This window comes from Bifidobacterium aemilianum (assembly GCF_003315635.1).
Taxonomy (GTDB): domain Bacteria; phylum Actinomycetota; class Actinomycetes; order Actinomycetales; family Bifidobacteriaceae; genus Bifidobacterium; species Bifidobacterium aemilianum.
Window position 1 is genome coordinate 346029 of record NZ_PDCG01000002.1, and the last position, 51164, is coordinate 397192.

Sequence of the window (51164 nt, forward strand, 5' to 3'; positions counted from 1 at the left end):
CACCGGATCATGACCTCCACCCAGGTCGGCGGCTTCCAGGAGCCTGCGGACCTCGTCCACGCTCAAGACGTCGGGCAGATGGCCGGAGGCCTTGGGAGCCTTGACACCAGCGGACACATCATCCTCAACCGCATGCTGGGCCAGGGCGAACCGGTGAAATTCGTGGAGGCTGGCCAGACGCCTGGCCTTGGACCGGGAGCTCTCCCCCGCCTGGTCCAAGACTGCGATGTAATCCTCCACATCCTGGCGGCCCACCTGCGCCAGGTCCGCCTTGCCCCTGGACTTCAGCCACTGCAGATAGCGCTCAATATCAGCCCGGTAGGCTGCCACCGTAGAGGCGGCCAGGCCTCGCTCCACGTCGATATGGGCGATGAACTGCACCAGGAGCCGGTCTGTGTCGGTCATTGCGCAGCCTCTTTCCGGAAGTCCATAATCCCATCTATCCCATCACAAGTCAGTGATGCCAGCATAGGTTCCCAAGTCGGCGTTGCCAAGCAGTCCGGCCATCGCCTGGGTGACAGCAACTATGAAGAAACCCCGCCCAGGAGCGGGGTTCTCACAGCTGTGACCGGCGCCATCAATACAGAACCCGGTCGTGGGGTTCGAATCTGGTCACCAGCCCAGGCACATGACTCAGGCGGCGACCGGGGCGTTGACGTCCTCGGGCAGGGCGGCCTTGGCCTCAGCAACGATGGCCTTGAAGGTCTCGGGGTCGGAGACAGCCAGCTCGGCCAGGGCGCGACGGTCCAGGTCGATGCCGGTCAGGCGCAGGCCCTGCATGAAGCGGTTGTAAGTGATGCCTTCGGCGCGGACAGCGGCGTTGATGCGCTGGATCCACAGCTTACGGAAATCACCCTTGCGAGCCTTGCGGTCGCGGTAGTTGTAGGTAAAGGAGTGGAGCAGCTGTTCCTTGGCCTTGCGGTAGAGGCGGGAGCGCTGGCCGCGGTAACCGGAAGCCCTCTCCAGTACGACGCGACGCTTCTTGTGGGCATTCACTGCGCGTTTTACACGAGCCATAAGTATTTCCTCTTTCTAACTGACGCACCGAGACGTCTTGTTCATGACGCCTCTTGCCGACGTCCTATGCTTTGCAAACGGGGGTTCAGCGACCGCCGAGCAGCTTCTTCATGTTTTTGCTCTGAGCGGGAGCCAGCACCTGATCGGTGGACAGGGCGCGACGCTTGCGAGCCGACTTGTGCTCAAGATTGTGGCGCATGGAGCTACCGGCCTGCATCAGCTTGCCCGTGCCGGTGACGCGAACGCGCTTCTTGGCTGCGGAATTGGTTTTCATCTTCGGCATTGCTGCCCTCCTTGTGATTGGGTCGCCACATGCTGCGGCGGCTCTTGGCACCAAGACCTACCGGAAACCGGTCTTGGTTAAGTTCTCTTACTACTCGGAATCGCCCTTGGCCTTGGGCTTTGACCCGGCCTTGGCCGCGGACTTTGGCTTGGCTGCGGCGGGCTTGGTGCTCTTGCTCGCAGGCTTGGCGGCTGTCTTGTCGGCCTTTGCCTTGGATTGCTCTGCCTGGGATGCCACCGATTCCTTCATGATCTCGGCGGTCTTCTTGAGTTCGGTCTTCTCCTTGGCCTTGGCCTCCGCCTCGGCTGCCGTGGCCTTGCCGGCATCACCTTGCTCAACCTTGGCCTTCTGAGCCTCCATGCTTTCCTGCTTGGCTGCCAGACGCGCTGCCTGACGGGCCTGCCGTTCGGCACGGGACTCCGCACCACGACGACGCTGCTCGGACTGGGTGTGCACCTTCTTGGCCTTGGGCGCCAGGGTCATGATGATGTTGCGACCCTCCTGTTTGGGGTAGGACTCAACACTGCCCAGGTCCTCAACCTCGTTGGCCAGGCGTTCGAGAAGCTCCACACCACCGATGGGACGGGACTGCTCACGGCCACGAAGCATGATGGTGACCTTGACCTTGTCGCCGCCTTGGAGGAAGCGAACCACATGTCCCTTCTTGACCTCGAAGTCGTGTTCGTCGATCTTCAGACGGAAACGAATCTCCTTGATCTCGGCAGAGCTTTGGTTACGGCGGGCCTCGCGGGCCTTGATCTTCTCGTTGTACTTGTACTTGCCATAGTCGATAAGCTTGGCCACCGGAGGCTTGGCTTCCGGTGCCACCTCGACAAGATCGAGGTTCGCTTCCTTGGCCAGGTTCAACGCCACGGTGGTGGCGATGACGCCGACCTGCTCGCTATTCGGGCCGATCAGGCGTACCTGGGGGACGCGAATCTCGTCGTTGATACGTGGTTCGACGCTGATAATGACTCCAATCCTTGCACTGTCCTGTCAGCGGGTACCGCCGGGGAACTCCAGCTCGGATTCACGACGAATCCCCCGATGACGGCACAGCGAGGAAGGGTTGCCGGGCAACCGAACTGCTTCATACCGATGACTGGCCACTGCCAGCCCTGCCTTCACATCAGGAGGCTTTGCCTTGAACCCGAAACTATGAAAAGCTCCCAGGTGGGGTTTGCACCCGCTTTCTTGATTTCTCAAGCCAGAAACAAGTGTACCACACCCGTGGACACCGACTAGAGTGGTGTTCATGACAGGAAGCACCATCCCCCCACACCACCAGTGTCTGGTCTTTGCGTCCGGTTGCTATTACCCCAGCATGCCGGATCTGGACGCCCTGACTCAGAATTCCCTGATCATCGCTGCGGACGGGGGCATGGACCAGGCCCTGCGCTACGACATACACCCTGATATGGTCGTCGGTGACTTCGATTCCATCTCCCAGCAGCCGGGGGCTGACGGGAAGGAACGGGTAGTCAGACTGCCTGCCCATAAGGATGATTCCGATCTGCTATCGGCGCTGAAGCTAGGCTGGTCACAAGGGGCACGACGCTTCCATATCCTCGGTGGCATGGGAGGAAGGCTCGACCACTCCCTGGCCAACATCCAGATACTGGCCCTGCTGGCCCAGGAGGGTGGCAGCGGCTTTCTCTACGGCGACGGGTATGTGCTGACGGCCTTGCATAACGGCAGGCTTGACTTCCCCGCCAACCATGTTGGGCCGCGCAGGATGCTTGGCGTGTTCTCGCATGCAGACCAGTCCAAGGGGGTCAGTGTGCGGGGACTGAAATACCAACTTGAGGGGGTCAACCTGCCCTCCACCAGTCCTCTCGGTGTCAGCAACGAGTTTCTGCCGGGCCAGCCGTCCTCCATTGAGGTCAGGGAGGGGACGCTCCTGGTCTCCTACCCTATGGAGGCCCCGCAGCCTCTCGTCAGCCATCCCCAACTGATAGAGGGGGGCCTTGGCCTCTTGGAACCACAGGTTTCGGAATTCCTGGCAAGAGGCAAGAACTAAGCCTGCCGCTCTCAAGTCCGAGGAGCAACAGGAGGCGCGGCCAACGGTCAGGGTCTCCATGGCCTACTGCCCTCTAGCGCAGGAAGCTACCTCGACCCCCACCGCGGGTTGATATACAGCTCAGCTGATGACCTCAAGTACAAGGCGCTGCCGCTGATCTGGACCTTACAGGACCCAGTCAACCGCGGCTGTCCTCCAGCATGCGCAACCATGCCGGCAACAGTGCTGCCGGCAATTGTGCTGATTATAAGGGCATAGAGCTGTCGCCATGACAGGTATATGCCTGTTGACCCACCACATTATCCGCTGCTGTGACCCATGGTGCGGTAGTCCTGCGCTCAGGTCCCTGGGTCTACGGTTAAGCAGGCTGTATTGTGGCATCTACAGGGGGATGTCTGATGCGATACACCGAACCTCTGAGGAAGAAGGGTAAACATGGCGGCACATGAGCACAGCTCGTCCGGCAGCGGCAAACATCAGGAAACGCAGGCACTCTTCGTCTGCTATCCGCGCTGCTCCACCTGTGCCAAGGCGCGGACCTGGCTGGATGAACACGGCATCGACTACCGGGAGCGTGACATCAAGACGGACAATCCGACCGCCAAGGAGCTTGCCGAATGGCAGCAGCGCAGTGGCCTGTCGGTCCGTCGCTTCTTCAACACGTCCGGCCAACTCTACCGGTCGCTCGGGCTTAAAGACAAGCTGGACACCATGAGAGACAAGGAGGCATTCGACCTTCTGGCAACTGATGGCATGCTGGTGAAACGACCCATTATTGTTAGCGCTAACAGCGTGCTGGTTGGCTTCAGGGCTGGCCTTTGGAAAGAGGCTTTGCTCTGAGCTTGGTCTTGGTAGAGACTCGGCATTAGAGTAGGGCTTGTAAACAACAAGGGCCATAAGCCTGCGGTTGCGCCGAGGCCCGATTGTGATAGGGAGATATTCATGACAGTAAAGATTGGTATCAACGGTTTCGGTCGTATCGGTCGCCTGGCTTTCCGCCGCATCTTCGAGCTCCAGGCTCGTGGTGGCGAGGCCGGCAACATCGAGGTCGCCGCTATCAACGATCTGACCACCCCCGCCATCCTGGCCTACCTGCTGAAGTACGACAGCACCCAGGGCCCCTTCCGTCATGACGACGGCACCCCGGTCGAGGTCTCCTCCACCGACGATGCCATTGTGGTTGATGGCAAGGAGTACAAGGTCTACGCCGAGAAGGACGCACGAAACATTCCGTGGGTCAAGAACGACGGTGTTGAGTACGTGCTCGAGTGCACCGGCTTCTACACCTCCGCCGAGAAGTCCCAGGCCCACCTGGACGCCGGCGCCAAGAAGGTCCTGATTTCCGCTCCGGCCAAGGACGACACCACTCCGACCGTGGTCTACGGTGTCAACGAGGATGTGCTGACCGCTGACGACAACATCGTCTCCGCCGGCTCCTGCACCACCAACTCCATGGCCTCCATGGTCAAGGTGCTTGATGACGAGTTCGGCATCAAGATCGGTTACATGACCACCATCCACGCCTACACCGGCACCCAGATGCTGCTGGACGGCCCCAAGGGCTCCAAGCCCCGCAACACCCGCGCCGCCGCCATCAACACCATCGAGCACTCCACCGGCGCCGCCAAGGCCATCGGCAAGGTCATCCCCTCCGTTGACGGCAAGCTCCAGGGCCACGCCCAGCGCGTGGCTGTTCCCGACGGCTCCGTCACCGAGCTGACCACCGTCCTGAACAAAAAGGTCACCGTCGAGGAGATCAACAACGCCTTCAAGAAGGCCTTCCCCGCCAGCTGCGAATACTACGCCTACAACGAGGACGGCATCGTCTCCTCCGATGTCATCGGTGACACCCACGCTGGCGTCGTCGACGGCACCCAGACCGACGTGAACCAGGCTGGTGATGAGCAGCTGGTCCGCACCGTCTCCTTCTACGACAACGAGAACGGCTTCACCTCCAACATGATCCGCACCCTCCTCTACTTCGCCAAGATCTCCAAGTGAGCCAAGGCTAAGCAGCGGCAAGGTTCGGCTTATCTGAGCTGATACCGTATGCAGGAAGACCCCCACCATCCGGCGGGGGTCTTCGCGTATCTGTTCCATATACCTACTCCCTGCGCCAGCCAGGAAATGCCCGTAACCCCAGGTTTGAACCATACCAGGGAACCTAAGCAGCCGAAGGTTCAACACCCATCAAAACCATGAGGTGGATAACCTGGGCTGGGGATCTTCCATACATTATCCTCAACCCGTCTAAAGCACAGGTCGAATAACCCATAAGCAGGTACAACCCTGAGGCGCAAACGGTTGCAGTACTCATGCATAATGAATAACCGACTAGGGCCGTTGACCAATTGGCCCCCCCGACAACTCGTATCTGGACAGCGGCAAACTGCCGCGGAGCCTACCTCCCTCGTGTTTGTCCAAAATCCCTTAATGACGGTGTGCTGGTGAGGAATATTGGACAAAATATCGTGTTTTCTGTCCAATATTCCTTAATAGCGGCCGGATAGTGAGGAATATTGGACAAACAAGCTCTCCAGCTACTTGACCTGGGTCTCCAGCCCTTGGACTCTATGACTGGTCCTATGTGACATTGGGGAAAGGGCGGTGCATGGACTAGAACTGGAGGGGTGAGCAAGACAAAAGGAAGCAAACAACAGGACGGGGCAAGGGCATCGACCCCCGCGACCATTGCCCTCAAGGCGGCGGGTGTCGACTTTCAGATCTACGAATATGACCATTCCCAGGACCATATGGACAAGGGATATGGGCTTGAGGCTGCCAGCAAGCTGGGGCTGGACCCCAGGCAGGTCTTCAAAACCCTCATGGCGGACACCGGCCGCGAACGGGTGATTGGCGTGGTGCCGGCATCAGGGCACCTGGGCATGAAAGCCCTTGCGGCAGTAGTCGGAGCCAAGAAGGCGGCCTTGGCGGACCCCAAGGTCGCCCAGCGGGAGAGCGGCTACGTGGTCGGCGGTATTTCCCCATTGGGACAGAGAACCGCTCATGTCACGGTCATAGATTCCTCGGCCCTGGACTTCGACCAGATTCTGGTGTCCGGCGGCAAACGAGGATTCAGCTTGGGCCTTGACCCGCATGACTTAGGCAGGGTGCTTTCAGCACGGTTCGCCGCCATCGGGGATTGAAACGCCACAGGGAAAAGACCATCGTCGACACTAGGCTAGTGAGCGATAACACATGACTGTTTGCAAGGTCTTGCAGTCCTGACAATAGCCCACAATCCTAAGGAGTATAGCCATGACCAGGCCCAGTATCCCCCCTCGTTCAGGTCAGCAGTTCACCATCAGCCACGGCCAGTACCGCGCGGTCATCACCCAGCTGGGCGCCGCCATGCGGAGTTTGACCTACCAGGGCAAGGACCTGATCGTCTCATGGAATCCCGACCGTCCTGTCCCCTGCTCCAATGGTCAGTTGCTGATCCCCTACCCCAACCGAATCGAGGACGGTGAGTACAGCTTCGATGGCAGGACCTACAGCCTGCCCATCGACGAACATGAGCGCCGCAACGCCATCCACGGCTATGGCTACCGGGCCTTCTGGAACCTGGTCAGCTTGAGCGAGGATGCCGTCAGCCTCAGCTGGAGGGTACCCGACATGGGCGGTTATCCCTTCGACCTCCTGGTCACCGCCGCCTACCATCTGGACGACCAGGGGCTCCACCTCACCATCACAGCCGAGAACCTGGGCCATGAGAAGGCTCCTTGGGCCCTGGCCATCCACCCCTGGCTGGCCAATGGCTTCGACGGCTACGGCGATGAAATCGATGGACAGAACGCCCAGTGCAGGATGACCATCCCCGCCCGCACCCATGTGACCGTGGACGACCGTCTGCTGCCTAACGGCACCGAGCCCGTGGATGGAAGCAAGTACGACCTACGTCAACCCACACTGCTGACCGAGCAGCCCTTCGACGACGCCTGGACAGACCTCGAGCGCAAGGCGGACGGCACGGTGGCCGCAACCTTCACCCGTCCCGACGGGCTGAGCATCGAAGTGGGCGGAGACAAGACCATCAGCTCCTTCCAGATGTGCACCGGTACCGGATTCAAGGCCGAAAAGCATCCATCCGGAGTGGCTGTTGAGCCACAGACCGCCTACGCCAACGCTTTCAGGACCGGCAAGGACCTGATCGTGATTGAGCCGGGGCAGGCCTCGACTACTGACCTCTTCATACGGGTCAAGCAGGACTAAGACTGACCGCAGGCAGACGGGCAGCCATGCAAGATACCTCTCCACTAGCCTCTTCGCAGACTGTCTGGAGCGTCGGAAACTTGTCAAAGGTCTGGCCTATGTGCGATAATCCCTAAGGTTCAGTTAACGTTTTGAAGTGAAGGAGTCCATCATGGGTATGCGCGGACGTAAGCGTAAGGACCGCCGCAAGAAGGCGGCCAACCACGGCAAAAGGCCAAATGCCTGAGTAGCCCTTACCAGCTTAAAACCCGCAGTGAGCCACAGCCCGCTGCGGGTTTTGCTTATCCGAGTTCACCAGCAAAGTCCAAGGCGAACCATCCCAATTGCGATTACAACCCTCCCATCTTCATTGTCGAATTGCTTCTGCGTAAATACCGCTTTGGCTCCACCCGGTTGTTGGACTTTCTTCGGCATTATTCATGCGAAAGATTGAGGATCATGGAAGACAGGACCAGCGTTATTCCCTCCGGTATTGAGGACTATCTGGATTCATAAGCGCATGGAGAGACAGCGTCGGTTCCGCCATGGACACCCCAGGAGGGTAAAACCAAGCGACATGGTCGCAAAGCTTGGGAGTCAGCGGCAGCCGTAGTCATCGCTTGCCTTCTTGGTTTTGGGCCTATCCTACCCATGTAAGCGCAGCAGCTGCAAAGGAAAGAGAGAAGATGTCAATGCAAGACAACGCCGGAACGAAGAAGCCGATCTTCAAGCGTGCATGGTTCTGAATCATCGTGGTCCTCGCCATCATCGCCATCTATTCGGCAACCATGAATGGCGACAAGACCAAGACCGACACCTCCGCGACAAGCGCCACAAGCTCAAGCCAGACCCAGGAGCAGAAGCCGGAGGAACCCAAGAAGGAGAGCGCCCCCGCCGAGTACACCTCCGCACTGAACAAGGCCAAGACCTATTCCGACATGATGCACATGTCAAAGCAGGGCATCTATGAACAGTTGACCAGCGAGGCCGGGGAGAAGTTCAAGCCCGAGGCAGCCCAGTACGCGGTGGACAACCTCAAGGCCGATTACAACGCCAATGCCCTCGCCAAGGCCAAGGACTACCAGAAGACCATGAGCATGAGTCCCGACGCGATCCGTGACCAGCTGACCAGCGACGCGGATGAGAAGTTCACACCGGAAGAGGCGCAGTACGCCGTGGACAACCTCAACAAGTAGCCGCTCACAACTTTCATCTGGCCCCGTTTCGGCGGGGCCTTCGCATATCCGGAGCCATGAGCGTGAACGTGTTCCGCCACCGGCGGGTGGTCGACTTGCCCCTGAATCTCGTTTTCTGAAATATGGCACACAAATGGCACACAAAGTCTTCATTTTTGACTACTTGACACCTATACAATATTAGGACTTTTGGCTTCATTCCGGGGGTTTGGGGTGGTGACCCCGGCCGGATTCGAACCGGCGACCTTGAAATTAGAAGTTTCCTGCTCTATCCAACTGAGCTACGGGGCCAAGCAACAAGTGTCAAGTATAGCAGTATGACGCTAAAACAGGCCGTGCTCGCTGGTCTCATTAAATGTCTGGCATGATTCTTGCCGTGAATCCATGAGATTCGCTGGACCTTGTCCCGCCTTACAGTATCATGGAAGCATGTTCCGATGGAATCCATCGTTTTCACGATGAATATCATCGTGTCTGGTCGCACGAGTAGTATCGGAGCATGAGAAAAGAAGAAGGGGTGACTCCCACGAAGGGGTCAGGGGTTCAGGCTCTGGCATCGGAAGGTTGGGCCTCCGCCAGCGGCAGACACAAGATCGCCGCACAGCCAGAGCCGGCCACCCCAATCCATGATCTCACCCCCACTCTGGGAGCTTTCATCCGTGCGAATACACCGTCAGATGAGGGAATAGAGCAGACGAACGATGCGGACATCGGCCGAACAGATATCCCTTCCGACTCCACCTCCACCTCACCAGCAACCAGCAATCCACCCATGCGCCCGGACCCCAACACCTCGCCCCTCAGCCTACCCTTCGACCAGCAGCTCTCAAAGATTCAGCATCTGACCTTTAGCTACGCCCAGGAGGTCTTCACCAGCGCATCCCTCCCCTGGTCGGAACAGACACGGATCAGCTGCCACCTGACCGATGAAGACACAGGAGCCTACACCAATACCGCACTACTGATCTCAGACCAGTGCCCCTTCGGCAGCAAGTGCGCCCGATTCGACGGCGACCTCAAAACCAGCCTGGCAGAGCATGAGGAGCTTGGCGGCTCCCTGCTGCAGCAGTTGAACCTGGCCATGGTCTTTCTCAACCGGCACAATCCCGAGGGCAAGGTGCCTGAGGACGCCATGCGTGAAGCTCTGGTCAACGCCTTTCTCCATCGTGATTACGGCTACTCCGGCCCTACGCTCATCAACATCTTCACCTCACGTATGGAGTTCGTCTCCCTGGGTGGCCTGGTTGACGGCTTGGAGGTCAACGACCTGCTCAACGGCATCTGCCAGACCCGCAACAGCTGGCTGTCCGACCTCTTCGCAGCCCTACAACTGAGCCGCAACTACGGCACCGGTATCCAACGGATACTGGAGGACTATGAGGAGAGCGTCGCCAGCCCGCAACTGCGGGTGGGGCCTTCCTCAGTGGCCATGGTCCTGCCCACGCCTGTATCCCCGGATGAAGCCTGGCCCGATGTCAGCCAGCAGAACCAGAGGAACCTACCGCAGGCAGATGATCTTGAGAGCGAGCGTGATAGGGACCCTCAGGCCGATCAGCAGCAAAGTACGGCAAGCAAACGCTATGCCTTCCCTGCGATTCGGCCCTCGCAGACCAATGACCCGTCACAGGCCCTGGCCGGCATGCGTGTCATCGGCGTGGCACCTTTGACGACTCTGATCCTGAGCAGGGGAATACCAGATGAGAGCCCGGTCCCAGTCGACCTGTCCGAGGAGACCAGTAGCCAACCCGGCGAAGGCCCTGCGGCCGGCAAGATCTCAGAAACCGACAGCAAACCCGGCGAAGCCATGATCGAGACTACAAGGTATCAGAATCGGCCCGACGCTACGGAACAGGACATAGTCAGAAACCCCGACATGGAGGCGACCAGTCTACTCAAGGACCTCACTCCCCTCCGCTCCTACCCGATCAAAACCCTGGAAGAGGTGACCTTGCATCTCTTTGCCAACAGCGGGGTCAAGCTGAGCCGTGCCGACATAGAGCATGAGTTGAAGCTCAACAAGAATCAGACGGCCTACCTGCTGCGCTCCCTGACCAACCAAGGCAAAATCGCCAAGCACGGCAAGTCCAGAGCAACCAGCTACTCCCTATCCTGAACCAGACCAGTCCAAAAGACAACGCGGTCGAGCTGCATATGCCCTCATAGCACCCCACACCGGCCTGGTCAATCCGGAGCAACTGCGGACCTGCGTCACCTACCGGCCCCAACCAAACAGCCACCCCAGCAACCGAGACCCGCCAAGCCACGAACCGATAGCGCCCTCAGCGAATCACCCAGGAAAGCCCCAAGAGCACGGCAATGAACACCAGACACACCGCCGTATACACCAGGAGGTAGGACTTGCGGTATTGGGGGTAGGCACGGCTGACCCCCTTATAGGTAATCAACGAGGCCATGGAGGCAATCAGGGTCCCCAGGCCGCCGATGTCCGCGCCGATGATGAGCAGGTCCCAATCGCTGCAGAAGCCGGACAGAAGAATGGTCGTGGGCACGTTGCTGATGAACTGGCTGGAGAGCACCGACACCTCCAGCGGGTGCTGCCCCACCAATGCGACGGCCAGATTGTAGAATTCGGGAACACGTTTCATGTTGCCAATGAAGATGAAGAACATGATGAAGGTCAGGGGCAGGGCCCAATCAACCTGCGTAAAGGCCTTGCGGTCGCATACCAGAAAGGCCCCGAAGACCACCAGGCACATGAACCAGATGGGAACCAGGCCTCCGACGGTCAGCAGGCAAAGCACGAACAGCAGACTGTAGACCAGACTCCTCCAACCGACACATCCGGCCCCGTATGACCCCAGCTCGATGCTCTCAGGCTTGGCGACAGCGGAATCCGATGCCAGCTCCGCCTTCTCGATGGGCCCGCCGTCCCCATCCGATAAGTTGGTGATGGTCCGGTGCTTGAAGGCTATGCCAATGGCCAGGACCAGCAGCAGGGCCGAAGCGATGGTATAGGGGGCCATGAGCCGCAGAAAGCCCAGGGTCGACATGCCTGACAGGGCCTTGAGATAGAGGTTGTGGGCGTTGCCGATTGGTGTGAGCATACTGCCAGTGTTGGCGGCGATGGTCATCAGGGCGGTGACCAGGACCACCCGCTCCTCCATATGGGCCATGACCAGCACCGCCATGGCAAAGGGAATGAAGGTGACCAGGGCCACATCGTTGGTGATGAACATGGCCGATATGAAAGGTAGGGATGTGAGGGCCAGCACCAGGCCCCGCTCGTTGCTGACATGGTTCAGGAGCCTGGAACCAATGACATGAAAGAGACCGATCCGTTGGAATCCGCATACCACCAGCATCAGGCAGACCAGCTGGCCGATGGTGTTGGTATGGACGTAATCCAGGTATTGTCTATCGGGAGTGACGATGAATATGGATACCACAGCCAGCAGCGAAGCCGCGATCAGCACTGTTTGCCCCTCGCACAGCGTCAGCAGCCGTCGTCGCATCAACCCTCCTGGAGTAGACCTAATCGATGGAATCAATCGGGTACTTCACAGGCTGCACCAGACCAATCCGCATGGAACCGCCTGATGTGAGAGGCGCCAAGCCTCTTTCTGCAGGCCTGGAGGAGCAAACCCCTCCCCTGTTCAGCACGGAAAGTAGGAGCGGGTGAACCCCCATCCTTCGATATATCCATCAATAGGGTAGCGCAATTCCACCAACGGCATGCTGAGGGTGTCACGCCTCACAGGCAGCCGGCTCACCCCACACTGTTGCCGAAGACCTCATCCTGAATATCCTTGCGGGCGGTCTCCAACTTGGTGATGTCACCGAGCAGTTCCAGCTTCTCGGCCCCATCGGGCAGCTGGGCCATCTTACGCTTGGCGGCGCCGATCTTGCGCATGTATCCCAGGTCCAGCAGGCGGGCCAGCAGCTCATCCGCATACTTCTTCTCCTCGGCGCTGGCAGCACGCAGTTGGACCGGTGCCGTATCCACAGGACCCGCACCTGCGGCCTGCTGGTCCGATCCGTGACGACCTGCGCGCTCACGCTCGTCACCTGCAGGCAAAGGCAGGGGCATGACGGCCAGTTCATTGATGACCGGGGCCAGCAGTGGGCCACCGGCCTTGGTCAGGTTGTGCATCCACAGCCCCTGGGGCGTATCGTCCGCGGGCAACCCGCCAGCGGCGGTGAGGGCCTGGTAGAGGGTGCGGAATACCGGTGTCATGAAATTCGACAGGTTCAGCTGCTCGAACCACTTGCGATTCATGGCCCTGGGCACCTGGATGAGGGTGGCCATGAACTGCTGCTCGCAGATGAAGACCGCGTCATCAATGCGATAGTATGTTTGCTCGCTGGCGTCGCGGCGCTCCAAGGCCTTGCGGGCGGCGGGGTTGTCATAGGTGTCTTGCTGGGACTGCTTGCGCGCGGCCTGCTCCTGGGCGAAACGGTTGCTGGGTGTATAGGCGTCCTCATCGCGAACGTGGAGCTGTCCTCTGGCGGCGTTGACCTCCCGGCGCATGATGTCCAGATCGACACCGATTCGGCGCGTGGCCTTGCGGGTGTAGATGTCCACCAGGGATCGGTCCCGAATCTGCGCGATCAGTGGGGCCACGGCCTTGACGGCCCCCAGCTGCCCGGTGGTGTAGGAGGTGTCGAAACGCCCTATGGCCGCGTCGATCACGAAGTCGAAGAGGGGCTTGGCATGCTCGACCAGGGATCGCACCGCCTCGTCACCCTGCTTGATCCGCAGGTCGCAGGGGTCCAGGTTCCCGTCAGCGACAGCCACGAATGTCTGGGAGAGGAAGGCGGAGTCAAGGGCGAAGGCGTGGAGGGCCGCCTTCTGCCCTGCGGCGTCGCCATCGAAGGTGAAGACGATGCGGGAGGACACCGACTGGCCCTCCACCTTCAGTGGACCGACCAGTTGGACGGCTCCCAGGGAGTCGTCCGAGATGAGCCGGCGGACGATCTTGGCGTGTTCGGTCCCGAAGGCGGTGCCGCAGGTGGCCACTGCGGTATCGACCCCGGCCAGGTGGCAGGCCATGACGTCGGTGTAGCCCTCGACGATGATGACCTGCCGTTTCTTGACGATGTTGCCTTTGGCCAAATCAATGCCATAGAGGACCTGGTTCTTGTGGTAAAGCTGAGTGTCGGGCGTGTTGATGTATTTGGCGGCGATGTTGTCGTCGTCATAGAGCTTGCGGGCACCAAAGCCCAGGGTCCGCCCCGTCGAATCACGGATGGGCCAGGTGGCTCGGCCCCTGAAATAGTCATAGATGCCCCGCTGGCCCTGCCTGGCCAGGCCCGCGTCGATCATCTCCTGCTGGGTGAAGCCCTTCTGGGCCAGGTGACGGACCAGATTGTCCCAGCCCTGGGGTGCGTAGCCGCAGCCAAAGCGCTCACAGTCGGCCTGGCTGAAATTACGGCCCCCCAAGAGCTTGCGGGCAGGTAGGGCCTCCTTGCTGGTGATCTGGGAGGAGAAGAAGAGCTGGGCCTCCTCGTTGGCTTCGATCAGACGGCTGCGACGGGTGCCATGCTGTTCGTTCTTCTTGGAACCGGCCTCGTAGTGGAGCTCCATGTGGTACTTGTCAGCCAGAAGTTCCACGGCCTGGCGGAAGTCGATGTTCTCCCGTTCCTTGACATAGGCGAAGACATCGCCACCCAAGCCGCAGCCGAAGCAGTGCCAGACCCCCATGGAGGGGCGCACGGAGAAGCTGGGGCTTTTCTCGTCATGGAAGGGGCATAGACCCACGAAGGTACCGGAACCGGAGGGACGCAGGCTCACGGTAGCGGACACGATGTCGTAGAGGTCCGCCTTTGCGCGCACCTTCTCGACGTCTTCCTTCAGAATCATTCCAGCCATAGGTCATAGCCTAGCTGCGGGCTGGGAACTCTGCTCCTGCTCAGCGCAGGGCGGACCTACTCCCCCTTGCCTGGCTCCGGCTTGCCTTGGGTCGGCCCAACTGCCCTTGGCGGCTACCTGACTCCCGATCGCCTGGGGGGGGGGATTGAAAGGCTTGAGCCAGCGGCAGCGGCTCAGGAGCAGACGATGGAGTGCAGGGCCAGGGCCGAGCCATCGGTCAGGCTGGCCACCTGGTCGATGGCGACCCGTAGGCGCTCCTGGTCGTTGGCGGCCTGGTGCCAGTCGGCCAGGAAGACGTCCTCCAGTATCTCGCTGGGCTGGGGATTGTCGGCCATGAGCACATCCACCAGGTCGCTGACGATCTGCAACTCCTTCTGGTGGAAGGGCTCCAGCTCCCGAGGAGCCATGACGAAGTAGACGGCGATGCCCTTGAGTGCCACGATTTCATAGGAAGTCTGCTCGGGAATGACCACCGAGGCGACATAGCGGATGAGACGGCCCTGGCCGTAGCGCTCGCGGGTGGCCTGTTCTACCGAGTCGGCAAAGCGCCCGATCAGGGTTGAGGTTATGTTCTTGAGCTGGGCCAGGGCCTGGCGGGACCCGTTGAAATGGCTGGGGAAGAGGTGCTCGGACTTGAGCCGCTTCAATGCCGCCAAGAGCAGGTCAGGGTCCCATTGCCTGCCATACCATTCACCGACGCATTCCACAATGCCATCCAATATGCGTGCATCGGCCAGGGCGAGGGGGTTGAAGGCACCCGTCGCAATGGCATCTTCCACATCATGGACACTGTAGGCTATGTCGTCAGCCAGGTCCATGACCTGACATTCCATAGGCTTGGCGTTTCTGGGCGCCCCCTGCTTGAGCCAGTCGAATACCGGCTCATCGTCGGGATACACGCCGAACTTGGCTGACCGCTCACCCTTGGGGTGTTGGGAGGCCTCGGCGTAGGTCCAGGGGTATTTGACGGCCGCGTCCAAACAGGCACGGGTCAGGTTCACACCGGCGCTGGTGCCATCGGGGCGAAAGATCTTTGGTTCCAACCGCGTGAGCAAGCGCAGGGTCTGGGCGTTGCCCTCGAAACCGCCGATGTTCTCGGCGATGGCAGCCAGAGCCTTCTCACCATTGTGTCCGAATGGTGGATGTCCCAGGTCGTGTGCCAGGCAGGCGCAGTCGACCACATCAGGGTCACAGCCCAGATTGGAGCCAATCTCACGACCGATCTGGGCGACCTCAAGGGTATGGGTCAGGCGGGTGCGGGCGAAATCGTCAGTACCGGCCACCAGAACCTGGCTCTTGGCCCCCAGCCGGCGCAGGGCGGAGGAGTGAATCAACCGGGCCCTGTCCCGTTCAAAGGCGGTGCGCGAGCGCGACTTGGCCGCCTCGGGGGCCCAGCGTTCCTCATCGGCTGGACCATACCCCTCTCGGGCCAGGATGCCCTGGCCGTCCTCAATGCCTGTCATCTGATACCTTCCACCCCGGCTGCTGCTGGCGATACAGCCAGCTCTCGCCGCACCCACCTTCTGCTCTCTACTTCGAGCATAATACCCGCACGGCGTATGGGGAAGCCGTGGGTGGGGAATCGTCCGCAGCCGCTGTTGAGCCAGGCCCCTTCAGAGAATCGAGGCCGGGTCAAGCTTGGCCAGGTCGTCGGCTGGCAGCGCCGCCGGAGCGTTCAGGTAGAGACGTGGGATGCGGTTGCGCAGGCAGGTGAATATCTCATAGGAAATGGTGTCGGCTGATCGGGCCCAGTCATCGGCCGTGGGCTCGCCCTGGTACGCTCCCCTGCCGGGGCCGAAGAGCACCACCGTATCGCCTTCCGCCACGCCCAGATCCCGGGCCTTGCCCTGGAGGTCCAGTACGAACTGGTCCATGCAGACCCGTCCGGCCACACGGCAGATGCGCGGCCCCGCATTGGTCATGACCCGAACGGGGCCACCGGGCTTGTCCACATGCCGGGCACCGGCCCGGTCGAAGCCCGAGGCGGACCGGTGGATGCCATCCGCGTAGCCCAGGGGCACGATGGCGGTGGAGGTGGCTTGGGGGGTTAGGTAGGTGCGGCCGTAGGAGATTCCGTGCCCCTCCTCAATGTCCTTGACCATGCTCAATTGCGCCTGGAGGGTCATGGCCGGCTTTAGCCCATAATCGGCTGGCTGCCCCATGGCTGGATCGGCCTCATATCCATAGAGTCCGATGCCTGGGCGGGTCAGGTCGAAATGGATCTCGGGCCGGGTCAGGGTGGCGGCCGTGTTGGCCAGGTGACGGATCTGCGGGTGCAGGCCAGCCGAGTCCATTCTGGCTGAGAAGCGGGCAAAGGCGGCTATCTGTTGATCCGTGGCAGCCACGAAGGCCGGAGTGTCTGGGGAATCGGCCACGGCTAGGTGACTCCAGAGTCCTATGGGCTCAACCAGTCCCTGGTCCCTCAACTGGGACAGCCGGGCCAGCAGACCACCGAAACCCTCTTCGGTGAAACCGTTACGGCCAAAGCCGCTATCAACCTCCACATGGACCCGGGCGGGCCTCCCGCAGGCCTGGGCGGCACGACCAATGTCCTCCAGGGCGGCCATCGACCCGGCGGAAATGTCTATGTCCTGCTCAATGAGCTCATCGAGGGGGGCCGTGCCCCCGTTGAACATCCACACCAGTATCCTGCAGCGGTCAGGCCCGATACCAGCCCGGCGCAGGGCCAGGGCCTCCCGGGTCTGCGCGCTGCCCAGCCAGGTGGCTCCACCGGCCAGAGCCGCCAAAGCCGTAGGAATGAGCCCATGCCCATAGGCATCGGCCTTGATGACACCCATGACAGCGGTGCCTGAATCCGGGCCACCAGTCAGTTCGACCAGGCGACGCATATTGTCGCGCAGGGCAGCCAGGTCCACAATGATTTGGCCTGGGTACCTGCGACAGGCGGCCGCATAGTTGGCCTTGCCCTGGGGTGAGGAGAACTCCCACTGGCTTGTCGAGGTGATGGTCATGGTTCCATTGTCCCCTGTCGCGGCCCATGGAGGACCCCAGACCAGCGACTATGACCATAATCGGCACGAAACGCCGCCCTCAACGGCGAAACTCCGGTAATCCGCTGCGCCGATGGGGGTGCCACTGGTAGCCGATGCGGGCCAGTTCGATGTCGTCGTTGGGGCGTTCAGGCATGGTAATCTCACCGCAGGCAGTGAAGCCCTGACGCTCAAGCACATGTTGCATGGCATGGTTGTTATACCCGGTGTCCACACGAATATTGTCGAAATGCCGCTGCAGCCATCCCAGCATGTCGGCGGAAGCACCCTTGGCGACCCCAGATGACGCCACCCGGTGGGCGGTCACATAGGGATCCTCATCCAGCCAGGCACCGGTGATGTGAGCATAGTATTCATCCTTGCCCTCGAACAGGGCCAGCAGACCGATGACACGCTCATTGCCGCCTATGCGCTCCTCCAGTTCAGGCGCCGGATACACCGCATGTTCAGGGGGCTCAGCCAACCTCGCGGCATTGTCGACCAGCACAATGGTGTGGCCGCCCTCAATGTCCGCCCTGATGACCTCAGGCTCTGGGTAGCAGCTTCCCCATTGACGGCTGTTGCCCTGTTCGGCCATAAGCCGGCGGGCGTAGTCATAGACGCCACAGACTGTCTCGAAATCATCCATATTGGCGTGGCGCAACCAGCGGTCAGTAGGTTCGAAACGCTGCATGGGACTACCTTTCTGCGCAGGATAGACACGGCATGCCCCTCTGGGACGAGATACGAGTGTAACCAACCCTCCTCCCAACAACCGCCCTTACGCATACAGCAAAGCCGGGAACAAGCACTCATTCCCGGCTTTGTCTCAGTGTAGAGGCCTGCGCCTTCAGACGACCTTGCGTTCCCAAGGGTCCGAGGAGATGCCCGCGTCCACGATGTCCCGGCACCACTGCTTGGCGGAGAAGAGGCTGTGGTCACGGTAGTTGCCACAGGAGGTGATCTCGGTGCCGGGCACATCATCCCAGCTGGCCTTGTCCGCTATGAACTCCAGGGATTCCTTGAGGGCCTTGGCGACCTCCTCGGTCGAGTGGCGGCCCCAGGTCAGCAGGTGGAAGCCGGTCCGGCAGCCGAAGGGCGAGCAGTCAATGTAACCGGGGATGCGCTCGCGCAGGAGCACGGCGATGGTGTGCTCGATGGTGTGCAGACCAGCGGTGGGGATGGCGTTCTCGTTGGGCTGGACCAGGCGCAGATCGTAGTTGGAGATGACGTCTCCGTTAGGACCCTGCTCCTCATCAATCAGCCGCACATAGGGGGCCTTGACCTTGGTGTGGTCCAATTCAAAGCTTTCGACCAAGGGCCGTTCCTGTTCTGCCATATTTCCTCTTTCTCTTGCTTGGGTTGAGTCCTGTTCAGGTGTGCCAGGCCGTTTGTCCGGCACATCCTCCATAGTCAAGCCTACCGCTTGTGTCATTGCGCCCGGAAGCTGCCGATGGCTTCCATGAAACGCTTGCCGTACTGGTCGAGCTTCTTCTGCCCCACACCATTGACCGCCAGGAACTGGGCGTCGGTCTGCGGTTGCAGGCGGGCCATATCACGCAAGGCCTTGTCGGAGAAGACGATGTAGGGAGGCATGCCCAGTTCCCGGGCAATTTCACGCCGGAGGGTCCGCAACCGCTCGAAGAGGGCATCCTCCTCGTCAGTGGGCGCGGAGGAACCCAGACCGACCCCGGCCTCCCCACCGGCATCCGGAGCAGCCTGGGAGACAGCGGTGGTCTTGCGAATCTCCAAGCGCTTGATCTCATAGTGGAAATCCGGCTGGGCGGTCTCACCGGCCCTGGGGCCGAAACCGACGATGGGCATCCGGCCTTCGGATATGGACAGGAACCCATCAGTGGCCATCTGACTGAGCACATCGCGCACCCTGGCCTGGGTTTCATCCTTGAGGGCTCCGTAGGACGGCAGCTTGTCCAGTCCTCGGCTGATCAACTCCTGGGCCTGGGATCCGCGTAGGACCGCCACCAGCTTGCCGCTACCGAAGCTCTGGTTGAGGTCGTGGACACAACGGCTGATGGTTTGCGCTATCCGGCTGACATCTATGGTCTCGAAGGTGCTTTCGCAATTCGAGCAGTTGCCGCAGGAGAACTTGCCGTCCCCATCAGCGGATGAGCGCCCCGCCTCCAGCAGCTGGTTGGTCCGCAGCTGCTCGCCCTCCTTGGGTCCCAGGCTGGCGTTGGCCGCATGGTCGGACTCGCCACGGCTGATATGCTGCGAATCAACGGCCTGGCCGTCCTTGCCTATCCGATCCTGCATGGAGCCATCGTCAGCAAAGTAGCGGGTCATGTAACGGTGGAGGCAGTCGGTGGTCCGGCAATAGCCGATCATGGCACCCAGGAGCCGGCGTTTGCTGAAGCGCACTGCCTCGTGCTCCTCCGGCGACAGGCGCTCATTGACCACGTCGGAATCCAGGAGCCGGCGGCGGGTCACGATGTCCGACTCGTTCCACAGGAGGGTGCAGCGCCCCGGCTCCCCGTCGCGGCCGGCACGCCCGGCCTCCTGGTAGTATGCCTCGATGCTCTCGGGCATGTTGTGGTGGATCACATAGCGAACGTTGGACTTGTCGATGCCCATACCGAAGGCGTTGGTGGCCACCACCACAGGCGTGTTGTCCTCCACGAAGTCCCGCTGGGCCCTGTTTCGTTCATCCGGGGCCATGCCGCCATGGTAGGCAGCCGCCTTGAGTCCTGCCCGGCAAAGCTCCTGGGCCAGGGCCTCGGTCTCCTTGCGGGTGGCGCAGTAAACGATGCCGGATTCGTCCTGGTGGTCCTTGGCATAGGCGATGATCCAGGGGTTCTTGTTCTTGCTGGGCATCTTCATCAGATCGAAGTACAGATTGGGCCGGTCGAAGCCGGTGACGGTGACCTCTGGCTGGCGCAGGCCCAGGAGGGCCACGATGTCACGGCGCACCCGTTCGGTGGCGGTGGCGGTGAAGGCTGCGACCCGAGGGCGACTGGGCAGGGAGGCCAGGAAGTCGCTGATACCCAGATAGGAGGAGCGGAAATCCTGCCCCCATTGGGAGACACAGTGGGCCTCATCCACGGTCACCAGGTCGATGGGCACCCGCTGGCAGAAGGAACGGAAGCGTTCGGTCTCCAGACGCTCAGGGGCCACGTACAGCATACGGAAGTCTCCGCGGGTGGCCTGGGAGAGCACCGTACCCTGCTCGTCGGCACTCTGGGTGCCATTGACGAAGGCAGCCGAGATGCCGACATCGTTGAGGGCATCCACCTGGTCCCTCATCAGGGAGATCAGGGGCGAGATGACGATGGTCAGGCCGCCAAGCAGGGTGGCTGGGACCTGGTAGCAGATGGACTTGCCGGCACCTGTCGGCATGACGCCCAGCACGTCCCGTTCCTCCAGGATGGCCTCAACCAGTCCGGCCTGCCCCTGCCTGAAGGAGTCGTAGCCGAAGTACTGCTTGAGGGCCGCCAGGGCCTGGTCGCTCGCATCTATCATAGGAGCCAGTATAGGGCTGACCGCCAACGCCAGGTCCCCTTCACCCAGAGCTTGTGGACAAGTGGACGAGTTCCAGCCTTTGGCCGGGGGATGTTAGCCACCGGGAACGCCCGAGGGCCTGGATCCCCCTGGAAAGGAGGGACGGGATTAGCGCTCGACCTGTCCGCTTTCGGCGATGGGAATCAGGTCCTGGATGGAGTCGACCACCTGGTTGGGGCGGAAGGGGAAGGTCTCGACCTGATTGCGTTGGGTGATGCCAGTGAGGACCAGGAAGGTGTTGAGGCCTGCCTCGACGCCCGCCAGCACATCCGTATCCATACGGTCGCCGATCATGGCGGTGGTCTCGGAGTGGCCGCCTACCCGGTTCAGGGCCGCACGGAACATGATGGGGTTGGGCTTGCCAATGAAGTAGGGCTCGCGGTTGGTGGCCTTGGTGACCAGGGCGGCCACGGAACCGGCGGCCGGCAGCACGCCGGAGTCGCTGGGACCGGTGGCGTCCGGGTTCGTGCAGATGAAGCGGGCCCCGTTGAGAATCAGCCGGATGGCCGTGGTGATGGCCTCGAATGAATAGGTGCGGGTCTCACCCAGAATCACATAGTCGGGGTCGGTGTCGGAGAGGATGTAGCCGGCCTCGTGCAGGGCCGTGGTCAGGCCGGCCTCGCCTATCACATAGGCGGAGCCGCCGGGGATGGTGTGGGAGACGAAGTCCGCCGTGGCAAGGGCCGAGGTCCAGATGTTCTCCTCGGGCACGTCAATGCCGGAGCGTCCAAGACGGGCCGACAGGTCGCGAGGTGTATAGATGGGGTTGTTGGTCAGGACCAGAAAGCGCCGGCCATGCTCCTTGAGGGTTTCGATGAACTCCGCAGCCCCAGGGAGGGCCGTGTTCTCATGGACCAGGACCCCGTCCATATCAGTAAGCCAGGTTTCGATCTCTTTCACTGCCAACGTTCTTCCTTCCGTCACCGGCTCAAGATGCCGTCAGACCCTTGGTGAGTCCGGCACCGGCAAGCTGACCCGCCCGCCAATGACTATTATGCCCCAGTTCCACCATGGGCAACAGCTAGTCCTCAGCCCAGGCGAGTCGAGGCAAAGCCCGCAGGGGCCGGCATGGCTGAAAGAAAAACAGCTGGCCTTATCACTGTCTTTCCTTATCCTTCCCCATCCATCACCGCCCTCATGGCGGATACTGAATGACCCGATCCCGCCAGGCGCCAGGGGAACCCTGCCTCCAGGGCCGCCACTTTTACACGGTTACTTCCGCCTAGAGCCGCAGCGTTGCAGCAAGGCCATCAGGAGGCTGCGGCAATCAGCTCCTTGGTGTAGGAGCTGCTGGGATGGGCCAGAACCGTGCTGGTGGGACCATACTCCTGGACTCGCCCCTGCTGAAGGACCATGATGGTGTCCGCCAGATGCTGAACCAGGCCCAGGTCATGGGAGACCAGAATGATGGCAGTCTGGGGACTGCGTTCCCGAATGGAGCGAAAGGTCCTCAGGATGCCCAAGCGGGAGAGTACATCCAGGGAGCTCATGGGCTCATCGGCCACAATGAGCTTGGGATTGGCGACGATGGCCCGGGCTATGGCGATACGCTGAGCCTGGCCTCCCGAACAGTCCACCGGGTAGCGGCCAGCGAACTCGCCGGGGTCCAGCCCCACCTGCGAAAGGGCCTCCAGCGCAGCTTGCTCAACCATCTGGGCGGTGAGATCCCTGGCCTGGATGCGTAAGGGTTCAGCTACCGTCCTCAGGGCCGTCCAACGGGGGTCCAGGGAGGTGAATGGGTTCTGGAAGACCAAGCCCGCCTCCCTGCGCAAGAAACGATACCCCTCACTGCGAGTGCCATCAACCGGCTCGCCCCTGTAGGCAACCCTACCTCTTGTTGGAGATTCCAGGCCCAGCAAGATGCGGGTCAGGGTTGATTTACCCGACCCGGAGCCGCCAATCAGCGCCAGGCACTCCCCCGGCCGTACGGCCACTGATACACCATCCAAGGCAGGGCGTCTGCTGTCGGAGCATTCGCCTCGCCCGCCAGGCAGCCTCCGAAGCCGTCCACGAAAGACCTTGCTGATATTGCTGCCTTCCAGCAAGGGGGTCGCTCGCATGGCCTTGGACTCGCACCCGTCACGCATTGCGCTCATACTCATGATGTCCTCTCCTCTGCCGGCAGTGGTTGGCGGCCATGTCCAACAGCCAGGGTCAACTCTCTGGCGGCGGCCACCAACCCTTGAGCCTCAAGGCTTTGGGGGGATGTCAGAATCCTCTGGATCTCCCCCGCCTCAACAACCTTGCCCCGGTCCAGCACGTAGGCCTGGGAGGCGATCCGTCTGAGGACCGAGAAGTCATGGGTCACGAAGAGTAAGGAGGCACCCGACTGGTCCACCAGCCGGTCAAGCAACTCGATGACCATCATTTGGCTTATGGAATCCAGGGCGGTTGTTGGCTCGTCGGCGATGATCAGCCGGGGGGAGGTGATCAGGGCAGTACCGATGCCCACCCGCTGCTGCTGGCCGCCGGAGAGCTGGCTGGGGTATGCATTGGCCACAGACCTGTCCAGGCCTAGCTTGTCCAACATGGCCAAGGCCCGCTCCTCACGTTCGCAGCGGCTCAGGTCGTAGTGAAGACGCAAGGGCAAGGTCAGCTGCTTCTTGACGGTCAGTACCGGATTGAGGGATGCGGCAGGGTTCTGAAAGACCGTGCCGACATAGGCCCCACGTAGGTCAGCCAGGGTCCGCTCACTAGCTCCCAGAATCTCCTTGCCGCCCAGGCAAATGGAGCCGCTGGCCTGGGCCCGAGGGGGCAGAAGCCCCAAAAAAGCCTTGGTAATCATGGACTTGCCGGAGCCTGACGGACCGACCAGACCGACTCGCTGCCCATCAGCGAGGTCAAGGGAAACCTGATCGAGAATGGTCTTGCCGCCTATGCTGACGGACAGATTCTTGATGGATAGGCTCATGCTGCCAACTTCCGTAGCTCTGGGTTGCTGACCGGATCCATGGCCTGCCGCAGGAGGTCGCCACAGACATTCAGGGCAACGACCACCATGGTCACCAGAAGCCCAGGCCACAGCACGGTCAGCGGAAAAACATCAATGAACTTGACCGAGGTGGCAAGGGAATGCCCCCAGGAGGGCACACCCGAGGGCACACCAATCCCCAGATACGTCAGCCCCGACTCGGCCAGAAGGGCGGTTCCAGCCGACAAGGACAGTTGGACCGCCATGGTGGGCATGACATTGGGCAGGATATGATCCAGCATGATCCGCCAGCCGCCGGCCCCGTTGGCCTTGGCCGACAGAGCATAATCTGAGCCGGCCGCCAGCAGGGCTTGCGGGCGAACAATTCGAGCCAGATTGAGTCCATAGCCAATACCGCAGGAGATGACAATCACAGCTATGGAAGGCCCCAGGGGCACCGCCAGCATCAGAGCCAGCAATACAGTCGGCAGAGAGATCAAGGCATCCACGACAACCACAGTGCCGGCGGCCAGGAGCTGGTTTGAGGCCAGCATGGCCGTCAGGAGCAGGAGCCCCAGCAGCGCCGCCAGCAGTACAGCCAGCAGGGATATGAGCAGGTTGGTATGGGAGCCTGCCATGAGCCAGGAGAGGACATCGGCTCCGGTCCCATCCGTACCCAACCAGTGCTGGGCGGAGGGGGCCTTCCAGACCTGATAGCCGTCGGTGGCCCACAGGGACTGGGGGGTCCAGACCAGAGAGACCAGGGATACCAGGACCCACAGGCCCAGCACCAGAATGGAGAATTTGCCCTCGGCCCGACTCCACATACTGCGGGCCACAATCGCCACTGTCGTCATGCCGTCACCTGCCTTGTGGAAGTTCCTGAGCCACCCTCGCCAGCGGCCTTGAGCCGGGGGTCGGCCAAGCGGTGGATCATATCGACCAGGAAGCCGACCAGCAGAAAGAAGGCCGCCAGCATGAAGAGCTCGCTTTGGACGGCGATCAGGTCGCGGTTGCCCAGGTCGGAGACCAACCCCGACCCAAGGCCGGGCAGGGCGAAGAGATTCTCGACCACCATGGCTCCGGTAATCATCTCTGCAAAGGTCAGCCCTAGCACGGAGACCAGTTGGGGCAGGGCCAGGCGCAGGCCGACCCTCAGCAGCGCATGGGTTCGGGTCATGCCGCAGGCCCGGGCCATGTCCATGTAGCCGCTGCCAAGCATGTCGGCCAGGGCGGCCCGCGTATAGCGCATGAGGCTGGCTCCAATAATGAGCCCCAGGGTCAGGGCCGGCAGAACCAATGACCATAGGGCCTTGCCGGGGGTCGACCAGCCGCCCTGAGCAAAGCCCTGGGAGGGGAAGATCCCGAGGAGGCCACTGCCCCGAGAGAAGAGCAGGATCAGGAGGAGGCCACCCCAGAGGGCGGGCATGGAGCCGCCGACGATGGCCAGCACATGCACCAGGGAGCGCACCCAAGGCTTGGACGCCAATAGGGAAAGGCAGCCCATGGGCAGGCCTATCACCATGGCTATCAGAAGTCCCAGCCCAATCAAGGGAAAGGTCACTGCCGCCCGGTCACCCACCTGGACGGAAACCGAACGGCCGGTCAGCAGGGACCTGCCAAAATCACCACGAGCCAGATCGGCCATCCAGGTCAGGTACTGGTCGGGCAAGGGCCGGTCCAGGCCAAGCTGGGAGCGCAGGGCCTCCACCCGTTCCGGCGGCGCGTTCAGGCCGGCCATGACCGAGGCCAGGTCTCCGGGCAGGATCCGCACAGCCACGAAGATCAGCAGCGAGAGCCCCAGGAGGGTCATGACCAGGATCAGGAACCGCCGGAACAAGAAGCGCATGGGCCTGACCTTCCTCTAGTCGCCGACGCCTGGACAGTAGGTCAGGTCCCTCAGCGGCATGAGGGTCTGGTTGAGGTTGAGGGGGAAGCCCTTGACCCCCTTGAGCTCGGCGGTGGTGACCCGGTAGTTGAAGAGCCAGTCGGCGGGAGCGTCCTGGCTGACCTGACGGGCTGCCTGGGCCAGGAGGCGGCTGGTGTCCTTGGGTTTGGTGGAGGCCATGGCCTGGTCGTAGAGCCGACGGACCTTGGGATTGTCGTAGCCGTAGTAGTAGTCGGGGCTGGTCCATTGGGAGAAGTCGTGGCTCTCATTGTGGTCAACCAGGGAGAGGTCGTAGTCATGGTTCTGGTAGACATCCTGGAGCCAGGTGGAGAACTCGACCACGTTGACCTTCAGGTCGATGCCGATGGGCTTGAGCTGCGAGCGCAGCTGGTCGCCCAGTTCGGTCCCGTAGGTGTTGGCGTAAGTCAGCCGTAGCTCCAGTGGATTGGCGGGACTGTAGCCGGCCTGGGCCATAAGCTCCCTGGCCTTGGCCACATCATGCTTGTAGAGGCCGGTCAGGTCCTCATAACCCGGATCCAGGGAGGGGATGGGGCCGCCCAGGGCCTTGTCGGAACCACCCCGGGAGGCTATGAGCTCCTGGTGGTCGATGGTGTGGCGGATGGCCTGACGGACCCGGAGGTCTGCGGTTTTGGGGCCCTTGGAATTGAAGGCCAGCACGTACTTGTCGGTGTCATCACCGGCCTGGACCTGGTAGTGGTCCTTGTCTGAACGGAAGGGGGTGGCCAGGTTCTCGGTGATGGGGGCCAGAACCTGCACGTCCTTGGACTTGAGGGCATTGACCGCCGCATTGTCGTCGCCTAGGTAACGCACGACCACGGTCGGGGTCTTGGCCTTGCGCTCCCCCCAATACTTGCGATTGGCCTGAAGGGTGGCTGAATCGTTGGGAACAAAGGATGTAAGCAGATATGGTCCTGACCCCACTGCCTGGGTCTTCATATCGTAGGAGGCCCCCTTGTCGAAGACCAGTCCCGGTCTGCCGGTCAGGACCCACAGGAGGCTGGAGTAGGGCGCGCTGAGTCTGAGCTCGACCGTGTTGGCGTCCGGTGCTTCGATGGACTGGAGATTCTTGAGCTGGTCGGCATTGTGGTATTGCTTGCTGACCAGTTCTCGGATGGACCAGACCACATCCTCGGAGTCCAGCTTGTGACCGTTGGAGAAGGTCATGCCGGGATTGAGATGGAAGGTGTAGAGGGTGCCGTCCGCATTCTGGTCCCAGCTTTGGGCCAAGGAGGGCACCACATGGTTGTCGGCGTCCCTGGCCACTAGGCCCTCATAGACGTTGCCGATCAGCAGCTGGTCCAGGGCCGAGCCGGACTGGTTGCGGATGTCGAGATTGCTGGGGGCCAGCTTCAGTCCCACCGTCACCTTGCTGGATGGCCGGCCGGCAGGTGCGGCATCCGACTTGCCACGGCCCCGGACCAGGACAAAACCGACGATGAACGCCACTACGACAGTCGCAGCCACAATGGCCCAGATCAGGCCCCTGCGGCCATGGTCCGTGGACTTGGTCCGCTGGTTGAGGCTGGCATCAGTACTGGCCGCAAGCGCCCACCCGGCAGAACCGGCTTGCCCGGGCCGAGCGCCGTCTGATGCTTGGACGGTTCCATCGCCTGACCCAACCTGGTCGGTCTGCTCCGCTGTGCCGAACTGCTCATCGGTGCCGGTCCGATGCTCCGCGCTGGTCTGCTTCGCCATCTTGCCCTCTGTCTCCTCGCCCACGCCGACAGAAGCTCACACAACCCGTCCTTATGGCATGGTTCGTTCTTGAAGTCACACAGTGTCACTCTTCACCACGCTGGCCGCCCACCTCCGGCAGGTCGTCCGCAGGACCCATTGTAGCCGTATCATGGGAAGTCAGCATTTCGCTCAAGGAGGCAGACCATGCTTTTGGCCGTGGATATAGGCAACACCAACATCGTCCTAGGCTTCGTCGATGGCGACAGGATCACCGGCAGCTACCGGATCTCCACCAAGGGCAGCCACACATCGGACGAGTATGGGGTCATGATCAGCCAGTTCCTGACCATGCAAGGACTGGAAAGCGACGACCTTGACGACGCCATCATCGCCTCGGTGGTCCCCAAGGTCATGCACTCCTTCCGGTCCAGCCTACTCAAGTTCTTCCAGATCGACCCCATCATCATCGGCCCAGGGGTCAAGTCCGGCATGGCCATCCGACTGGACGACCCCAAGTCCCTGGGGGCCGACTGCCTGGCCGACTGCGCCGGGGCCTACTACCTGTATGGGGGGCCGGTCCTGGTGGCGGATTTCGGTACGGCGACCACCTTCAACTATGTCGATGCCCAGGGGGCCATCGTCAGCGGTCTCATCTCCATCGGCCTGGGCACTGCCGCGACGGCCCTCAGCCGGGGAACGGCCCAACTGCCCGAGGTCGAGCTGACCCAGCCCACATCCATCCTGGCGACGGCCACCGATACCGCCATGCAGGCGGGGCTCTACTACGGCTGCCTGGGTGGTGTTGAACGGACCATCCAGCAGTTCCACGATGAGCTGGACGAGGATTTCAAGGTGGTGGCCACGGGCGGCATGGGCAGGATCTTCCAGGACGACTCGGACTTCATCGACATCTACGACCCAGACCTGGTCTTCAAGGGCATGGCCCTGATCTACCGGCATACGATTGGCTGAGAGCACCCACGTACCCGCCTACTGGATGGTGAATCCCTGGTTGATGCCGTATTCCTTCAGGTCCTTCTGCCAAAGGCTGATTCCGGCGGACAGGCTGACCTTGGGCCCGGGATCATCGGGAATGACTATGGGGCTGCCGTCCTGGTTGGTCTGCCCCGCGGCCACCCGGGCCTTGGCCGTCAGCAGTGAGTTCCTGGCATTGGCCCAGGAGTATGCCGTGCCCACCGTGGACCGGAAGTCGTCCCTGGCATAGACCTCAAAGGGCAGGTACTGATAGCCCACGGAGACATTCTGGGCCGCCTGGGAGAGCACCCGATTGAATTGCTGCCCACCGAAGTAGGGCACGTCAATGCCGCGTGAATCCTTGATGGTCGTCTTGGTCAGAAAATCCTGGGAGGACAGGGTGCCGTTATCGGCGGGGAAAGCCCCACCATCAACCCGAAGGCCGATACCTGTGCTGTTGCGGCAGGCATAGTCCACAAAACGGAAGGCCGCCTCTGGTTTGCGGGTCAGCTGCAGGACGCCCAGGGCGGAGCCACCGTTCTCCGCGTTGGTTGGCTTCCCGTCTATGGTCGGCATCTGCCCCACCCGCCACAGGCCTGCGGTGCCTGGTATATCCGACAGGAGCATCGAGGGCATCCAGGCCCCGGAGAAGACCGAGGCCACCGTGCCGGAGCCAAGGCCACGCTTCCAGCCATCCGACCAGGTGGCAGACCGGGTGTTGACCAGCCCCTCATCAATCATCTTCTGCCAGAAGTCGGTGAAGGTCTTGGTGCCGGGGTCATTGTGCAGGTCCACCGTCACCGTCTTGCCATCCATGGAGGTGTGGAAGGGCTGGCCTCCGGCCAACCAGATCATCGCATCGTAGAAGCTGGCGTCACCGGCGTCCGCGGCGATATAGACCCCGATGGCCTTGAGCTTCTTTGCCGCTTGGTAGTAGTCATCCCAGGTGCGAATCTGCGAGGCGTCCACACCGGCCTGGTCGAAGACGTCCTTGTTGTAGAAGAAGGCCATGGGGCCCGAATCCATGGGCAGGCCGTAGATGCGCTTGTTCAGATGGACCGAGGCCCAGGTGCCCGGTGTGTATGTGTTGCCGAACCCATTCGCCTTGTCGGTGATGTCCCGCAACTGGCCACTGATGGCATACTGCTGCAGGGCGTGGTATTCCAGCTGCACCACGTCGGGCATGCCATAGCCATCCTGGATGGCGGTGTTAAGGTTCTCATAACCGCTGGTGTTCCTGATCTCGATACGGATGTCGGGATTCTCGGCCTCGAAGCTCCGGGCCAGGGCCTTCATGCTGGGCTCCCAGGACCAGACGGTGATCAGGGTCCGGTTGTCCTGCCGTCCACAGGCGGCTAGACCCACTGCGAGAGCCACGGCGCCCAGGGCCGCCAGCAGACGGCCAAGGACCGCTCTGGCTTTTGCCCTCATCAGCGCCGCTCCCACAGATTCCTCCAGCTCTTGTCAATCAATCCTGATGACGAGTCTAGAGGCAGGCCCGGTCCAGCCGGACCCTGGGCCGACAGATGGACGTTCCCTACCCCTTCCGGATCCCGGCTTGATCGCCGCCACCAGGCTCGGTTCAGATGGCCACTACGATAACACCGTTGGGCTCCAGGGCTGCCGTATGCTCACTGTCATTGACCTGGGCATGCGAAGCAATCAGGGCCCTACCCTCCAGCTGAACCATGGCCAGGCCCCTCGTACGGTTGAAGTAGAAGACGAACCCATTCTCCTGCTTGGCATCCGTCCTCTCCACCCGCAGTACCTCGTTGCGGTCATCGGCCTTGGAATAGTTAAGGCCCATGGCGTCCAATACAGCCGGGAGACTCAAGGCCAATCCCCGCTCCCCCAGCAGGCAACCCAGATAGGCAGCCTGGCCCTCGCCGAATTGGTTGAGGGTTATGGCGGGCATGCCGTTCAGCCCGGACCATGCATCAGCCCGATAGCTGGCCAGCACCTGGACCCCGGGAGCCACCGAGCTGATGGCGTCCACCAGATCATGGGCAACCGCGCCATTGTCGAGATCGACATGGTCCATACCAGCTTCATAGTCATTGCCAAGGGGCACGAACTCCTCGGAACGCACACCGACCACGTCCGCTATGGCGGCTGGATACCCGCCAAGTCCCACCTGATCATGTTCGTCGGCTATTGCGGTGTAGCTGGTGGCGAACAGCCTGCCACCGGCGACCACATAGTCCCGGACCCGCTTGGCATTGGCGGCATCAAGCACGTATACACTGGGCAGCACCACGGCCCGGTAGGAATCCCAGTCACCACCCATGGGAACCACGTCTGCGGTAATTCCCAGATCAGCCAGGGCCCGGAACCATGCCAAGGACTCGGTCCAATGCCTGACCTCCTGGGTGGGGGTCGCGGATTGCTCGGTTGCCCATTGGCTCTTGTAGTCGAAGACCACAGCGATTGGTGATTGACGCAGATGGGTGTCGAGAATCCCATGCTTGGACAGGGTCTTCAGGTCCTTGCCGAGCTCGCAGACATCCCGGAAGATCTGACTGTCCTCTCCGGCGTGTGGGAGCATGGCCGAGTGGAATTTCTCCGCCCCAGCCCGCGACTGCCGCCACTGGAAGTAGCAAATGGCATCGGCTCCCATGGCCACGTGGACCAAGGAGTCCCGAATCAGTTGGCCTGGTTCCTTCCTATAGTTGATGGGCCTCCAGTTGACGGCGCCTGTCGAATGCTCCATTAGGAACCAAGGATTCTTGCCTGCCAGGCCATCGACCAAAGACGCGGAATACGCCAATTCATCCAGATGCTGCTCGCCAGGGGTGAAATAGTGGTCGTTGGATACGAAGTCGACCTCCCCCTTCCAATCGTCATAGTCGACAGGGGCATTGGAGGCGGCGACCATGAAGTTGGTGGTCAGCGGTTTGTCCGGCGTGATGTCGGCGAGCGCATCGCGTTCCGCCTTGAAGAAATCCTTGAGGGCATCGGAGCTGAAGCGCTTGAAGTCGAGCAGCTTCCCCGGATTCATGAAGTTGCCCTCACCAATGTACCTGGGCGGCATGATCTGGTCGAATTCAGTCATGGTCTGCGACCAAAAGGACGTTCCCCAGGCTTCGTTTACAGCATCAATCGTCGCATAGCGCTTCTTGCACCAGCGTTGGAAGCCATGCATGGCATCGTCGGAATAGTCGAAGCGGTTGTGGCAGCCGTACTCGTTGCCGACATGCCATGCCACCACGTAGGGGTTGTCACGGTAGTGGTCGGCCATAGCACGGCAGAGGCTGAGGGCGTATTCGCGGAAGACCGAGCTGGTCGGACGCCAGTGCTGCCTGGCTCCTGGCCAGCATACGTCTCCCCGCTCGTCACGCCACAGGACCTCTGGATGGGCTTGGGTCAACCACATGGGTGGCGAAGCCGTGGCCGAGGCCAGGTCGACAGCTATCCCGGCCTTGCCGAGCTTGTCGATGATCCTGTCCAGCCAGGCAAAATCGTATAGGCCCTCCTGAGGCTCTATCTTGGCCCAAGAGAAGATACCTACGGAGACCAGGTTGACACCGGCCTTGAGCATGAGCCGCACGTCCTCATCCCAGACATCCTCCGGCCACTGGTCCGGGTTGTAATCGCCGCCATACCAGATGCATGGTTTCTTGCCCCTCAAGGCACTGGGCCAACGAAATGCCCTTGCTGTTACCATAGTTACTGCTTTCCATGATGTCCTGCCTTACCGGGGGAAATGCAGGCTCTTCCAATGTCAATCACAGCTTCGGGCACAGTCCGCCGCGCCCTTGCGGCCCGGATTCCGGACCCGCGCTCCTCCCAACAGTCTATAGGGTATCCACTGGTACTGGTTTTTGCCAGTCATCTACGCCCTCCTGGCAATGATGATGCATCCATGACAACCGAGGTGAATGAGGTGTTGCACCATCGGCCAGTCATATGCTCACCTGTCGTCATTCGAAGGGCCTGTGATCGTGGCCAATATGGGAGCCGGTCTCAGTCTCCTGCTGATCATCCACCAGCTGGGAGGTCGCTCCAGCAGGGGGCCGCCAGACCAATCGGCAAGGACACGAAAGGACGACCTAAGCGGTCCTCACCCTCATCGCCGGCCTGCTCCAAGTCCAACCTGTGAGCGGAAGCGATGCCGTCGGCCATCCACCGGATCATCGAATTCCAGGGTCCGGGCCACCAGTTCCAGGGGCTGCGAGAAATCGTCGTAGGGCCGATCGACCAGGTCCGGGTAGAAGGGGTCGCCCACAATGGGCAAGCCCAAGGAGTTCATGTGCACCCTCAGCTGGTGGGTCTTGCCCGTCACAGGGTAGAGGTCGTAGAGCCGGTAGCCGGCCCTGACCACCTCGCCGGGCTGCTGGTCGGCCAGCTGTATCACCGTTTCGGCATTGACCGTGCCAGGCTCCTCATAGGCCTGGAGCCGGCCCCGGTCCTTGACCAGCCTGGACCTACGCAGGAGCGGGAAGGCAGCCGGCGGACTCAACCGGCTGACCGTACCGAAGCTGGGCCTCCTGGCCGGCAGGCAGGGTGCCAGACACTGATAGGTCTTCCTGACCAGATGATGCTCGAAGAGGAGCTGGTATGCGCCACGGTAGGCGGGGTCGCGCACCAGGACCAGAACACCGGCGGTCAACCTATCAAGCCGGTGGGCCGGAGTGATGTCCGGTTCGTTCAGCCCCTCCTGCAAGCGCAGAAGGGCAGTCTGCCGATACCACATGCCCCGGGGCGTGGTGGCCAGAAAGTGCGGCTTGTCGACCACGATGATCCGCTCGTCCTCGTAGAGGACCGGCAGGTCGAAGGGTATGTCCGGCTCCTCAAGAACCCAACGGTGGGGCCGAACCCTGCCCTCCTGCCGAGGAGTACTTCCAGGCCCCGACCCCCAATCCCGCCCTACCAAGCGTCACTCGACAGTGACGGACTTGGCCAGGTTCCTTGGCTTGTCCACGTCAAGCCCCTTGATCTGGGCCATGTCCATAGCCAGGAGCTGCAGGGGCACCACATCAACCAGGGGACTCAGGAGGGTGGGGCAGGCCGGCCTCCAGAAGACGACATCGGCGTACCGTTCGGCATCGGGGTCACCCTCCTCGGCGACCGCTATGGTAAAGGCACCACGGGCCTTGACCTCCTCGATGCCGGAGATGACCTTGTTGTGCAGAGTGTCTCGTCCATGCGAGGAGGGGACGATGACCACGACGGGCTCGCCCTCCTCGACCAGGGCGATGGGGCCGTGCTTGAGCTCACCGGCCGCAAAGCCCTCCGTGAAGGTGTAGGCGATCTCCTTGAGCTTCAAGGCACCCTCCATGGCCACCGGATAGCCCACATGACGACCCAGGAAGAGGAAGGAACGGGCGCCGGACAAACGCCTGGCTGCCTGCTCGACCTGGTCGGCCTGGTGGTCAAGGACCCACTGGATCTTGGCAGGCATGGCCTTGAGCTGCCCGACTATCTGGCGGATCTCATCAGCGAACATGGTGCCCTTGACCTGGGCCAGATAGAGGCCCAGCATATAGGCCGCCACGATCTGGGCCAGGAAGGCCTTGGTCGAGGCCACGGCGATCTCAGGCCCGGCATGGGTGTAGAGTACCGCATCGGATTCTCGCGGAATGGAGGACCCCTGCGTATTGCAGATGGCCAGAACGCGCGACCCCTGCTCACGGGCATGTCGCAGGGCCATGAGGGTGTCCATGGTCTCTCCGGATTGGGAGATCGCCACCACCAGGGTGCGGTGGGTCAGAATCGGATCGCGGTAGCGGAACTCATGGGCCAGCTCAACCTCCACGGGAATGCGCACCCAATGCTCAATGGCGTACTTGGCCACCATGCCGGCATAGGAGGCGGTGCCACAGGCCACCACGATGATCTTGTCTATGGAGCGGAAGACCTCCTCATCAATATGAACCTCATCCAGGGCTATATCTCCCTTGGCATCGAAACGGCCCAGGAGGGTGTCGGCCACCGCAGACGGGTCCTCGTGAATCTCCTTGTCCATAAAGGAGGGCCAGCCGCCCTTTTCGACCTCGGAGGCATCCCAGTCAACGGTGAAACGCTTGGAATCGGTGACCGGATTGCCATCGAAGTCAGTGATGACCACCTGGTCGCCCGACAGGCAAACCGCCTGGTCCTGGCCCACTTCCATAGCCTGGTCCGTATAGGCCACGAAGGCCGCCACATCGGAGCCCAGGAAGTTCTCACCCTCTCCCAGGCCAACCACCAGCGGCGAATCATGCCGGGCACCGACCACAATATGGGGCTGCCGGTTGTCCACGGCCAGGATGGTGAAGGCACCGGTCAGCATACGGGCCATACGGCGGAGGGCTTCACAAAGATCCGGTTCCCCCGTCTCATCCATGACCTCTTGTGCCAGCTTGCCCAGGAGCTTGGCCGCCACCTCGCTGTCGGTGGCCGACACGAAGGAATGGCCCTCGGCCTCAAGCTCAGTCTTCAGCTGGTTGGCGTTCTCGATGATGCCGTTATGGATGATCGCCACATGGCCATCGCTGCTGAGATGGGGATGGGAATTGATGTCGGAAGGCTGACCATTGGTGGCCCAGCGCGTGTGGCCGATGCCTACCGTGGCATCCGGCAGGGGCCTGGCCTGCAAATCGGCCTCAAGATTGGCCAGGCGACCGGCCTTCTTCCGCACGACAACCTGCTCCATACCGGGGGCCGCCAGGGCCACACCGGCGGAGTCATAGCCTCGGTATTCGAGTCGCTTCAACCCTTGCAGACAGACCTCAAGCGGTTTGCCACAGGCAGTCTGGTTGCCTGCATACCCTACGATTCCACACATGACTCACGATTCTAAGTGATGACGCTCCCGGCCACGCCATAGGGGTCCGATGTTCACTGATTGCTTGCGATTGGCATGGGATGACTCGCGGGTCCTTGGATGGACGGATCAGAGCACGTGGTTGATGAAATCCTTGAACCGGGCCTCCTGGGGCAGGTCGATGATCTGCGGGCCGCCTGCCTCGACCACCACTCCCCCATCCATGAAGACGATCTGGTCCGCAACCTCCCTGGCGAAACCAATCTCATGGGTGACCACGATCATGGTCATACCTGCGTCCGCCAGGGAGCGCATGACGGTCAGAACCTCACCAACCAGCTCCGGGTCCAGGGCTGAGGTGGGTTCATCGAAGAGCATGATCTCAGGCTTCATGGCCAGGGCACGTGCTATGGCCACCCGCTGCTGCTGGCCGCCGGAGAGCTGCATGGGGTAATAGTCGATTCTGTCACCCAATCCCACCCGTTGCAGTTCGGCTATGGCCTGGACCCTGGCCTGGCTCTTGGGTACGCCGGCCACATGGACCGGTGCCTCCATGACGTTCTCCAGAGCCGTCTTGTGGGGGAAAAGGTTGAAGCGTTGGAAGACCATGCCCAGTTTGGCGCGCTGCCTGGCTATCTCCTTGTCGTTCAGGGTCTGCAGCATGTCCTTACCCTGCTTGGTCACATGCTTGTAGCCTATCAGCTCCCCGTCCACCTCGATGGAACCGGCGGTCAGGGTCTCCAACTGGTTGATCAGCCTTAAAAAGGTCGATTTGCCAGAACCTGAGGGGCCCAGGATAACGGTCACGGTGCCAGGCATGACCGTCAGGTCAACACCCCTGAGCACGTGGAGGCTGCCGAAGGCCTTATGAACTCCAGTTGCCTTGACGGCCGGGGCCAGTCCCTGTCCGGTCTTGCCGCTGCTGGTCTCCTGACCCGCCTTGTCTGCCATGCTGGTCTCCTTGCTGGTCTTGTGTGATTGCTGGCTGCTGGGCCTTCGCCGCACCTGCCGCCCTGTATCTATCGACGTCATCGTTCACCACCCTCTCGTACCGGCTCCACCATCAGGCGTTCAGACCCAGGAAGGTCAGATCCTTGACCTTCTCCTGGTCCTTTGCCGCCGTAGTGCACGACCCATCCGACGACTTTCCCTCACCCGGCCCGGCCTTGGCCTGACGTTGGTCGAAGCCCTTGCCGAAGTGCTTCTCGACACGTGCCTGGATGATCATGAGCACTGTGGTGATCAGCAGATACCAGAAGCAGGCCACAATCAGCAGCGGAATGGGCTTGTATATACGCGAGGCTATGGCATTGGAGGCGAACTGCAATTCCAGGGTGAAGGGCACGGCCTGGACCAGCGATGTGGTCTTGAGCATGGAGATGATCTCATTACCTGTGGGAGGCACGATGATACGCATGGTCTGGGGCAGGATGATCCGCCGCATGATCATGGGGTGGGACATGCCCAGGGCCTGGGCGGCCTCGGCCTGACCCGGGTCCACAGCCTCCAGTCCGGCCCTGACGATTTCGGCCAGGTAGGCGGCCTCATTCAAGGCCAAGCCAATCATAGCGGCCAGGAAGCCGGGGGCGATCAGCTTGTTGAGCTGGGTGGTGTCCATCTGCCAGATGTGGATGTCTGTGAAGGGAATGCCCAGGCTGATCCGGGGAATCAGCACCGCGAAAAGGCCCCAGAAGACCAGCTGCGTGTATACAGGCGTTCCACGGAAGAACCAGATGTAGAACCAGCTGACCCAGCGTAGGACCGGGTTGATGGACTTACGCATGACCGCCAGAAGCACGGCCAAGGCGATGGCGATGACCATGGAGGAGACAGTCAGCAGGATGGTCCAGCCGATACCGTCCAGGAGATGCTCGTTGAAGAGGTACTTCCAGACTGTGGGCCAGTCCAGTTTCTCATTGGTCACCATGCCCCGCACCAGGATAAGGGCCAAGATGGCCACGATGATGCCCGCCACCAGGGAACCGGGTCTACGGACCGGCAGGGCCTTGATCCTGCCTGGTATCTCCACGTCGTCCTGCTGCTGTGATCCTGCCATGGGCAAGCCCTCCTCTGTCTATCCGTGCTCATATGGCTTCTCTACCGATTGCCGCTGGCGCTAGCCCGCCGTCACTTGACCTCGGGGTTGATCTCGGCCTTGCTGATGGCTCCTGAGCCGACCCCCCAAGTATCGAGAATCTTCATGTAGGTTCCGTCGTCCATGAGTTTCTGGAAGCCCTGACGGATGGCCTCCGTGGTCTGTCTATCGCCTTTTTTGATGGCTGCGGCCGCAGGGGTGACCCCCACGTTCCTGCCCAGGGTCTGCAGGGCGCCGTCGGTCTGCTTGACCGCATAGCCGGCAACAGGACTGTCCGAGTAGAAGACATCGGCCTTGCCGGTCACCACCGATGTGGTCACATCGGTCTGCATCTTCAAGGATTGGATGTCGATGGACTTCTTGCCTTCGGCCCGGCACTTGCTGTCGGCGGCGATCATCTCGGTCTCCTGGACAGTGCCTGTCTGCAGTCCCACCGTCCTGCCGCACAGATTCGATATGTCCACTCTGTCGGGGTTGCCCTTACGGACCACATAGGTGGAGCCGGCCTTGAAATAGGAGACGAATTCAACGGCGTCCATGCGCTCAGCAGTCACCGTGAAGCCGGAAATGCCCACGTCATATTTGGAACCGATGGCGGGTATGACCGAGTCGAAGGGGGTCGAGACGGTCTCCTCCTCAAGCCCGAAGAGGGCCGCCAAAGCCTTGGACAGGTCCACCTCATACCCGATGGGGGTCTTGCCGTCGGAGGCCAGGAACTCAGCCGGGGCATACTCGGTGGCTGCACCCACGGTGAACTTGCCATCCCGGGTCACAGACTCAGGCAGAAGCGCGGCCAGGGCCGGATCCTTCTTGATGGAGGAGACGTCATAGCCCATCTGGGCCGACCCGTCTTTATCATCCGAGGTGCCGCAGGCACCCACAGCAAGAGCCATCGTCAACGCGCAGCTGGCCGCCAGCAGGCTTCTGATATGCCGTCCCCTCACCATCGGACTCCCTCTCCTCATTGCTGCTGTCTGTTGCCCCCTACCGCAGGTGCGATGCCACCCAAGAGCGGTGGTCCGCCTTCTTGCTGGCTTCAGCGTGCCTGGCGGTTCTTGTAGCGCATGACCCGCAAGGCCTCACGCTTATCCTGCTCCTCACGCAGGGCCTGCCGTTTGTCATATTCCTTCTTGCCTTTGGCCAGGGCAATCTCTGCCTTGACCCGGCCATCCTTGAAATAGAGACTGAGGGGCACGATGGTATAGCCCTTGGCCTCGGTCTGACGGCTGAGCTTGGCTATCTGCGCCGAGTGCAGCAGCAGCTTGCGCTTGCGCTTGGGTGCGTGATTATTCCAGGTGCCATTGAGGTATTCGGGAATGTTGGCATTCTCCAACCAGACCTCACCCCACCGGTCTATGGATACGAAGGACTCCACCAGGGAGGCCCTGCCCTCTCGCAGCGACTTGACTTCGGTACCGGTCAGGGCAAGGCCGGCCTCGTAGCGGTCCTCGATGGTATAGTCGTGCCGAGCCCGCCGGTTCTGGGCGATCATCGTCGTCCCTGTTGCCTTGGCCATCCTCCCCTTCCTTTCTCCATCCGACGCGGTCCTACGCTGCTCTCGTGCAGGCGTACCAGAGATATACAGCTTTCACACGCCGGGTGTGGGCCACCATCACGCATACTATGCATTATACCGCATAGTATACACCAGACCTATGTCAGACGCTACCGCAGCCCCTTCGTGACTCAGTAGTGGATGTACTGGTAGGCATAGGCATTGTAGACGATGCGGGAGGAGCCAAAGCCATGCCCCGCGTTGCCCTCGGAAATCAGAATGGATCCATCTGCGTTGACACGCTCGACCACAGCGACATGCCCGTAGTAGGAATCGGCGCCGGCCTGCCCAGGGCCGAAGACCACCACGGCTCCCACATGGGGGCTGTTGTTGACCAGGTAGCCGAAGGACCTGGCACTGCCGGCCCAATTGCGTGCGTTGCCGAAGTAGGAGCCGACAGGCAGCCCCAGCTGCGACCGCCGTACATAGGCCCAGGCCGTGCACTGGCCGCCAGGGTAGGCGTTGCCCGAATTGCCGGTCGGGTGGCCGTAGCAGAAACCTGCACCAGGCGGACAGGAGCCAGGCACCCCATAGTCCATGCCCGAGACGCCGGCTCCGCCACCGGGTACCGCTGCATCACCGCTCACCGGTCCACTCACCGCCTGCTGGCCGCCTGCGCTGGGGTCCGCGGCTGCCGCCGCTTGGGCGGCCTGCTGCTGGGCCGCGAGGTCGATCTCCGCCTTCATGGCGACGATGTCCGCGGCCTCCTTGGCCGACCGGCTGGTCAGGCTGCTCTTCTGCTGCTCCAGGCTGGCCTTGGTGGCATTGCCCTGGTCCCGTAGGGACTGGAGCTGCAGCTGCTTCGCCGAAGCGTCCTCGACGGCCCTCTGGGCGGCCGCATCCTGGTCGTCAGCCTGCTTCTTCAGGGCGCTGATCCTGTTTTCAATGGCGGCCAGACGTTCCCTGCGGTTCATGGAAACGTTCAGGTCACCAGCGGAATCCTTGGCCAGGTTTGACTCACTCCGAGCGACCGAGGCGTCGGCCTGCATCTTGTTGACGAAATCCTCAGTGGTGGAGGCCTTGGTGACCACGTCCATGATCGCGGAAGCTTCCGAACCATGGAAGCTCTTCCGGGCCATCTGGGCCATACCTTCCTTGGCATCGTCGAAGTCCTCGCCGGACTGCTTGATCTTGGCCTCCAGATCGGCCTTGTCCTTCTTGGCCGCATCCAGGCGCTCACCGGTGGCCTTGGCCAGGCTCTTGGCCTGTTCGGCCTTCTGCTGGGAATCCTGCTGGGCCTTCTCGGCCGCCGGTATCTGGTTGGAGGTCAGGTCATCCAGCTGTATGATCTGATTGGCCAGGTCGTCGCTGACACCAGAAAGCTGGGCCTTGAGGTTCTCATTGTTCTGGACCGTCTGCTGGTACTCATACCAACTGACCGCCTGGGCTTGGGGCAGCTTGACGGTCATGCCAGCCGCCCCGAAGGCGACCAGGGTCGCCGAGGCCACTATGAGTGAGGCGACGGCGTTCAATCGCTTGATCTGCTTCATCTTCCAATCCTCCAAAAGTCATTCGGATGTCCATTGTAGCGGCAGTCGCTGAGGGCGTTTCAGCCGAAACGTTCCTGTGCCCGCCCGGGCTTCTCCTACCGACGCTCCCCTGGCTCATCGCCCCGTCAGGCCTTCAGATAACGGCGTAGGGATACCGCGGAGGCGCAGGCGGATAGGAGCATGGCGCCGATCACCAGAGCCGGGGCCATGAGCCAGACGGTGGCCTGATTGACATAGGGCATCCACTGCACGGTCTTGGCCAGCCAGTCGGTGATGAAGATCTTGACGATGGCGGACAGGGCACCAGCAGCCAGCAGGGAGCCCAGTAGGGAAGCCACCATGCCCTCGAGAATGAAGGGTAGGCGGATGATCCAGTTTGAGGCGCCCACCAGACGCATGATCTCCGTCTCGTTCTTTCGAGCGGCGGCACTCATGCGAATGGTCGTCCCGGTCAGCAGGATGGCGACCACCACCATGACCGCGGCCAGCACCACCGTCACCGCCGTGCCTCGGTTGAGGATACTGAAGACCGGATCGAAAATCTGCCGCTGGTCCTGTACCTCCTCCACCCCGTCGCGGCCACTGAGGACTTGGGATACCGCCTGGTACTTGGTGGGGTCGGTCAACTTCAGCCGCAGGGAATCCTGCATGTTGGCCGCGGTGATGGTGTGACCCTCATAGGAACCATTGGGGTATTGCTTGAGGAAGGTGTTCTTGTAGAAGTCCTCACGGCTCTGGTAGGTGATCTTGGAGACCACATCACCCAGCTCGTTGGTGATGGTCGACTCCAGCTTGACTATCTCGTTCTTGGACGGGGCCTTGCCGGTGGCGCAGGATGCCGCCTGACTGTTGCCGTCCGGGCACAGCCAGACCACCACCTCGACCTTGTCGTACCAATCGCCTTTGGCCTTGGTGATCTGGGCCTGCATCAGGCCTGATGCACCAATGAAGAGGAAAGAGATAAAGGTGACCAGCATGACCGAGAGGATCATGGACACGTTCTGCCGAAGGCTGCTCCAGGTTTCGGAAAGAATGAACCGTATTCTCATTGTTGGTCTCCCTGATGCTCGTTATTGCCACTGGCCTTGCCGGACCGAGCCACAGCCACCGGGGGCGCCGGGGGTTGGGTCGGTGCCGGCAGAGGGGCTGCCTTCCCCTCCTGGGGCTCGCTGCCTTCCCTGCCTGCAAGGTCCTGCTCCGCTGTACTTTCAGCGGCTGGCTCCTGCAGCCTCTCCCCCGCTACGGTTTCATCGGCGATGGCCTGGGACCCCTGATCCTCATCGCCGGTCTGGCGGGCCTGACGCTCCGCCGTAGGGCTTCCTCCACCCTTGCCCTCGCCAGTGGTGGAACCGTCCGAGGCGGAGTCATCCCTGTCTGCCCCGGCACTCTCCCTTTCCGGGATGTCCTGGCCGACCACATCATCCAGGCTCAGGCCCTTGCCCCAGGTCATGGTCGTCTCGACCGACTGGAATACCTGACCGTAGCGACCCGTACGTCCGGAATGCACCGAGCCGGCCAGACGAGCGATGCCCTCATCACCCTGGCCTTCGGACTGCATGGCCTGGACGATGGCATCCATGGCGTTGACTGCCTCTACAGCCCTGTCATCGGGAGTAGCCGCGGGATTGACCAGCTTGACCGCCTCGCCGGTCTCGCTGGCTATGACCTCCTGGACCTTGGACTCCACCTCGGCATCAGGGAAGAAGAGGGCCGAATCATAGGACCCCTTCTCCTGGTCGCGCACGATACTACCATTGTGGAGCTCCACGACCCGCTTGCGCATGGAGTTGACGATCTCCTCGTTGTGGGTCGCCATGACAATGGTGGTGCCGGTGCGGTTAATGGCATCCAACACCTCCATGATGCCCAGGGAAGTGGTCGGGTCCAGGTTGCCTGTGGGCTCGTCGGCCAGGAGGATCTGCGGGTGGTTGACGTAGGCGCGGGCTATGGCCACGCGCTGGGCCTCTCCGCCGGAGAGCTCGTGTGGGTAGTTGCTCTCCTTGCCCGTCAGACCCACGGTCTGGAGGACCTTGGGCACCAGAGACTTGATGGCCGAACTACTGGTGCCAATGACCTCCAGGGCGAAGGCCACATTCTGCCAGACCGTCTTGTTGTTGAGCAGCTTGTAGTCCTGGAAGATGAAGCCGATGCCGCGCCGGTAATTGGGCACCTGACGGGCGGTCAGACGCCGCAGATCATTGCCGGCCACACGAATCTCACCGTCCGTTGCCTCCTCCTCATGCAGGAGGAGGCTGAGCAGGGTGGTCTTGCCGGAGCCGGAGGCCCCGACCAGAAAGACAAAATCACCCCGGTTGACCTGCAGGTTCACATGGTCCAAGGCCGGCCTGGACCCCTTGGGGTAGATTTTCGAGACATCGTCCAACGTTATGAGCGCCATGTTGTTGTCCTTACTGCTGCTAGTGGAGCCTGATCGGTGAGGTCTTCCATTGCTGTTCTGCGGGTTCCTTGCCAACCATCACGCCTGTGCTTCCTCACGTCGCTGCTCGTGCCGCCAGCGGATGCCCGCGTCGATGAAGCCATCAATATCACCATCGAACACAGCCTGGGTCTGGGAGGTCTCATAGCCGGTACGCAGGTCCTTGACCATCTGGTAGGGGTGCAGGACGTAGGAGCGCATCTGGTCCCCCCAGGAGGCTTTGATGTCGCCGGCCAGCTCCTTTTTCTTCTTGGCCTCCTCCTCGTGGCGCAGGACCAGGAGGCGGGATTGCAGGACGGCCATGGCCGCGGCCCGGTTCTGAATCTGGCTGCGCTCGTCCTGCATGGTCACCACGATGTTGGTGGGCAGGTGGGTGATGCGCACGGCCGAGTAGGTGGTGTTGACACCCTGGCCGCCAGGGCCGGAGGAGCAGTAGGTATCCACGCGAATGTCGGAGTCGGGGATGTCGATGTGGTCGGTCTCCTTGACCAGGGGCACGACCTCGACGGCCGCGAATGAGGTCTGCCTGCGGCCCTGGTTGTCGAAGGGTGATATGCGCACCAGGCGATGGGTGCCGCCCTCCACTGAAAGGCGCCCGTATGCATAGGGTTCGTTGACCTGGAAGGTGGCCGACTTGATGCCCGCCTCCTCGGCATAGGAGGTGTCCATGACCTTGGCCTTGTAACCGTTGCGTTCCGCCCAGCGCAGGTACATGCGCAGGAGCATCTGTGCGAAATCGGCGGCATCCACGCCACCGGCTCCGGATCGAATGGTGACCACGGCGGAACGGGAGTCGTATTCACCGTCGAGCAGGGTCTGGATCTCCATCTGGGCCAGGTCGGCCTGGATGGCGTCGACCTCCTTGCGGGCCTCCTCCATGGTGGCCTTGTCAGCCTCCTCCTGACCGAGTTCGAAGAGTGTCTCCACGTCCTCAAGACGCTGCTGTGCGGTATCCAGATGCTTGAGCTGGGCTTGGGCCGAGGACAGCCGGGTCGTCACGTCCTGGGCGTTCTCCTGATCGTCCCAGAGGTCCGGGGCTGACGCCTCCTCCTCCAGCTGCTCGATCTGCGCCTTGAGACGGTCCACATTCAGGGCCTTGGCAATCGTCTCATACTTGGTTCGAGCCTCGCCCAAGGCCTGGGAAAAATCAAATTCTGCCATTGTCACCACCATACATTCAACTATGTAAATACTAGCCTTGACGCCTTAACGGATGCGTCTGACGTCTCCATGGGACTCCAAGCCCCAAGCCTACGGAAGGCAGCCGGTCAAAAGCCGGCGTAGATTGCGGGGATGACCAGACTCATCAGCATGGTCGCGGCAATGACGATGCAAATCACACGGGCTACGTTCCGCCGGCGATGTGCCCGTTGCTCTGGATCCTTGCGACTGCTGTTCACGTTGCCCCATTGTACGCGTCGGAGCCGAACGAACAAGACGCAACATACCCAAGGGCGGCGGTAGCAATGATCCTTGCGCCGCCGCCAGGGTGTTGGCAGCCCACCCGGCCGTCAGTCCCTGACGGTCAGGATCTGCGGGCCGTTCTCGGTGATGGCTATGGTGTGCTCGCTATGGGCCCCCCGGGAACCGTCCTCGGAGCGCAAGGTCCAGCCGTCCCTGGGGTCCTGGAAGATCTCGTCGGTGGTGGCCAGGAACCAGGGCTCGATGGCGATGACCAGACCAGGACGAAGGCGGTAGCCGCGGCCGGCCTTGCCGTCATTGGGAACCAGGGGGTCGCCATGCATGACATGGCCAACACCATGACCGCCGAATTCGACATTGACCGTGTAGCCCTGTGACCGGGCCACGTCGCCGATGGCGGCGGAAATGTCTCCCAAGCGGTTGCCAGGCTGGGCCTGGGCAATGCCCGCGACCAAGGCGTCTTCGGTGCACTTGATCAGGCGCAAGTCCTCGGGGTCGGCATCCTGGCCGACCACGAAGCTGATGGCCGAATCACCCACCCAACCGTCAACGCTGATGGCCAGGTCCAGGCTGACCAGGTCACCATCCTTGAGCTTATAGTCGTAGGGCACTCCATGGAGGACCGCGTCGTTGACCGAGGTGCAGATGTAGTGAGCGAAGGGTCCGGTGCCGAAATCAGGAGCATAGTCCACGTAGCAGGATTCGGCACCCTTGCATGACTCGATGCGCTGCCTGACGTAGTCGTCGATGTCCAGAAGGTTGGTGCCAACCTTGGTCATGGCCTTGAGGTCCTTGAGGATGCTGCCGACAAAACGGCCAGCTGGTTTCATTGCTTCGATTTCCGAAGGGGTTTTCAGTTCTATCATGCCTTAACACTACTGCCCCGGCCTAACAAAAAGCAGGGTGGCTCCAATGGGGAACCACCCTGCCTGCTTGCTGCCAGCGACTACTGCTTACTGCTGGTTCCCGGTCTTCGCGCTCTTGCCGAAGCGGAAGGCGCGGACCATGGCGAAGATGCCCAGAATCAGGAGTGACCAACCACCGAAGATGATGAGGACCGCAGTGGAGGCGAAGGGGTTGAGCAACACCACGAAACCGGCGATGAGGGAGATGATGGCGTAGAAGACGGTCCAACCAGAGCTGGGCATACGCCAGGATTCGACCAGGGTCATGACGCCTTCCATCATCCAGCCGATGCCGACCATGAGGGTGATGACCATGGTCAGGGTCAGGCCCGAAAGGGTGGAGTTCTTGAGCATAATGACACCGCCGATGGCCAAGAGAATGCCGACCAGTATGTCGAGAACCCTCCAGCCGCCGGGAAGACCGACCTCGACAATGGCCGAAACCAGGCGGATAATGCCGGACACCAGGAAGTAGATGCCCAAGGCCACGGCAAAGACGGTCATGGTAACACCTGGCCAGAGCAGCAGGACCACACCCAGAATGATCGCAGCCACACCGATCACGCCATAGATGGCGCGGATGGCATTCTTGGCCTTGGCTGGAAGAATCTCCTCAATCAAGTTGAAGGGATTGATCTGCCTCCAAGCATCGCCGCCATTGCCGGAAGCGCCGGTGGGGCTTGGCCCATACTGGTTGTTGGGATACTGACCGCCAGCGTACTGACGATTGTCTCCAGGCTGCCCAGAACCCTGCCCTTGAGCACTTGCCGGGCTGCCATTGGGGTCGTACTCGTTGGCGGATGGTTTGGGATCGCTGGCATAGGGGCCATACTGGCCCTGCTGGTTCCCATAGGCTCCGTACTGAGGCTGACCCTGAGCTCCCGGTTGTTGGTTCCTATCCTTGCTTTCATTGGGCTGAGGTTCGGACATGGCATGCTCTTTTCTATTCGATGGTTGATGCCTTCCCCCGAAGGAGATTCATTAGCTTTAACAGCATGGCCTAAACTGTCCAAACTGATTCTCGCTCTAAGCGCAATCACCGCCGCCTCGTACATCGGCGATTAGCCCTCCTTGCGATTCCGCTGTATGGGGTGCACATCTACCGCGATTGTCACCAAAGATGGCTAGAGTGCAAGCATGGATACCAGTGCGATTTCGGGCCTTGAGCCCAGCTCCTTCTCCTCGGTGACCAGGCCCAATGACGACCTGTTCCGCTACGTCAACGGTCCTTGGATCGACACCTACTCCCTGCCCGAGGACCGTTCCCGCTATGGCAGCTTCGACAAACTGGCCGAGGATGCCGAACGCCAGATACGTGAGATTCTTGAGGACGAGAACTGCCCCGCCCCCAAGTCCCAGGCCCTGTACCGGTCATATTGCGACACTGAGGCCATCGAAGCGGCCGGCATCACCCCCATCAAAGGGGACCTCGACGCCATAGACGCCGTCAGCAGCAAAAAGGACCTGGTCCGTCTCCTGGGATCCCTCAACCCCACGGGCGGCCCGGACATCTTCGCCATGGATGTGGACTCGGATGCCACCAACCCCGACGCCGACCTCAATGTGGTCTACATTGCCCAGGGTGGCCTGGGCCTGCCGGATGAGGCCTACTACCGTGAGGACCACTACGGCCCCATTCGCGAGCAGTATATGCATATGGTCGCCAAGCAGTTGCAGCTGGCGGGGTATGGCGATATGGACGAGACCCAGGACCAGGCCCGCCGTTTCCTGGACCTGGAGACCAAGATCGCCTCCCACCATTGGGACAATGTGACCACCCGAGACATGCAGAAGGTCAACAACCCCACCAACTACCAGGAACTGATCGAGGAATTCGGCTCCTTTGACATAGCCCTGTGGATCCAGGCCTGGCAGGAGGCCTACGATGCCACGCCCACCAGCACCAACCAGCCCCTTGACCTGGCACAGGCCTTCAGCCGGGTAAACGTCATGGAACCCAGTTTCCTCACCGGTCTCAGCGGCCTGTGGGAGCAGACCGACCTGGAGGACCTGAAGCTCTGGTCCCGGGTGCAGACCATCATCGGCTGGGCCAACCTGCTCAGCTCCGACTTCGACCGGACCAACTTCGACTTCTTCGGCAAGGTTCTTTCCGGTGTTCAGGTACAACGGGACCGTTGGAAGCGTGGTGTTTCCATGGTCAACGGCACCTGCGGTGAGGAGGTGGGCAGGGAGTATGTCAAGCGGCATTTCCCCCAGTCCTCCAAGGACCGGATGGAGCAGTTGGTGGCCAACCTGATCGACGCCTACCGGGTCTCCATATCATCCAGCTCATGGCTGGGCCAGGCCACCAAGGCCAAGGCTTTGGAGAAGCTATCCAAGTTCACCCCTATGATTGGCTACACCGACCAGTGGCGGGACTACAGTGCCTTGGATATTTGCCCCGGCGCCTCCTTGGTCGACAACGTCCGCGCCGCCTCCACCTTCGGGGCCGGCTATCAACTGGCCAAGGCCGGCAAGCCAGTCAACCGTGGGGAATGGGTCATGAACCCGCAGACGGTCAACGCCTACTACGATCCGACCAAGAATGTGATCGTCTTCCCCGCAGCCATCCTGCAACCCCCCTTCTTCAACCCCCTGGCCGACGATGCCGCCAATTATGGTGCCATCGGCACAGTCATCGGCCACGAGATCGGCCACGGCTTCGATGACCAAGGCAGCCAGTTCGACGGGGACGGCAAGCTCAAGGACTGGTGGACCTCTGAAGATAAGGCCAACTTCACCAACCTGACCCGGGCCCTGATCGACCAATACAACCAGCTGACACCGGTCCAGCTGGAGCAGAAGTACGCCAATGACCCCGAACTCATGCCACATGTCAACGGCGCCCTGACCATCGGGGAGAACATCGGGGACCTGAGCGGGGTCAACATATCCCTCAAGGCATACTCCTTGGCCTTGGACGCTGCCGAGGGCCGGGACAAGGACGGCCTTCCCCTGGCTGTGGCCCAGACACTGGACCAGGCCCCGGTCATCGACGGCTTCACCGGCCTCCAGCGTTTCTTCCTGAGCTACGCCTCCATCTGGCGGACCAAGGAGCGTGACGAGCTTGCCGAACAGATGCTGCAACTGGACCCCCACTCCCCCGCCGAGTGCCGGACCAATGCCATCGCCCGCAATGTGGACCTCTTCTATCAGGCCTTCGATGTCAGGCCGGAAGACCGGATGTGGCTGGACCCCAGCAAAAGGGTCAGCATCTGGTAGGACCTAGCCCACACCAGCGACTCAGCCACTGACCGGCTACATATCAGCACCCGCGAACTCCTCCGTCTCACCGGAGCAATCGCGGGTTTCTCTTTGCCTTGTTGGCCCCTTCCCATCACCGGCTTGCCCATGGGAAGGGGAGCCAGCTGCTGGGTCACTGCCCTGTGTGACCCCTGATCCTTGCTCGGCTTGGGCTTGGGCAAAGGGGTCCCTGGCCTTTTGCTGACGATTGGGAGCACCCACAAATCCTTGTTTGCCGGAGTTTCGCGTGAAGGCCGTCAGGCCAAGGTTGAGGTCATGACCCAGGCCAGAGGCCTCCATGACTATACGGCTGCGTTTGGCTCCGTCACGCTCCCACTCCTCAGTGATGAGCAAACCGATGGCTATCACCGCATCCCCCTTGTGGACCGAAGCCAGAATATTGGCTGCCAATCCTCGGAAGGCCTTGACCGTTATCCAGGTGGTCGGCTGCTCCCTCCATTCCTGTTCCGCACTGCTGTAGTAACTTCTGGTGCTACCCAACCGCAAGGAGCAGGCCACCGGTCCGCCCTCCCTGCCGAAGGAAACCGGATCAGCTCCCGCGAATCCGCTCATGGTCACCATTGCCTGTTGCGACATCTTGCCCTCCCTTTCAAAGTGGACCGCCGGAAGATGCGGATGTGTGCTACCTGCAGGAGTGCCGGCAGCCATCATACTGGCCGCCACCCCAATCCACATCTTCCGGGGTACACCCACTATGGCAGTGATGCCATAGCCATCCACATGAAAACCGAGCATGTGGTCGAACGTTGCCCACTACGGCGTGTTGCCAATAAGGAGAAGGATATATCCAAATATATCCTGAAACATGAAAGGCTATAACGGCAGGCAAGAGAACCGTCCATGGGCATGGTCCATATAGGAAAAGGACTGAACGTGGTTTCCCAACGTTCAGTCCTCTTGCAATCTACCGGAACTCAGATCTGGCTCTGGTCCAAGCACTCACCGGTTATGACAAGCGGCATCACTCATAATCGTAGAAGCCATGGCCGGAGCCCTTGCCCATGCGTCCATTGTCAATGAAATCGGTCTTGATCTTTTCGGCGAATTCCTTCTGCACCGGGTCGGAGCTGTCCTTGGACAGGTTGTAGGGGGTCATCATGCCGACGGTGTCGTAGATCTCGAAGGGGCCTGCAGGAGCGCCGGTGGCGATCTTCCAGGTCTTGTCGATGTCCTCGAAGGAGGCAACACCACGGACCCAAAGATCAGACGCAGCGTTCAGGAAGGGAACCAGCAGGGAGTTCAGCACGTAGCCCGGCTGCTCCTTGTGGATTTTGATCGGAACCATGCCCATCTCCTTGGCGAACTCGACCACCTGATCGAAGACGTCCCGGTCAGTCTGGGGCTGGGACATGATCTCGCCGGTATTGAACTTCCAGATCTCATTGGCGAAGTGGAAGGAGAGAAACTTCTCGGGACGGTCGGTGAAAGGTGCCATGGCCGAGGGCAGCAGAGTCGAGGAGTTGGTGCAGAAGATGCTCTTGGCCGGAGCCAAATCGCTGACCTTCTTCCAGGTGGACTGCTTGATGTCCAGCCGCTCAGGAACAGCCTCGATCACGATATCGGCGTCCTTGAGGGCCTCAGCCATATCGGCCGTGCCGTGAATACGGCTGACGGCAGCATCCAGCTTCTCGTCGGCGGCATCGGGAATATCGCGTTTGTAGGCAGCCTTCAGATACTCCCAACGATCGGGAAGCTTGGCGATGATCTCGTCGCTGATGTCATAAGCCTCGACATGCTTGCCCATGTATGCGGCTTGGAAAATAATCTGCGATCCAAGCACACCCGTGCCCAATACGGTTAGATTCTGCATTGAGATACTTCCTTACTTCCTTGTCAATACCCCATACGCTTATCGTGTGGGGATTAAAACAGTCCGAAGCACTGATTCGACCACTCTTCTTTGAAGCGACGGCTGCGTCCAGTGTGCATTCGTACCAGCTCTAGACAACAGTATAGCCGAAAGTAGGGCTTGACTCCCCCTAACTCAACCCACACAACTATGCTGTGCCTCACACCGACCTAGGCCATCGAAGACCAATGCCAAAACTCGCAAAGGATGGGACCATGCATCCAATCCCATCCCTTATAGGCCAAGGCTTACAGCGTTTAATACCTCGTGGTTGAGGGCCGGTCGGCATCTCATTGGTAATCGTAGAAACCGTGACCAACGGCCTTACCCATACGACCCCTGTCGATGTACTCGGATTTGAGGATTTCCGCGAACTTCCGTAGAACCGGGTCGGAGCTGTCCTTGTTCAGGTTGTACATGGTCATCATACCGATGGTGTCATCAATCCGGAAGGGCCCGGCAGGAGAGCCGGTGGCAATCTTCCAAGTCTTGTCAATGTCCTTGAAGGAGGCCACACCACGGACCCAGAGGTCGGCAGCAGCCGTCAGCAGAGGTAGGAGCAGGGAGTTGAGCACATACCCCGGCTGCTCCTTGTGGATTTTGATCGGAACCATGCCCATCTCCTTGGCGAACTCGACCACCTGATCGAAGACGTCCCGGTCAGTCTGGGGCTGGGACATGATCTCGCCGGTATTGAACTTCCAGACCTGGTTGGCGAAGTGGAAGGAAAGAAACTTCTCGGGACGGTCGGTGAAAGGTGCCATGGCCGAGGGCAGCAGAGTCGAGGAGTTGGTGCAGAAGATGCTCTTGGCCGGAGCCAAATCGCTGACCTTCTTCCAGGTGGACTGCTTGATGTCCAGCCGCTCAGGAACAGCCTCGATCACGAT

General features: G+C 61.1%; 42 protein-coding genes, 1 tRNA gene and 2 pseudogenes (1 of these 45 only partly in view). 10 read left to right on the forward strand and 35 right to left on the reverse strand.

What is annotated here, in order from left to right; translation table 11 throughout:
- The 4 genes and pseudogenes from xerD to infC form a co-directional block, all read right to left on the reverse strand.
- Window positions 1-405, reverse strand: the 5' portion of a protein-coding gene (xerD, locus tag CRD60_RS03590; protein WP_113859913.1) for a site-specific tyrosine recombinase XerD. It extends 522 nt beyond the left edge of the window; only the first 405 of its 927 coding nucleotides appear in the window; it begins with the start codon at window positions 403-405; the stop codon falls past the left edge of the window.
- A gap of 228 nt (window positions 406-633) precedes the next feature.
- Window positions 634-1017, reverse strand: a complete 384-nt coding sequence (gene rplT, locus CRD60_RS03595) for a 50S ribosomal protein L20 (RefSeq protein WP_113859914.1) — start codon at window positions 1015-1017, stop codon at window positions 634-636.
- 85 nt (window positions 1018-1102) lie between these two features.
- Window positions 1103-1300 (reverse strand): 50S ribosomal protein L35, encoded by a 198-nt coding sequence (rpmI, locus tag CRD60_RS03600; protein ID WP_113859915.1) that lies wholly within the window; start codon window positions 1298-1300, stop codon window positions 1103-1105.
- Window positions 1301-1630: 330 nt separating this feature from the next.
- Window positions 1631-2281, reverse strand: a pseudogene (gene infC / locus CRD60_RS03605) (translation initiation factor IF-3); the annotation flags it as partial.
- Window positions 2282-2555: 274 nt separating this feature from the next.
- On the opposite strand from infC, the gene CRD60_RS03610 reads away from it, so the two are divergent.
- The 7 genes from CRD60_RS03610 to CRD60_RS03635 all read left to right on the forward strand — a co-directional run bounded on the left by CRD60_RS03610 (window position 2556) and on the right by CRD60_RS03635 (window position 8707).
- Window positions 2556-3320 (forward strand): thiamine diphosphokinase, encoded by a 765-nt coding sequence (locus CRD60_RS03610; protein WP_113859987.1) that lies wholly within the window; start codon window positions 2556-2558, stop codon window positions 3318-3320.
- Window positions 3321-3755: 435 nt separating this feature from the next.
- Window positions 3756-4160, forward strand: coding sequence for an arsenate reductase family protein (locus CRD60_RS03615; RefSeq protein ID WP_113859916.1), 405 nt, complete (start codon window positions 3756-3758; stop codon window positions 4158-4160).
- Window positions 4161-4262: 102 nt separating this feature from the next.
- Window positions 4263-5321 carry a type I glyceraldehyde-3-phosphate dehydrogenase gene (gap, locus tag CRD60_RS03620; protein WP_113859917.1) on the forward strand — a complete coding sequence of 353 codons (1059 nt, stop codon included), beginning with the start codon at window positions 4263-4265 and terminating at the stop codon, window positions 5319-5321.
- Window positions 5322-5950: 629 nt separating this feature from the next.
- Window positions 5951-6466 carry a Cys-tRNA(Pro) deacylase gene (gene ybaK, locus CRD60_RS03625; RefSeq protein WP_113859918.1) on the forward strand — a complete coding sequence of 172 codons (516 nt, stop codon included), beginning with the start codon at window positions 5951-5953 and terminating at the stop codon, window positions 6464-6466.
- Between the two features lie 112 nt (window positions 6467-6578).
- Window positions 6579-7532 carry an aldose 1-epimerase family protein gene (locus tag CRD60_RS03630; protein WP_113859919.1) on the forward strand — a complete coding sequence of 318 codons (954 nt, stop codon included), beginning with the start codon at window positions 6579-6581 and terminating at the stop codon, window positions 7530-7532.
- Window positions 7533-7683: 151 nt separating this feature from the next.
- Window positions 7684-7758: a 50S ribosomal protein bL37 gene (locus tag CRD60_RS09430; RefSeq protein WP_003817083.1), complete on the forward strand. Its 75-nt coding sequence runs from the start codon at window positions 7684-7686 to the stop codon at window positions 7756-7758.
- A 505-nt stretch (window positions 7759-8263) separates the two neighbouring features.
- Entirely contained in the window at window positions 8264-8707 is a 444-nt protein-coding gene (locus tag CRD60_RS03635) for an Ltp family lipoprotein (RefSeq protein WP_201737197.1), read from the forward strand.
- A gap of 214 nt (window positions 8708-8921) precedes the next feature.
- Here the strand turns inward: CRD60_RS03635 and CRD60_RS03640 are convergent.
- Window positions 8922-8998: transfer RNA gene (locus CRD60_RS03640), tRNA-Arg, on the reverse strand.
- 226 nt (window positions 8999-9224) lie between these two features.
- On the opposite strand from CRD60_RS03640, the gene CRD60_RS03645 reads away from it, so the two are divergent.
- On the forward strand, window positions 9225-10820 hold the full coding sequence (locus CRD60_RS03645; RefSeq protein ID WP_161522179.1) for an ATP-binding protein: 1596 nt from the start codon (window positions 9225-9227) through the stop codon (window positions 10818-10820).
- 166 nt (window positions 10821-10986) lie between these two features.
- Here the strand turns inward: CRD60_RS03645 and CRD60_RS03650 are convergent, their stop codons facing one another.
- The 13 genes from CRD60_RS03650 to CRD60_RS03710 form a co-directional block, all read right to left on the reverse strand.
- Window positions 10987-12180 (reverse strand): SLC13 family permease, encoded by a 1194-nt coding sequence (locus CRD60_RS03650; RefSeq protein ID WP_113859921.1) that lies wholly within the window; start codon window positions 12178-12180, stop codon window positions 10987-10989.
- A 254-nt stretch (window positions 12181-12434) separates the two neighbouring features.
- The gene (gene dnaG, locus CRD60_RS03655; protein WP_113859922.1) at window positions 12435-14537 is read right to left on the reverse strand and encodes a DNA primase; all 2103 of its coding nucleotides are present in this window, start codon (window positions 14535-14537) and stop codon (window positions 12435-12437) included.
- Window positions 14538-14710: 173 nt separating this feature from the next.
- Window positions 14711-16000 carry a deoxyguanosinetriphosphate triphosphohydrolase gene (locus CRD60_RS03660; RefSeq protein ID WP_113859923.1) on the reverse strand — a complete coding sequence of 430 codons (1290 nt, stop codon included), beginning with the start codon at window positions 15998-16000 and terminating at the stop codon, window positions 14711-14713.
- Window positions 16001-16150: 150 nt separating this feature from the next.
- Window positions 16151-17509, reverse strand: coding sequence for an alanine racemase (gene alr / locus CRD60_RS03665; RefSeq protein WP_113859924.1), 1359 nt, complete (start codon window positions 17507-17509; stop codon window positions 16151-16153).
- A gap of 79 nt (window positions 17510-17588) precedes the next feature.
- Window positions 17589-18221, reverse strand: coding sequence for an N-acetyltransferase (locus CRD60_RS03670; RefSeq protein ID WP_201737198.1), 633 nt, complete (start codon window positions 18219-18221; stop codon window positions 17589-17591).
- A gap of 156 nt (window positions 18222-18377) precedes the next feature.
- Window positions 18378-18866, reverse strand: coding sequence for an S-ribosylhomocysteine lyase (locus tag CRD60_RS03675; RefSeq protein WP_113859925.1), 489 nt, complete (start codon window positions 18864-18866; stop codon window positions 18378-18380).
- Window positions 18867-18958: 92 nt separating this feature from the next.
- Complete coding sequence (locus tag CRD60_RS03680; protein ID WP_407923167.1) at window positions 18959-21001, reverse strand: RecQ family ATP-dependent DNA helicase; 2043 nt, start codon at window positions 20999-21001, stop codon at window positions 18959-18961.
- Between the two features lie 150 nt (window positions 21002-21151).
- Window positions 21152-21943: an HAD-IIA family hydrolase gene (locus tag CRD60_RS03685; protein ID WP_236630805.1), complete on the reverse strand. Its 792-nt coding sequence runs from the start codon at window positions 21941-21943 to the stop codon at window positions 21152-21154.
- 350 nt (window positions 21944-22293) lie between these two features.
- Window positions 22294-23145, reverse strand: coding sequence for an ABC transporter ATP-binding protein (locus tag CRD60_RS03690; protein ID WP_236630806.1), 852 nt, complete (start codon window positions 23143-23145; stop codon window positions 22294-22296).
- A complete protein-coding gene (locus tag CRD60_RS03695; protein ID WP_113859928.1) occupies window positions 23142-23954 on the reverse strand; it encodes an ABC transporter ATP-binding protein in 813 nt (270 codons plus the stop codon). Before CRD60_RS03695 ends, CRD60_RS03690 begins: the two co-directional genes overlap by 4 nt.
- Window positions 23951-24811 (reverse strand): ABC transporter permease, encoded by an 861-nt coding sequence (locus CRD60_RS03700; RefSeq protein WP_236630807.1) that lies wholly within the window; start codon window positions 24809-24811, stop codon window positions 23951-23953. The genes CRD60_RS03695 and CRD60_RS03700 overlap by 4 nt, the downstream gene beginning before the upstream one ends.
- Window positions 24808-25803 carry an ABC transporter permease gene (locus CRD60_RS03705; RefSeq protein WP_113859929.1) on the reverse strand — a complete coding sequence of 332 codons (996 nt, stop codon included), beginning with the start codon at window positions 25801-25803 and terminating at the stop codon, window positions 24808-24810. The genes CRD60_RS03700 and CRD60_RS03705 overlap by 4 nt, the downstream gene beginning before the upstream one ends.
- A 15-nt stretch (window positions 25804-25818) precedes the next feature.
- Window positions 25819-27558 carry an ABC transporter substrate-binding protein gene (locus tag CRD60_RS03710; RefSeq protein WP_113859991.1) on the reverse strand — a complete coding sequence of 580 codons (1740 nt, stop codon included), beginning with the start codon at window positions 27556-27558 and terminating at the stop codon, window positions 25819-25821.
- 186 nt (window positions 27559-27744) lie between these two features.
- Here CRD60_RS03710 and CRD60_RS03715 point away from each other — a divergent pair, with 186 nt between their 5' ends.
- A complete protein-coding gene (locus CRD60_RS03715) occupies window positions 27745-28512 on the forward strand; it encodes a type III pantothenate kinase (RefSeq protein ID WP_113859930.1) in 768 nt (255 codons plus the stop codon).
- A gap of 18 nt (window positions 28513-28530) precedes the next feature.
- On the opposite strand, the gene CRD60_RS03720 is transcribed toward CRD60_RS03715, so the two are convergent.
- From CRD60_RS03720 to CRD60_RS03785, 14 genes and pseudogenes are all read right to left on the reverse strand, one after another.
- On the reverse strand, window positions 28531-29946 hold the full coding sequence (locus CRD60_RS03720) for an ABC transporter substrate-binding protein (protein ID WP_113859931.1): 1416 nt from the start codon (window positions 29944-29946) through the stop codon (window positions 28531-28533).
- Window positions 29947-30097: 151 nt separating this feature from the next.
- The gene (locus CRD60_RS03725) at window positions 30098-32179 is read right to left on the reverse strand and encodes a beta-galactosidase (protein ID WP_113859932.1); all 2082 of its coding nucleotides are present in this window, start codon (window positions 32177-32179) and stop codon (window positions 30098-30100) included.
- A gap of 402 nt (window positions 32180-32581) precedes the next feature.
- Window positions 32582-33295, reverse strand: a complete 714-nt coding sequence (locus CRD60_RS03730) for a pseudouridine synthase (RefSeq protein ID WP_236630817.1) — start codon at window positions 33293-33295, stop codon at window positions 32582-32584.
- 96 nt (window positions 33296-33391) lie between these two features.
- Complete coding sequence (gene glmS / locus CRD60_RS03735) at window positions 33392-35281, reverse strand: glutamine--fructose-6-phosphate transaminase (isomerizing) (protein ID WP_113859934.1); 1890 nt, start codon at window positions 35279-35281, stop codon at window positions 33392-33394.
- 108 nt (window positions 35282-35389) lie between these two features.
- Complete coding sequence (locus CRD60_RS03740; protein WP_113859935.1) at window positions 35390-36211, reverse strand: amino acid ABC transporter ATP-binding protein; 822 nt, start codon at window positions 36209-36211, stop codon at window positions 35390-35392.
- A 112-nt stretch (window positions 36212-36323) separates the two neighbouring features.
- The gene (locus CRD60_RS03745) at window positions 36324-37316 is read right to left on the reverse strand and encodes an amino acid ABC transporter permease (RefSeq protein ID WP_113859936.1); all 993 of its coding nucleotides are present in this window, start codon (window positions 37314-37316) and stop codon (window positions 36324-36326) included.
- 71 nt (window positions 37317-37387) lie between these two features.
- Window positions 37388-38302, reverse strand: coding sequence for an ABC transporter substrate-binding protein (locus CRD60_RS03750; protein ID WP_113859937.1), 915 nt, complete (start codon window positions 38300-38302; stop codon window positions 37388-37390).
- Between the two features lie 89 nt (window positions 38303-38391).
- Window positions 38392-38871, reverse strand: coding sequence for an SsrA-binding protein SmpB (gene smpB / locus CRD60_RS03755; protein WP_113859938.1), 480 nt, complete (start codon window positions 38869-38871; stop codon window positions 38392-38394).
- Between the two features lie 170 nt (window positions 38872-39041).
- On the reverse strand, window positions 39042-40400 hold the full coding sequence (locus tag CRD60_RS03760; protein WP_113859939.1) for a CHAP domain-containing protein: 1359 nt from the start codon (window positions 40398-40400) through the stop codon (window positions 39042-39044).
- 125 nt (window positions 40401-40525) lie between these two features.
- Window positions 40526-41449: a permease-like cell division protein FtsX gene (ftsX, locus tag CRD60_RS03765; RefSeq protein ID WP_113859940.1), complete on the reverse strand. Its 924-nt coding sequence runs from the start codon at window positions 41447-41449 to the stop codon at window positions 40526-40528.
- 380 nt (window positions 41450-41829) lie between these two features.
- Window positions 41830-42798: pseudogene (ftsE, locus tag CRD60_RS03770) on the reverse strand (cell division ATP-binding protein FtsE); the annotation flags it as partial.
- A 78-nt stretch (window positions 42799-42876) separates the two neighbouring features.
- The gene (prfB, locus tag CRD60_RS03775) at window positions 42877-43998 is read right to left on the reverse strand and encodes a peptide chain release factor 2 (protein ID WP_113859992.1); all 1122 of its coding nucleotides are present in this window, start codon (window positions 43996-43998) and stop codon (window positions 42877-42879) included.
- A 350-nt stretch (window positions 43999-44348) separates the two neighbouring features.
- Window positions 44349-45125, reverse strand: coding sequence for a type I methionyl aminopeptidase (gene map / locus CRD60_RS03780; protein ID WP_113859942.1), 777 nt, complete (start codon window positions 45123-45125; stop codon window positions 44349-44351).
- 87 nt (window positions 45126-45212) lie between these two features.
- On the reverse strand, window positions 45213-46094 hold the full coding sequence (locus CRD60_RS03785; protein ID WP_113859943.1) for an HdeD family acid-resistance protein: 882 nt from the start codon (window positions 46092-46094) through the stop codon (window positions 45213-45215).
- Window positions 46095-46301: 207 nt separating this feature from the next.
- Between CRD60_RS03785 and CRD60_RS03790 the strand changes: the two genes are divergently transcribed.
- A complete protein-coding gene (locus tag CRD60_RS03790) occupies window positions 46302-48386 on the forward strand; it encodes a M13 family metallopeptidase (protein WP_113859944.1) in 2085 nt (694 codons plus the stop codon).
- Window positions 48387-48422: 36 nt separating this feature from the next.
- On the opposite strand, the gene CRD60_RS03795 is transcribed toward CRD60_RS03790, so the two are convergent.
- From CRD60_RS03795 to CRD60_RS03805, 3 genes are all read right to left on the reverse strand, one after another.
- A complete protein-coding gene (locus CRD60_RS03795; RefSeq protein ID WP_161522180.1) occupies window positions 48423-49004 on the reverse strand; it encodes a single-stranded DNA-binding protein in 582 nt (193 codons plus the stop codon).
- 385 nt (window positions 49005-49389) lie between these two features.
- Window positions 49390-50238, reverse strand: coding sequence for a 3-hydroxyacyl-CoA dehydrogenase (locus CRD60_RS03800; protein ID WP_113859946.1), 849 nt, complete (start codon window positions 50236-50238; stop codon window positions 49390-49392).
- 329 nt (window positions 50239-50567) lie between these two features.
- A partial coding sequence (locus CRD60_RS03805; RefSeq protein WP_113859993.1) for a 3-hydroxyacyl-CoA dehydrogenase NAD-binding domain-containing protein occupies window positions 50568-51164 on the reverse strand: 597 nt, incomplete at its 5' end.

Coding starts and splice junctions, on each gene's coding strand:
- rplT (WP_113859914.1), bottom strand. CDS start 1,017: ATGGCTCGTGTAAAACGCGCAGTGAATGCCCACAAGAAGCGTCGCGTC.
- rpmI (WP_113859915.1), bottom strand. CDS start 1,300: ATGCCGAAGATGAAAACCAATTCCGCAGCCAAGAAGCGCGTTCGCGTC.
- CRD60_RS03610 (WP_113859987.1), top strand. CDS start 2,556: ATGACAGGAAGCACCATCCCCCCACACCACCAGTGTCTGGTCTTTGCG.
- CRD60_RS03615 (WP_113859916.1), top strand. CDS start 3,756: ATGGCGGCACATGAGCACAGCTCGTCCGGCAGCGGCAAACATCAGGAA.
- gap (WP_113859917.1), top strand. CDS start 4,263: ATGACAGTAAAGATTGGTATCAACGGTTTCGGTCGTATCGGTCGCCTG.
- CRD60_RS03630 (WP_113859919.1), top strand. CDS start 6,579: ATGACCAGGCCCAGTATCCCCCCTCGTTCAGGTCAGCAGTTCACCATC.
- CRD60_RS03650 (WP_113859921.1), bottom strand. CDS start 12,180: ATGCGACGACGGCTGCTGACGCTGTGCGAGGGGCAAACAGTGCTGATC.
- dnaG (WP_113859922.1), bottom strand. CDS start 14,537: ATGGCTGGAATGATTCTGAAGGAAGACGTCGAGAAGGTGCGCGCAAAG.
- CRD60_RS03660 (WP_113859923.1), bottom strand. CDS start 16,000: ATGACAGGCATTGAGGACGGCCAGGGCATCCTGGCCCGAGAGGGGTAT.
- alr (WP_113859924.1), bottom strand. CDS start 17,509: ATGACCATCACCTCGACAAGCCAGTGGGAGTTCTCCTCACCCCAGGGC.
- CRD60_RS03670 (WP_201737198.1), bottom strand. CDS start 18,221: ATGCAGCGTTTCGAACCTACTGACCGCTGGTTGCGCCACGCCAATATG.
- CRD60_RS03675 (WP_113859925.1), bottom strand. CDS start 18,866: ATGGCAGAACAGGAACGGCCCTTGGTCGAAAGCTTTGAATTGGACCAC.
- CRD60_RS03690 (WP_236630806.1), bottom strand. CDS start 23,145: ATGAGTATGAGCGCAATGCGTGACGGGTGCGAGTCCAAGGCCATGCGA.
- CRD60_RS03695 (WP_113859928.1), bottom strand. CDS start 23,954: ATGAGCCTATCCATCAAGAATCTGTCCGTCAGCATAGGCGGCAAGACC.
- CRD60_RS03700 (WP_236630807.1), bottom strand. CDS start 24,811: ATGACGACAGTGGCGATTGTGGCCCGCAGTATGTGGAGTCGGGCCGAG.
- CRD60_RS03705 (WP_113859929.1), bottom strand. CDS start 25,803: ATGCGCTTCTTGTTCCGGCGGTTCCTGATCCTGGTCATGACCCTCCTG.
- CRD60_RS03710 (WP_113859991.1), bottom strand. CDS start 27,558: ATGGCGAAGCAGACCAGCGCGGAGCATCGGACCGGCACCGATGAGCAG.
- CRD60_RS03715 (WP_113859930.1), top strand. CDS start 27,745: ATGCTTTTGGCCGTGGATATAGGCAACACCAACATCGTCCTAGGCTTC.
- CRD60_RS03720 (WP_113859931.1), bottom strand. CDS start 29,946: ATGAGGGCAAAAGCCAGAGCGGTCCTTGGCCGTCTGCTGGCGGCCCTG.
- CRD60_RS03725 (WP_113859932.1), bottom strand. CDS start 32,179: ATGGTAACAGCAAGGGCATTTCGTTGGCCCAGTGCCTTGAGGGGCAAG.
- glmS (WP_113859934.1), bottom strand. CDS start 35,281: ATGTGTGGAATCGTAGGGTATGCAGGCAACCAGACTGCCTGTGGCAAA.
- CRD60_RS03740 (WP_113859935.1), bottom strand. CDS start 36,211: ATGGCAGACAAGGCGGGTCAGGAGACCAGCAGCGGCAAGACCGGACAG.
- CRD60_RS03745 (WP_113859936.1), bottom strand. CDS start 37,316: ATGGCAGGATCACAGCAGCAGGACGACGTGGAGATACCAGGCAGGATC.
- CRD60_RS03750 (WP_113859937.1), bottom strand. CDS start 38,302: ATGGTGAGGGGACGGCATATCAGAAGCCTGCTGGCGGCCAGCTGCGCG.
- smpB (WP_113859938.1), bottom strand. CDS start 38,871: ATGGCCAAGGCAACAGGGACGACGATGATCGCCCAGAACCGGCGGGCT.
- CRD60_RS03760 (WP_113859939.1), bottom strand. CDS start 40,400: ATGAAGCAGATCAAGCGATTGAACGCCGTCGCCTCACTCATAGTGGCC.
- ftsX (WP_113859940.1), bottom strand. CDS start 41,449: ATGAGAATACGGTTCATTCTTTCCGAAACCTGGAGCAGCCTTCGGCAG.
- prfB (WP_113859992.1), bottom strand. CDS start 43,998: ATGGCAGAATTTGATTTTTCCCAGGCCTTGGGCGAGGCTCGAACCAAG.
- map (WP_113859942.1), bottom strand. CDS start 45,125: ATGATAGAACTGAAAACCCCTTCGGAAATCGAAGCAATGAAACCAGCT.
- CRD60_RS03785 (WP_113859943.1), bottom strand. CDS start 46,094: ATGTCCGAACCTCAGCCCAATGAAAGCAAGGATAGGAACCAACAACCG.
- CRD60_RS03790 (WP_113859944.1), top strand. CDS start 46,302: ATGGATACCAGTGCGATTTCGGGCCTTGAGCCCAGCTCCTTCTCCTCG.
- CRD60_RS03795 (WP_161522180.1), bottom strand. CDS start 49,004: ATGTCGCAACAGGCAATGGTGACCATGAGCGGATTCGCGGGAGCTGAT.
- CRD60_RS03800 (WP_113859946.1), bottom strand. CDS start 50,238: ATGCAGAATCTAACCGTATTGGGCACGGGTGTGCTTGGATCGCAGATT.